Raw genomic sequence first — 51,489 nt, forward strand, 5'->3', positions numbered from 1 at the left:
GCCGTGAAAGATGCAGGCAAAATTGTGCAAATAGGTTCGCAACGCCGTAGCGGCGGAAATTACCATGCGGCTAATGATTTTATCCGTTCGGGCAAATTTGGCCCGGTTACCATGGTAGAGCTTACCTGGAACGTGAACCAGCCCGGCCGCTGGCGCCGTCCTGAACTATTAGGCGTACTGAAAGAGGCTGATACCGATTGGAAGCGTTTCATCATGAACCGCCCTTACGAAAAATTCGACCCGCGATATTATCTTGAATATCGCCTGTTTTGGCCATACTCATCGGGCCTGGCGGGCCAGTGGATGAGCCATCAAATAGATACCGTGCATTGGTTTACCGGCCTGCAGCACCCGCGCAGCGTGGTGGCCAACGGCGGCATTTACCAATGGAAAGACGGTCGCCGCAACTGGGATACTATCTATGCCGTTTTTGATTACGGCCCTCTTAACGATCCGTCCAACGGCTTCCAGGTGACCTTCGGCTCGCGTATGCACAACGGCGACGAGCACCCATCAGAGATATATTACTCTAACGGCGGCGAACTGAACCTCATTACCAACACCGTATCGCCAACCGGCGGACTAACCGAAAAAATGGCGGCTGCTATGCAAATGAAGGCCAACCTGCTGCCCACCGTAAAACTGGAAAATACCGAAGCGGTGGTAGCATCGGCCAATACCGGTGGCGATGTGCTAACATCAAACCACGTGCGCAACTGGATGGAATGCGTGCGTAGCCGCAAACAGCCTAACGCACCGGTGGAGGCAGGTTACAGCCACTCTATAGCCACCATCATGACCAATGCTGCTGTACACGGTGGCTCCAAAGCAACCTTTGATGAGAAAACGCAGGAGGTAATGGTGAACGGCAAAGTGTTTAAATACTAAAGTTATCAGTTATGAAAAACAATAGCGTACAAGCACTTGCCTGTATGGCCGTAGTAACGCTTATGGCATCGGCAATAAGTAGTACTGCACTGGCCCAGCAGCCGGTGAACGTAAAGGCGGGTAGCGGTAAAAATATAGAAGTAAGTATTGGTGGTAAACCGTTCACTACTTTTATGTATCCCGATACTCTGGAAAAACCTGTGTTATACCCGCTACATGCTGCCAACGGCACGGTAGTAACCCGCGGCTTCCCGCTTAACCCCAAGCCCGGCGACCCTACAGACCACCCGCACCACATAGGTTTATGGTTCAACTATGAGAACCTGAACGGTTTAGATTTCTGGAACAACTCTTACGCCATCCCCGCCGCCAAAAAGAACCAATACGGCTGGATACATACCGATAAGATCACCGAAACCAAAAGTGGCAAAACAGGTGTATTGGCCTACCAGGCCAATTGGACCAACCAAGCCGGCAAAGTGTTAGTACAGGAGAGCACCCGCTTTGAGTTTAGCGGCGATGCCAACCGCCGCATTATTGACCGTTACACCACGCTAACAGCCGATACCCTGGCGGTATTCACCGATGCAAAAGACGGATTACTGGGCTTCCGCCTGGCACACGAACTGCAAATGCCAACCACAAAAGACGAAAGCTTTACCGATAGCAAAGGCATTGTAACCGTAGTAAAAGGCGGTACCGATAAAGTACCTACCGGCAACTACCTTACCAGCGCCGGTAAAACCGGCGATGCCGCCTGGAGCACCCGCGCCGAGTGGTGCAAAATTGATGGCAAAATGGGAGCCGACTCTATCACCGTTGCCATTATCGACCACCCGAAGAACGTTAACTACCCCACCTTTTGGCATGCACGCGGCTACGGATTATTTGCCGCTAACCCATTGGGTGAGCATGTTTTTACCAATGGTAAGTCGCGGAAGGACTTTACCTTGCAGAAAGGCGAATCGGTTACATTCAAATACCGCATTGTGATCCAAAACGGAAAAACCGCTTTAGGTGAAGCCGAAATGGATAAGCTGGCGACGGGCTTTGCTGCGAAGTGATGTTTATAGCGAAAAAACGTGTAGGTTTTGAGCAGATAGTTATGTAACTTGCTATTGAACAATTACATAACCTAATTACAATTAACATGAGCAAAAAAACCATTAACATTATTTACTGGATAAGCACCGGGCTGATACTGGCCATGATGCTGTTCTCAACAGTCTCGAGCTTTAAAGAAAGCCCCGAGGGCACAAAAATGCTGGAAGCCATAGGTTACCGGCCTTATGTATTACACCTGTTGGCAGTTGCCAAGGTATTGGGCGTATTTGCCATCCTTACACCGGGCCTTCCGCGGCTTAAAGAATGGGCTTACGCCGGTTTTACGTTCGACCTTATTGGTGCTGCGTATTCGTTTTATGCTTCAGGCTTTGCTTTTAAAGATTGGGCATTTATGTTAGTGCTGATAGCGGTACTGGCCTGCTCTTATATTTTCTATCACAAACGCTTAAAATTAAAAGGCGCTTCGGCCTAATAAACGAGCCCTGCGATATTCTTTACTTAAGCCTTCGGAAATTCCCGAAGGCTTTTTTATTTCACCCCGCTGCCAAATAAGTCGCTATATTTACCGCAGGGCAGCGCCCGCAATGTTAAACCGTTCATGGCTTGGTTCATGAAAAAATATACCCTTATGTGTATTTGCTTGTTTGCCGCGTTTGGTTCCCGGGCGCAGGAGGCCACTCCTTTTGATAAAGCGCCCGAGTGGAGCAAAAGCGCCATCTGGTACCAGATATTCCCTGAGCGTTTTCGCAACGGCGATAGCAAAAATAACCCCACCCTTGCCAACATCAATATACCGCCCATGGGGCAAATTGCTCCCGAAGGCTGGGCCGTTAACCAATGGACCGAAGACTGGTTCGGTCAGCAGGGCTGGGAAACAGGGCGCGATTTTAACGACAATATGTATTACCGCCGCTACGGAGGCGACCTGCAAGGTATTTTAGATAAACTCGATTACCTGCAAGACCTTGGCGTGAACGCCCTCTTCATCAATCCACTTAACGATGCGCCCTCGGCACATAAATACGATGCGCGGCATTACCACCACATCGACGTAAACTTTGGCCCCGACCCGGAGGGTGACAACAAGATCATAGCCGCCGAAAACCCTGCCGACCCAAAAACCTGGCAATGGACTGCAGCCGATAAACTTTTCCTGAAATTGGTTAGCGAAGTGCACCGACGCCACATGCGCATTATTATGGATTACTCGTGGAACCACACCGGCGTTATGTTTTGGGCCTGGCAGGATGTGCTGAAGAATCAGTCGCGCTCGGCTTATAAAGATTGGTACGAGATACGCTCGTTCGATGATGGCAACACGCCCGAAAATGAGTTCGCGTATACCGGCTGGGTGGGTGTATCCAGTTTGCCCGAAATACGCAAAGTGGATATTACCACTCAGCGCCAGAACGGCCAGCCTTACGAGGGTAACATAAACGAAGGCGCCAAGAAACACATTTTTGCTGTTACCGAACGCTGGCTGTCGCCCGATGGTAAACCGGAGAATGGCATCGACGGCTTCCGCCTTGATGTTGCCGACCAGATAGGGCTTGGCTTTTGGCGCGAGTTTAGGCACCAGGTGCGGCGCATAAAACCGGATGCCTATTTAGTGGGCGAAATTTGGTGGGACCAATGGCCCGATAAACTGATGGACCCAACGCCCTATACCCAAGGCGATGTTTTTGATGCCGTAATGTTTTACCAGGCCTACCGCCCTGCCCGCTACTTTTTTGCCAAAACCGACTTTCCGCTGAATGCCGAAAACTTTAAGAACAGCCTGGAATACGAGTGGAACCGGCTGCCCGAAGATAAGCGCTACGCCATAATGAATGTATCGAGCACGCACGATACCCCGCGCCTGCTTACCGATTTTTATAACACCAATAAATATAAGTTCCAGGCCAACCCGCGCGAAAACCCGCACTACCGCACCGGCAAACCCGACGAAGAAACCTACCAACGCCTGCGCCTGTACCTGGTGCACCTGTTCACCAGCATTGGTGCACCGCAAATTTGGAACGGCGAAGAAATGGGCATGTGGGGCGCCGACGACCCCGACCCGCGCAAACCCCTCTGGTGGCCCGACTACCACTTCGCCGACGAAACCCGCACCAACCGCCAGCCGGTAGAAAAACAATACGATAAAGTAAGCTTCAACCAGCAACAATTCGATTGGTATAAAAAACTCATCGCCATCCGTAAAAACAACCCGGTGCTGGTGAACGGAAAGATCGAATTCATGACGGCACAAGGCGGCGTGTTATCTTATAAAAGATATAATGCGGTGGATGAAATACTGGTGTATTTTAACGTGGAAGATAAAACCTACACGCTTGAATTGCCCGAAGGAAATTATGTTGACCTGTTGACGGGGAAGAAAATTGAGGGGAGGGTGTTGGAGTTGGGGGCTTTAACAACCTCGGTATTGAAAAAGACAAAATAAGGAATTTATAAACGAGTAAAATTTATACCGACGGGCTACGTTTCTTCGAATAGTGCATCGAATGTGATGTGCTGATATCTGCCAAACCCTTATGCTGAAACAATTTTCCTACCTCGTTTTTGGGGCCTTATTTATATCCTCATCGCTTTGCGCACAACAATTACCTGTTGACAGGAATACGCAAAAAGCTTTGGCCAAAGGCACCCGTACTCATATGGGCATCCCCGGGAAAAAGTACTGGCAAAATACAGGCGACTACTTGATAGATGTAAAGTTCGATCCTGAAACGAGGAAAATCAGTGGGGAGGAGGTTATTGACTACGTAAACAATAGCCCCGATACGCTTAAAACATTCTTGTTTAAACTCTACCCCAATCTTTATAAGGCTAATTCTGCCCGCAATACCAATATAGCCACAGCTGATCTTAGCGATGGTGTCCGCATCGAAACGCTAACGATAGATGGCAAGGCTACTGATAGTACAATGCGGCGCATTACCGGCACCAATATGCTTGTTAAAGGCATAGCTGTTTTGCCGGGGGCACATGCCCGCGTAACCGCAAAATTTAGCTATACTTTAAACAAAGGCTCGTTCAACCGCACCGGGCAGATCACCGATGGTAGTTATTTTATCGCCTATTTCTTCCCAAGGATAGCCGTTTACGACGACGTAGACGGCTGGAACGAATACCCTTATTTAGGCAAAGAAGAGTTTTATAACGACTATGGAAATTTTAAAGTAAATATTACCGTGCCGGGCGAATACAGGGTATGGGCAACGGGCGACTTAAAAAACACTAATGAGGTGTATGAGCCCGAGTTTGCCGGCCGCATAGCAAAAGCCGAACTATCGGATAGTGTGGTGGATGTTATCACCACCGAAGACATCAAGGCCGGCAATATCACCAAAAAGAACTCCACAAATACCTGGAAATTTGAAGCCACAAACGTTACCGACTTTGCCTTTGCGGTAAGTGCTAATTACGTTTGGAAAGCAAGCAGCATAATGGTAGACCCCAAAACTAAACGAAGGACAAGGGTGGATGCCGTGTTTAATCCTGATCATAAAAGCTATTGGCCGGTGGTTAATTACGCTCGAAAAACAGTTGAGCAGATAAGCTACCACTTCCCCGGGTTGCCTTTCCCCTATCCGCACATAACCATAGTTGACGGGTTGGATGCCATGGAATACCCCATGATGGTGAACAACCTACCTTTTGAAGATGATAAAGACGTAGTGGAGTTTACCGCGCACGAGGTTTTCCATACGTTGTTCCCTTTTTACGTGGGCACCAACGAAACCAAATACTCCTTTATGGACGAGGGTTGGGCAACGCTGACCGAGTTTTTGTTTCACCCGAAGATAGCGCCGGATGTTAAATTGGATTACGACATGAGTCCAGTAAATGACTTCGCCGGGCTGGCCGAAGACGTACCCGTGATGACGCCCACCGCCCAGCTATACGGTAAGGCCCGCTTTGCTGATAAGGATCTGAAGCCTGCCCTGGCACTATATTACCTCAAAGAGATGCTTGGCGAAAAAGTATTCCTGAATGCTATGCGCGAATACATAACCACTTGGGCAGGCAAACATCCCACGCCATACGATTTTTTCAATAGCATAAACACCACCACCGGCCAAAACCTTAACTGGTACTGGAAAAGCTGGTACTTTGATAAGGCAATTCCTGATCTGGCGATATCCGGTGTTCTAAAACAAAGCAAGCAATACGGACTAACGATAAAACGAATAGGCAACGCGCCGGTTCCTGTGCATATTACCATTATCTATGCTGATAACACAAAAACCTTTATAAACAGAACCGTTGCTATTTGGGCAAAGGGTGCTGAAGCTTTACAAATTAACATCCCGGTAAATAAACGGATCACGAAGATAACTTTGGGTGGAGCTTATGATGCCGATGTTGATATGGGTAATAATGTTTGGGTATCAGTCAATTAGAGGTATGTTACTATTTGAGTGGAGAATGTTTAGGGATTTACAAAACCCTTATAAAAAAGTAAAGCCCCTGATGGGCAGGGGCCTTTACTAACCAATTATAAACCTAAATTATGAGAAGACTATTTTATGTATCAACTTGTATGTCCTTGTTGATGGTGTAAAAGTAACACTAAGTTTTGAATTACAAAGAATTTTTTTGTAATTTTTTTTGTCACCTTGATATCAATGTACTTTTTTCGTTATTGTATTAACAAAGATAAGGCATTTTGCTTAAAATATCCTCAATTTTTTATGAGTTTATCCTGACTAAATGCTAAAAACATCTGAGCACTTTTGCTAAAATCTTAAAATAATGGCTGTTGCAACACATAAACCGCATTTATCGACCACTACCTTATGGATAATGACGCTGACTACAGGGCTTGTTGTTGCCAATTTGTATTACAATCAGCCCCTACTGGGCGATATGGCGCAAACTTTCCATGTAAGTAACGGTACCGCTGGGCAGGTTAGTATGCTCACGCAAATTGGTTATGCCGTGGGGATGTTTTTTGTGGTGCCCATGGCCGATATGGTGAAACGCAAACGGCTAATGCTTATCAATTTTGCATTCATCGTTGCGGCACTGCTTTTAACTGCCCTCGCCCCTACCATACATATATTAATACTATCAGGCTTTTTGTTGGGCTGTACTTCTATTATCCCTCAATTGTTGGTACCCATGGCCGCGCACCTGGCCGAACCTGCCGAGCGCGGTAAAAAGATAGGCTTTATTATGAGCGGGCTTTTAATAGGCATATTGCTATCGCGCACGCTGAGTGGTTTTGTGGGCGCTCATTTGGGCTGGCGGGCCATGTTCTACATAGCCGCCGGTATGATGGTGGTGATGTGGCTGCTGGTATACCTGCTGCTACCCGAGGTAGAACCCGATTACAAAGGCAACTACGGCTCACTGATGCGCTCGCTGGTAGACCTGGTGAAAAATGAACCGAAGCTCCGTTTAGCATCTCTGCGTGGCGCACTATGCTTCGCCTGCTTCAGCGCGTTTTGGACCACACTGGTTTTCGTGCTGAAACAAAACTTTAACGAAGGCAGCGATGTGGCAGGCGCTTTCGGGCTGGCGGGCGCATTAGGGGCTGTTGCAGCAGGGTTGATGGGCAGGCTAAGCGACAAAATGGACGCTTATAAATTATCCACCATTACTTTGGCCATGGTGCTACTATCGTTCATCATCTTTTGGTTTTCGGCATACAGCATTGCCGGGCTTATTGCCGGTGTTATATTAATGGATATCGGCGTGCAGGCCACACACATCTCAAACCAGGCCATCATCTTCTCGTTGAATCCGGCGGCGCGCAACCGCATCAATACGGTATACATGGTGAGCTATTTTATAGGCGGTGCAACCGGCACTTTTTTGGCCACCCGCGTTTGGGGTGCTTACAATTGGGCGGGCATCTGTGCGGTGGGTATCATCCTTTCTGCCATTGCAATTGTGGTGCACCTGGCTACGCGCAAAACCATGCAGCGCACCGTCTGAAAACGGACAGTGTACGCTTTTTCCGAACAATCCTGTTTAACATTTACATCAAGCCATGCGTGCTTTTTGCATAGCGTACGGTGTAAATTTGCCTTTTGCAGCTTTTAAAGCACATTTTTTCGTGCTCATTTACAGCTATTTCAAAAAAAGTTAGCTCTTTTTTTAATGCAGGCTAATTTTTGGCACAGCATTGGAATAAGTACTATCAAACGGAGGCAATATGGAAACCGAGAAGAAACTTGAGGCACCGGCAGAACAAAAGGATTGGGAAAACCCGGCAAACCCGGAGAAACCAGCCGACCACCGGGACGAAGAACAACTGGAACGACAAATGAGGGAAGCGCAGCGTAGGCACGATAACCTTGAAGAGAACCAGGATGAAACAAAAGACAACGAACAAACTAAAAACTAAACATAATTTAAAAATATTGACCTATGAAAACTACTACATCACAAACCACAGCAACTAAATTATTAAACCGTTTCGACAGGGAGTTAAAAGCGCTTTTAATGAACGACCTGAAAGCCGTACGTTCGGTAAAAGAGCAAATGAACGCTCTTAACGCATCACGTTTATCAGCAGCATAGTATTAACACGCATCTACTAAACATATACGATACTAAAAGCATCTACACTAAAAGCATCTACCTATGAAAACCTACCAAAAACCAGCTACCAGCAAATTAGTTGCCCGTTTTGATAACGACCTGAAAAACTTATTAATGGCAGACCTGAAGGCTTTTAAGGAAAGAAGCCAATTTACAACACGCAACAACCAGGCAACGCAACAAGCCGCCTGATCTACATATATTCTATCTATTCTATTTAAAACAGTCCTTTGAGAAAAAGTGAGGCTCGGCATATAATGCGGAGCCTTACTTTTTTGTAGCGTATTTGATGATGAGGCCGGCAGTTTTGGCGGATGCGCCTGGCTGGCCCATGCGTTCGTCGAGCAGATCATAATTAGCAAACATTTGATTGCGATATGCATCCAGCCCTACCAGTTTATCCAATTCGTTAGAGATGTTGTGGATATTGCAGTCCTGCTGTATCAGCTCTTTCACCACATCTTTATCCATTATTAAATTCACCAGGGAAATGAATTTTATCTTCACCAGCATTTTGGCAATGCCAATGGTTACCTTATTGCCTTTGTAAACAACCACCTGCGGCACGTTAAGCAGTGCGGTTTCCAGCGTTGCGGTACCCGAGGCTACAATGGCGGCTTCGGCATTACTCAATAGATCGTAAGTAGCGTTAAACACTACCGGTATATGCGTACCGCCGATGAACTGGCGGTAATATTCTGTATCGAAAGTCGGCGCACCGGCTATTACAAATTGGTAGTTGGTAAAGCGCTGTGCAACCTTTGCCATATCGGGCAGTAATCGGCTTATTTCTTGCTTACGGCTGCCGGGTAACAAGGCTACTATCTTTTTAGCAGGCAGTATATGTTTTTTTAAGAAATCGGGATCGGGTGTAAAAGCCGCTACGGCATCCAGCAAAGGGTTTCCTACATAGTCGATATCCATCCCCCACTGTTTATAAAAATCAACCTCGAAAGGCAGGATGCAGAACATATGATCCACAACCTTTTTTATTTTCAGTACCCGCTTCTGGTTCCATGCCCAAACTTTGGGCGATATGTAGTAGCAAACCAGCAAGCCGTTCTTTTTAGCAAAGTCGGCAATTTTGAGGTTGAAGCCCGGGAAATCTATCAGTACTAAAACATCGGGTCGGTAACTAAGGATGTCCTTTTTGCAAAGGTTCATGTTTTTCATGATGGTGCGCAGGTTAGCCACCACTTCTACAAAGCCCATAAAAGCCATGTCTTCGTAGTGCTTCACCAGCGTGCCGCCTTCCGCCGCCATCAGGTCGCCGCCAAAAAAACGGAACTCGGCATTCGCATCTTTCTCTTTCAGGGCTTTCATCAGGTTGGCGCCATGGAGGTCGCCCGAGGCTTCGCCGGCTACCAGGTAATATTTCATGCTACGCGTATCTTAAAAATAAAAACTATCAGCATAAACGCAAAAGTTGCCATCATAATGCCTTTCACCAATTCCTGCATATCTTTTCTGAAGAAATAGCGCAACAGCACCAAATTAAGCACAATGGCCAGCAAATAAGGCACGGCGGGTTTGTTCATGATAATGGCATCGTTATGCATCACATACTCGAACAATACCCAACTGCCTGCGGGCAAAATGCTTCCTAACAAAAGCCCTGTGGCTGTGCTATCCTTACTCCACATTAAACTTCCAGGTGTTTAGAACAGGGATGGCGTGGTGCGCCGTCATATCAAATTGTACGGGCACTACCGATGCATAGTTGTGCTCCAGTGCCCAAACATCGGTATCCTCGCCGTTATCGTTGTTTTGGAAAACACCGGTAAGCCAGTAGTAAGGGCGTTTATAGGGATCTAACCGCTGGTCAAATTCCTCGGCCCATTTGGCGTTGGCCTGGCGGCATATTTTGATGCCTTTAATATCGTGCGTGTTAGGGAAGTTTACGTTCAGTAAAGTACCAACCGGCAAGCCATTCTGCAGCACCTGCAGGGCTATCTCCTTAATGAACTTTTCGCAATGCTCGAAGTTGGCCTGCAGCGAATAATCATCCAGCGAGAAACCGATAGAGGGGATGCTTTCGATAGCGCCTTCCACAGCTGCCGACATGGTACCCGAGTACAGTACGTTGATGGAGTTGTTCAGCCCGTGGTTAATGCCCGATACACATAGATCGGGCTTTTGGCCTTTGAAAATTTTGGTAACGGCCAGCTTCACGCAATCGACCGGTGTACCGCTGCAGCTGTATATTTCTATGCCTTCGTAAAGGTCAACCTTATCTAAACGGAGCGGTTTGCCAATGGTTATAGCATGCCCCATGCCCGACTGCGGGCTATCCGGCGCTACCACCACTACCCGGCCTATCTCTTTCATTACATGCATCAGCGTTTTAATGCCCGGGGCAGTAACACCGTCATCATTTACAACAAGTATAGTGGGTTTGGCAGATTTCGTGTGGTTTGTCATCGGGAGCAAAAATAACTATATTTAGCTTATGCTACGCTTCGAAAAGAGAGTTACGTTGGATGAATACATGGCAATGGAAATTGGTGCGCCATACCAGTACATCAACGGCTGCCTTATCGATTGGCCATCTCGAACAGTTTTGCATCAACAGGTTTTAGGCAACCTAATTATGGCGACCTATAGATTTGAAGAACGGACCGGCAACGATGGAACGTTTATTATGGGACCTATCGAAACGATTTTAGACCAGCAAAATTCTTTTCAACCTGATATGGTTTATATCTCTAAAGAAAATAACGATATACTTAAAGATTACATTTACGGGGCACCCGACATTGTGATGGAAATATTGTCGCCGGAAAATGCTTATTATGATTTACGCCCAAAGAAAAGGATCTACGAGAAATACGGTGTTAAAGAATACATCATCATCGACCCATTTGAAGAAAATGCCGACCTATATTTATTAAAAGACGGAAAGTTTCACCTGCATCAAAAAGCCCCAAAAGGCGAAACACTACACTCTGTTGTTCTGCCGGGCTTAGATCTGGACATGGGTAGATTATATAAATAAGCACACTTAAAAACTTTGCGTCTTCGCGCCTTTGCGTGAGATAAAACTAAACCACCCTATTCACCAACGGCACTTTCACCAGCAGCATCCCCAACAAAAAGCTGCCGATAACCGCACCAGGGCCAACTACCAATAATTTCAGAGCAGGGTCGATAGCCCAACTGTGCAACAGTACCGAAAGCCCGATCAGTATCAGCGGATGGAATATGTACACCGCAAAGGTGCTGCGCGATAAAGTCGCCCAAATCGGTGAAGGGTTATTCCAGCGTTTTTTGCCGATGCAGAGTAATGTGGTAACCATACAAAAGCCCAGCAATTGTTCCCACACGGCGTACCATAACATGGGCCAATGCCCGCCAACGCTGTAATACTGTACGGGGTAACCAACCATTTGCCGCACAATAACAAACAAGGGGAAACCAATAAGCACCAAGCCCAACACAATGTAGAACATGGTTTTGCCCGTGCGGTAGTCGGCATTGGCTATCCATTTGCTGCGCGATGCGATGATGCCCAAGATGAACATAGCGATGTACTGCGCAAAATGCCCCAACTGGAAACCAAAAGGCTTTAACGACCAGCCGACCGGAAAGAATATACGGGCAACATAGCTAAAAAGCCCCACAACTGCCGCAAAAGCTATTACCCGCCCCACGGTTGGTAATGGCTTGGCTACGCCCCTATCGTCGGCAAACAGGCGAAACAATACATACAGCAGGTTGAACAGCAACAAGGCCAGCACAAACCACAGCACGCCAAAGTTTATCCAGCCATCGAAACCGCCGAGGTATTGCGCATAGGTAATGGCAGGGTGTTCGATGGTGTATGTCATGTAGCTAAGAAAGGGCGACAACACCAACGAGTAGAACACCAGCGGTATGCCCAGCCGAACGAGCCTATCGGTAACGAACTTTGCTGCTCCTTTTTTATCATACGATGTGGGGACGAACAATGCCGACAGGAAAAAGAAGAAACCCATAAAAAATGCCTGGTTCACGGATACGAACAGCGTCATGCCGATGATGGCTCCTTTTATGGTGGTCTTCTCGTTATAATACCAATCGCCGGGGGCGCCGTAAGTGATAAAGGCGTGATGAAGGATCACCAGCACGGTAAGCACTACCTTAAGGTGGTCGATGTATACTATTTTACCCGAAGTGTTTTCGGGTTTAAGAGCCGGTGAAGCTGCAGGCATGGTTCAGTTTAGTTTTTGCGGTGTTAAGATAACTAATCGACACCAATTAGCCTGCAATGTTGCTTTGCACTTAAACAAAAAAAGCCCCGCTATGCAGGGCAATTAGATTGTAAAGGCGTAAGCCTAATCTCTAACCTTCAACCTCTAAGTAACTAAAGGCTATTTATCCAGTTCACCAAATCCTCGCGGGTTTTGCCGGTTTTCTGTTGCAGGCGGCCAAGGGTTTCATCGTCCTTGCCTTCCTCGTGTATCAGGTCGTCGTCGGTAAGGTCGCCGTAGGCTTGTTTTATTTTACCTTTCAGCTCGTTCCAGCCGCCTTTTATTTCTAACTTATCCATGGTTCGTTTCTCCTTAATTTAGATGTATAAAGAGAACATGTGGGGAGGGCATTGGTTTGTTTTTATATTTTTAAAAGCTCGGCATCAAACCAAATATCTTCGTAACCATCATTATCAACTAAAAACCTCCATCCAGGTGCTAAGCCTAAATACTTAAGTAAATATGGTTTATCTTCTAATAGATGCTGAATATGCAATGGCTTGAAAAAATCGTTCGCTGACGAATATTCTCCCGCCCAAATATACCAACCTGCAGTACCGTTTTCAGGGAGATGCCTTAAACCGTTTATTGGCACGGTTGAGCCGTCGAACGATCGTAAAGCTATACCTAAATTAAGATCTAATGGCGCAGGGCAGTACTCGGCACCGTACTTGTCGCAAATTCTTTTTTGCTGCTTAATTAATTCATCTTCCATAGGATTGCTAATTTTATAACTACATCCGTTCAAATTAGAAGCCCGCAAAACTTATGTAATGCGGGCTTCTAATTTTTATTTCCGGCGGGCTTACAAAGCTCCCGCCTTTATCTCTTCCACAACACCCGGATCAAGCAAGGTAGAAGTATCGCCCAGGTTACTGGTATCGCCTTCGGCTATTTTGCGCAATATGCGGCGCATAATTTTGCCTGAGCGGGTTTTTGGTAAACCGGGCACGAACTGAATTTTATCCGGCTTGGCAATTGCGCCAATAATGCGCGATACCGTCATGATGATATCCTTGCGGGTAAGGTCCTCGTCGCCATGCTTGGTTGGGCTTACTACGAATGCATAAACCCCCTGGCCTTTTATATCGTGCGGGTAGCCTACTACGGCGCTTTCTACCACGCTGCTGTGCATGTTTATGGCGTTTTCTACCTCTGCGGTACCAATACGGTGGCCCGATACGTTCAGCACGTCATCTACACGGCCGGTAATGCGGTAGTAGCCATCCTCGTCGCGCAGGCAGCCATCGCCTGTAAAGTATAAGTTATCGTACGTAGCAAAGTAAGTGGTACGGCAGCGCTCGTGGTCGCCATACGTAGTACGCAGCATACCCGGCCACGGGAATTTGATGCAAAGGTTACCGCTAACGCCGTTACCTTCTACTTCCTTACCGTTCTCGTCTACCAAAATAGGTTGTATACCCGGCAGCGGCAGCGTGGCATAGCCCGGTTTCAGCGGGGTTACATTGGCTATCGGCGATATCATGAAGCCACCGGTCTCGGTTTGCCACCAGGTATCAACAATAGGGCATTTGCCCTGGCCAATTTTCTCGTCGAACCAGTGCCAGGCCTCCTCGTTTATCGGCTCGCCTACCGAACCTAATTTTTTCAGCGAGGAAAAATCGCGGCCCTTCAGCACATCATCACCAAAACTCATCAGCGAGCGGATGGCCGTTGGCGCAGTATATAATATGTTTACTTTAAATTTCTCTACAATGTCCCACAGGCGGCCTGCATCCGGCCAGGTAGGTACGCCCTCGAACATTACCGAAGTAGCGCCTTGCGTAAGCGGTCCGTAAGCAATGTATGAGTGGCCGGTTATCCAGCCGATATCTGCCGTACAGAAATAAACTTCGCCCGGCTGGTACTGGAAAGCATTGCTGAAGGTATAGCCTGTATAAACCATGTAGCCGCCGCAGGTATGCACCACGCCCTTTGGCTTACCGGTAGAACCCGAGGTGTACAGGATGAACAACATATCCTCGGCATCCATCTCTTCGGCAGGGCAATCGGGGTTACCCTGTGTCTCTACCTTTTTTATCTCATCTTCCCACCATACATCGCGGCCTTTTATCATGGATACCGGGGTATGGCTGCGGGTAAGCACAATTACACGTTTGATAGAGGGGCACTGCACCAGCGCATCGTCAATGATCGATTTCAGCGGCACCTCTTTAGTACCACGGAAACCACCATCGGCAGTTATTACAATATTACACTCGGCATCCTTTATCCTATCGGCTATGGATTGTGCCGAAAAGCCGCCAAATACTACGGAGTGAATAGCACCGATACGGGCGCAGGCCAAAACGGCAATGGCCAACTCGGGCACCATAGGCATATAAATACAAATGCGGTCGCCTTTTTTGGCGCCGTTGTTTTTAAGCACATTGGCAAACTGGCAAACTTTGGCGTGCAGTTGTTTATAGGTTAGGATGCGGTGGTCTTCGGTAGGGTCGTTAGGTTCCCAAATGATGGCGGGGGTATCGCCAATGGTATCCAGATGGCGGTCGAGGCAGTTCTCGGTAATGTTAAGCTTGGCACCTTTGAACCATTCTACTTTTGGCTCTTTAAAATTCCATTCCAAAACCTTATCCCAAGGCTTTTTCCACTGGAAATTATTGGCAATACCTGCCCAAAATTCCTCGGGCTTTTCAACGCTCAGGCTGTAGGCCTGCTTGTATTCTTCAAACGACTTAACTTGCATAACTGATTATAAATGGTGGCGTAAATTAGTAATTTTTGTGTTAAGCCATCAATAAATTTGCCACTTTTTAAAATAGTTTAAAAAGTTTTAGGGCAAATATTCCTATATTGAGATATTTTGATGGGATAGGTAACATGATTAGACCAATAGTATTAACCGTATGCGTCTTGTGGATGGCAAAACTGAGCTACGCACAGGAGATTCAAAAGCTGGAATTGACAAATTGGGTTCAAGGCTGTCCTAAAAACATTATCGAAAATGTCTACGCCAAAAAGAAAGGGGCACTGAAGTTCAAAAAAATCTTGGCTGATACCAGCAAATTCGAAAAACCTGTAGACGGGGTATTCAATTATCGCAAGCCTTTTATCCACCTTACGGTCTATCACTCTCACGAAAGAGAGTTTACAAGCGAGCGTTTGATGGACACGAGCAAAATTGTTACAGTAGATGTTTTTAGCAGCCGTACTGGTGAGAAGATGGAGACTAAACTTTATCCAAGAACCGGAGATTCTATCCAAAGAGAACAACCGCTATATCGAACAATAAACTTATATGACAAAGGTTTCCATGACGACCTGATCGGTTACAAAAAAATAAATCAATACCAAAAAGTGGAATGGTTGAAGCTTTACAAGTTCGATAAACGAGAGCTTTTGATAGCTGTACTCGACTATGAAAACGGAACTGTGATCAACAGCAAAATAAAAATAGAATATCTCCGCTTTGACGAAAACGGCAACTGGCTAAAGCGCCGCGAACGAACTTATTTGAAAGATGGAACAATAGCCGGAACAACATTGGTAACGCGTACTATTACCTATTATGCGGCGAAAGCTAACAGAATAGAGACTTATTACTAACCTTTAAAATGAAACTATCAAAAAACAACGCCATCGCTCTGTTAGTAGATATCCACCAGAATACTGAAGAATATGCTGAGGCTACTGTAAAAACAATTTTAGAAGACAAAGACTACGACGGCCTTATTTACCCGCCCAACACAGGCTTTACAGATGATGAAAAGGCAGAGCTAAATAAGCTTAGGAATAATGAGCATTTGAAAAGCGCATTGGGCAAAATATTGGCAGATAATAGCGCCAACGTAGTATTCAGCTTGTTTAATATCATAGATGGCACAACCGACCCAAAAGCGCTATCCGAACAATGGAGCGGCGTAAAACTGGTAGATAATGATGCCGAAGATGGCGCGGAACCTTTTGGCGACATGCTGCACGATGGCTTTTTAGAAACCTATTGGGCCTGGCAGGGAATAAAAGAACAAGAAAATTGAAGCCTGTTTATTGCTGAGAATCGCGCAAAACAGCCCCATTATAAAGATATATTTCATATTGCCCGTCGAGCGACCCACTGCATCAAAATCTTTTTGAAAAATTTCTTAAATCGCTATTGCTTATGTGTTTGAAAAAGCAGATATTTGCAAACTCTTTTTAGGAAAAGGGCGAGAATTAAAAAATATTTGTCATGTCAAGAATTTGTGATCTAACTGGAAAAGGCTACATGAATGGTAACAGCGTATCAAACTCGAACGCTAAAACCAAACGCAAGTTTCATCCAAACTTACAACTGAAAAAGTTTTACATCCCTGAAGAAGATAAATGGATCACTTTGAAAGTGTCTACTTCTGCTGTTAAAACTATCAGCAAACTGGGTATTACTGCTTGTATCAACAAGTTTGTAAAAAAAGGTTCTATATAATATAAATTAGTTTTTGCGTAATGAGTGGTGGGTTAGTTTAACTCAAAGCTCAAACACCCAAAACTCAAAACAATATACACGATGGCTAAGAAAGGTAACAGGGTACAGGTAATATTGGAGTGCACAGAGCACAAAACCAGCGGCATGCCGGGCATGTCTCGTTACATTACCACCAAAAACAAAAAGAACACTACCGAGCGTTTAGAATTGAAAAAATTCAACCCGGTATTACGTAAAGTAACCGTTCACAAAGAAATTAAATAGTAATTGGTTGATTAAGTGAGTGGTTGATTGAGTTAAATCACCGTTTCATTGATTCATTCATTAAATAATTAAAACGACATGGCAAAGAAAGTAGTTGCAACCCTGAAAGTAGCAGGTAAAGGCAAAGAATATTCAAAAGTTATCACTATGGTTAAGTCGCCACGTACTGGTGCTTACTCATTTAAAGAGCAAATTGTTCCTAACGATAACGTTAAGGATGCAATTGCCGGCAAATAATAACCGGTAGCTTTTGCTAAAATATTAAAAGCCGTCTTGTATATTACGAGAGGGCTTTTTTTGTTGATGTGCAAATTAGGTAGATGTGCAGATGTGCAAATTTCAGATGTGCAGATGCGGACTACCCGGCCAACCCGATAATAATCTGCACATTTGCATATCTGAAATCTGCATATCGAACACATGGGATTATTTGATTTTTTTAAGAAAAAAGAAAGCACGCAGCAAGAGCAACAGGCACTTGATACCGGGCTGGAAAAAACCAAGGATAATTTCTTTTCCAAATTAACCAAGGTTGTTGCCGGTAAGTCGACCGTTGATGATGATGTGCTCGACGACCTGGAGGAAGTACTGGTAACTTCCGATGTAGGCGTTACCACCACCCTCAAAATAATTGAGCGTATACAGGCACGCGTTGCGCGCGATAAATACGTAGGCACCGGCGAACTGAACGGTTTGCTGAAAGATGAGATACAAAAACTCCTTGCCGAAAATAACAGCAACGATTTCCGCAACTTCGAATACGGCAACCATAAACCATATGTAATAATGGTAGTTGGCGTAAACGGCGTAGGTAAAACCACCACCATAGGCAAACTGGCCCATAAGCTTAAGCAAGCCGGCAACCAGGTAGTACTGGGCGCTGCGGACACCTTCCGCGCAGCAGCGGTTGACCAGATAAAACTTTGGGGCGAGCGTGTTGGCGTAAAGGTTGTGGCACAAGCCATGGGTTCAGATCCGGCTTCGGTAGCTTACGATACCCTGCGTTCGGCAGTGGCCAATGGCGATGATGTGGCAATTATTGATACCGCCGGGCGTTTACATAATAAGGTGGGTTTAATGAATGAGCTTACGAAAATTAAGAACGTAATGCAAAAGGTTATCCCCGGTGCCCCGCACGAAATATTGCTGGTGCTGGATGCCAGTACAGGGCAAAACGCCATTGAGCAATGCAAGCAGTTCACCGAGGCAACAAATGTAAACGCATTAGCATTAACCAAGTTAGACGGTACTGCCAAAGGCGGTGTGGTAATAGGTATATCCGACCAGTTTAAAATACCGGTAAAATACATAGGCGTAGGCGAAGGCATGGACCACCTGCAACTGTTCGACAGGCAAGCCTTTGTCGACAGCCTGTTCAAGGGCTAACACCGCTTTGTCATTGCGAGGAGCGGCGTAAGGCATTGCGCGCCGGGGCGACGTGGCAATCTCGTAGCTAATGCATAACCGCTTTGCAAACTACAGAGTTGCCGTGCTATCGCTCGCAACGCCATAATTTATTAACGTTTCCATCGGTGAAATCAATCCTTCATCGGTGTAATCATATCAATATGAGGACTAAAGAAATAAGCAAACCCATACTAAAAAGTAAACCCCGCGTAAACGTGGTTACTTTGGGCTGCTCAAAAAATATATACGATAGTGAAGTACTAATGGGCCAGCTGAAAGGCAATGCCTATGACGTGGTACACGAGGCCGAGAAAGTAGGCAGGAACGATATCGTGGTAATAAATACCTGCGGCTTCATCGATAATGCCAAACAGGAATCGATAGATACCATTCTGCAATACAGCGAGCTGAAAGAGCAGGGCAAGGTAGGCAAGGTAATTGTAACCGGCTGCCTTAGCGAACGCTACAAACCCGAACTGGAAGCCGAGATCACTAATGTGGATGCATACTTTGGCACTAACGATCTGCAAAACATCCTGCACAACATAGGTGCCGATTACCGCCACGAATTGATTGGCGAGCGTCTACTGACTACCCCTTCGCATTTTGCGTACTTTAAAATTGCCGAAGGCTGTAACCGCCCCTGCTCGTTCTGCGCCATCCCGCTGATGCGCGGCAAGCATGTGAGCACCCCTATCGACCAATTGGTAAAAAATGCCGAAAACCTGGTAAAGAACGGCACCAAAGAACTGATATTAATTGCCCAGGACCTTACCTACTATGGTTTGGATATATACGGCAAACGCAACCTCGACGAATTATTGCGCCGCCTGAGCGATGTGAACGGCGTGGAATGGATACGTTTGCAATATGCTTACCCCGCAGGGTTCCCAATGGAGATATTGGATGTGATGAACGAGCGCGATAATATTTGCAAGTATTTGGATATGCCGCTTCAGCACATTACCGATAATATGCTAAAATCGATGCGCCGTGGTTTAACCAAACAAAAAACTATCGACGTAGTGAACGAGATACGCGACCGCGTACCGAACATTGCTATGCGTACCACCCTTATTACGGGCTACCCCGGAGAAACAGAGCGCGACTTTGAAGAAATGGCGCAATGGGTAGAAGATACCAAATTCGACCGTTTGGGTTGCTTCACCTACTCGCACGAGGAGAAAACACATGCCCATACCCTGGTTGATGATGTGCCCGAAGAAGTAAAGCAGGAGCGTGCCGATGCTATTATGGAAATTCAGCAAGGCATCAGCTTCGATAAAAACCAGGAGAAAATAGGCAACACCTACAAAGTACTGATCGATAAAAAAGATGGTGGTTACTTTGTTGGCCGTACCGAATACGATTCGCCGGAGGTGGATAACGAGGTGCTGATAGATGCAAGCGTTGACTATGCCGCAGTAGGCAGCTTTGTTAATGTGAAGATAAACAACGCCGAGGATTTTGACCTTTATGGTAATATCCTAAAATAGCCGGCATACATTCGGCTTATGCTAATCCTATTAGATATTGATGGCGTAATGGTTCCGGCAAACTCCTGGCAAAAGCCGGATTTGCTGGAAGATGGCTTCCTTGCTTTTAGCTTGAAGGCGGTGGCCGCTCTTCAACGCATTATCGATGCAACCGGTGCAGGCATAATGCTAACAACCTCCCACAAGAGTAACTACCCGATATCACGCTGGAAAGACATCTTTGCTTTGAGAGGCATCGCTACGGTCGAGGTAAACTCACTAAGCAGCAACAGCTTGCTCATCAGCCGTAAAGAGGAAATATTGGCCTGGTATGCAGATCAAGGTACACCACCAGAACATTTTGTCATCCTTGATGATGATAAAGGATTGAACAACCTACCGGCGCATATCAAAAGCCATTTAGTACTCACAAGTTCTTCAGTCGGGCTAACGGATGAGTTGGCTGCTACAGCTATCACCATACTTCAAAAAAACAGCGGACATTATTAGCGGTCATTGCCGGCCATTATGGACAAATTGTAAAATAAGCCCGCAATTTTGCAGCACGATGTTTGATTTAGATTTTTAACATCTAAATTCGGCGTTTATGGATGCCACTTCGATATTCAACATTCGAAATTCAGCATTCGATATTCAAGAAAACAATGGAAGCTGCCTGTATTGACTATAAAGAAACGGGATACTTTTCCCAAACCGTTGCCGACTACCTGGCCGATGTGCCCGAGTTACGTTCGTTTTATAGTCACCGACCTACTATGCAGGGTTTTGCCGAATTATTAGGGCAAAAGAAAGTTGTTGCTAACCGCCAACTATTGGTGGAAGTTCTGCTGGAACAGTACTTCCACAACTCTGATAAAGGCACACCGGAATTAGAAGCAGCCGAGCTGGTTCGCAAGCAGATAGAGTTGTTGGGTGCCGATAATACCTATACCGTTACTACCGGCCATCAGCTAAATATTTTTACCGGTCCGCTTTACTTCATCTACAAAATAGTAACAGCCATAAAGCTTTGCCGCGAACTTAAAGAGTCGTACCCCGATAAAGAGTTCGTACCGGTTTACTGGATGGCATCTGAAGACCACGATTTTGCCGAGATAAACTACACCAATATTGGCGGCAAAAAAGTACATTGGTGGTACGAGGCTTCGGGCGCTACCGGGCGTATCAATCCCGATACCATGCGCCAGGCACTTAACCAATACAAAGGCGTATTGGGGATAGACGGGCACTCCGCGGAACTTGGCGAAATGGTAGAAACTGCCTACACCGCCTTTGATAAACTGGCAGATGCTACCCGCTACCTCGTTAACGCACTGTTCGGTCGTTACGGGCTGGTAATTATTGATGCGGACGACCATAGGCTGAAACAATCTTTCGCCCCTATTATTACGCGTGATGTTATCGAACAAAACAGCTTTAAAAACATTAGCGCCGTAAACGAAAAACTGCAGCAACTGGGTGTACACATACAGGTAAACCCGCGCGAGATAAACTTCTTTTACCTGAAGGACCAGCTTCGCGAACGCCTGGTGTTTGAAGACGGCCGTTACGGCGTTAACAATACCGAAATTAACTTTAGCGAAGAAGAACTAAAACAGGAAATAGCCACCTACCCCGAACGCTTTAGCCCCAACGTGGTGATGCGCCCGCTTTACCAAGAGTGCATTCTGCCTAACATTGCCTACGTAGGCGGCGGTGCCGAAGTAGTATACTGGCTGGAACTGAAGTCGAATTTCGATTTCTACGGCGTGGATTTCCCGATACTGATACTGCGCAATTCGGCTTTAGTTATCCCGAAGGAAACTGCAGCCAAAATAAAAAGCATGGAGCTATCGCCGGCCAACCTGTTCAAAAGCACCGACGAGATCAAGAACAGCTGGGTGCAAAAACACAGCAACCACGATCTTACCCTTGCCGACGAATGGCGTGAGATAGAGCGCGCTTTTGATAAAATAAAACTCCGCTCGCATAAGATAGACCCAACCTTGTCTCCATCAGCAGCAGCCGTACAAGCCAGGCTGAAACATGCCATGGATAACTTCCAGAAGAAATTGGTAAAGGCCGAAAAGCGCAACTACAAAACCCGCCTCGAGCAAATAGAACACATCAAAGCCGACCTGTTCCCCAAAAACAGCCTGCAAGAACGCCAGGAGAATTTTGGCTTAAGCTATGTAAAATGGGGCCAATTATTCATTGATGAGCTCATTCGCAACTTCGAGCCGCTTGATTTTAAGTTTACGGTGCTGACGGAGTAAAAACCCAATTAAATCTTTGTAAAATATTGCAATGGTGGAGTCTCATTAAAAATTTCGATTGCGATAATAATTCGTGAGATTAGATAGCTAAACCTATTACAATGAAACTATCAGTTATTGCCTTTTGTACGATCCTGTCAACACATATCTTTTTTCAAAAACGGCCACAATATTTTTTCCCTCAATTAGATGGGACAAAGAAAGAAATTGAACTTGCCGCCAAGCAATATGGGGCTGTACTTAAGTACAATAAGCAAGTGCCTAAAACTAAAACGGTGGCGGCTCACAGCGAGTTGGCTTTTGTTTTCCCTAAATTGGATAAGGATGATGTTTACCTGGCCACTTACTATTTAAATGCTAAAGGCGAGTGTTTTCAGCAAAACCTCTACTATGGAAGTAATGAATTCTTAAATCATTATATCAACCAATTTGACAACCCTAAAGTAAATTTTAACAGGGTGGGGCAAAACTTAAAATGGGAAGGAAAATTTATTGAATTAGAACTGATAAAATCGCCCCCACGCTTAGTTCAGGGAAATCAGGTTTTGTATTCCAAGCTAAGCGTACCAATAAGCCCTTCAAAGCCGGAAATAAATAATGTGTAGATATTTACAAATATTCATAAACAGCAAATGCCGGCATCACCGGCATTTGTTGTTTATAAATACTGTTAGCTTATTGCACAATAGCTACATCAAATGTGCCTTCGGTAATTACTTTTTTAGAGGCTGCGCCATCCAATGAAAATTCGCTAAGCCCGCCGCTAAAGGTGCCCTTAATACGGGTAGCCGAAGCACTGGTGATAGTTACGGTTGCCTGGTTGGCAGCATCGTCGTCATTAAAAAAAGTATCATCATCTGCATTGCTCGAGCTGAACATAATAACCGGCTTGTCGTCGTCGCTGGTGGCAGTGTTGCTATAGGTTTTGCCAACTACCGGTGAGCCGTTTATGGTAACCGATATTTGCGAACCGTTGGCAGCAGTACCCTGCACCGCAGTAAATGATAACCCGTTCACTGAGCCGGTAGCTGCAAAAGCGTTAGTGTTGAACGTTGTAGCCGTGCCATCAACTTTGGCGGAAATAGTGCTGGCAGACTTGTTGTCAGAATCTTTCTTGCAAGAAGAAACAGAGATGGTTGCAAAAGCAACTACAAAAAGCAAAATTGCTTTAAATGGTTTTGTGATCATGCGTTTAGGCGTTTTTAATTATTTAATGGCACTAAGATAGGTAGTTTCTGCCTACTTTCATTGTTAAAAAACGTTTTAGTTCAATTATCTCACCGTCGGCGCGTATAAAGTAATATTTAGCTAAACCCTATCTTTGCCCTCATGATCATCCCCGAAACTCAACTCCGCCGATTCACCCAAAACGTTTTCATGGCCATGGGCTGCAGCCATGAACATGCTGTATTGGCTGCTGACGTATTGCTCAAATCGGACCTTCGGGGGATAGATTCGCATGGCGTAGCACGCTTAAGCGGCTATGTGCGCCTTTGGGAAAAGCGGCGCATTAACCCTACACCTGATATTAAGATCGTTCACGAAACTGCAACTACGGCCACTATTGATGGCGATGCCGGTTTGGGTTTGGTAGTTGCGCCATTTGCTATGCAGGTGGCTATTGAAAAGGCTAAAACTTACGGCTCGGGATGGGTATCGGTACGTAACTCTAACCATTTCGGTATTGCGGGTTACCATGCCCTAAAGGCTGTGGAGCAGGATATGATTGGTTTTGGCATGACCAATGCCAGTCCGCTGGTGGCGCCAACTTTTTCGAACGAGCGCCTGCTGGGTACTAATCCCATGTGCTACGCTTTCCCGGCAGGCAATTATCCGCCGGTTATTGTTGACATGGCTACATCAGCAGCTGCCAATGGCAAGTTGGAAATAGCCCAGCGCAGCGGCAAACAGGTACCCGAAGGTTGGATACAAAACGGACAAGGCAATGCCACTACCGACCCGCATGCCCTCAAATCGGGCGGCTCGCTTCTCCCCTTAGGCAGCGACCGCGAGCACGGCAGCCACAAAGGTTTCGGACTAAGCGCTACGGTAGATATTTTATCGGGCGTGCTTTCGGGTGCGGGCTTTGGGCCGTGGGTGCCGCCATTCGTTTCTTTTTTAGAGCCGCCGGTGAATCCGCCCGGGCAAGGTATAGGCCACTTTTTAGGTGCCATGCGCGTAGATGGTTTCCGCCCGGCAGAAGCGTTTAAAAAAGATATGGATATCTGGATAGAGCGATTCAAAGGTGCTTCAACCATCCACCCCGATCAAAAAGTCATCATCCCCGGCGAACCCGAACTGGAAGCCGAATTGGATAGAATGCAAAATGGCTTCCCCTTAGTAGATGCCGTTGTAAAAGATTTGCAGGAGTTGGCGGCGAAGTTGGGGGTAGAGACATTATAAATGCCCCTTTTACATGTCGGCTATTTAACCACAGAGAACACAGAGAGAAAAACACAGAGGTTCGCAGAGAGATTTGCAAGCGGGCCAGAGAGTTCTTCGAATTGGTTATTTCTTTCTTTGTGTCCCTGCGTGAAATAAATAACCTCCATACAGGCTCTGTGTACCTCCGCGTAAAACTCTGTGTACTCTGCGGTTAATTAATAAATAAGCTATGTATATACCCCTCACACCTTCGGATGAAAGGCAAATAGCATTTTATAGTACTTATGATAAGCTATCAGCAGGAAAACATTTAGCCCAACAACTGTAATACCCAAAGGCAGCAACTGGTGCCCCAGGAAAACATCAAACAAAAACATGTTCAGTGTTATGGGGAACAAAGCTATCAGGAACAAAGCGGTAAAACGGTTTGTTAGCAAGCTCAATCCGCAAAGCATTTCCAGTATTTTCAGGCAGGGGAAAAAGTATTCTGCGCGTGAGAGCGTCATGAGGTAATTATCGGCCCGCCTATCCAGCAGGGGAAAATGTATAATGCTATCTAATATCTGCACAAACTGGTTAATGCCAAATACAAGGAAAATAGCGCCAAGTATTACACGGGCAATAATAATTGCAATTTTCATGATGAAGGGGGTTGGGTTTATGTGGTTTACTCAAATATAAATGAAATAAACGCGAATTGAGTGAACACGAATTACACGAATTGAGAAAAATTTCACGAACTCATTTTTGGCGTCAATTTAAGGTGCCCGATACGTGTTGATCTATTGAGTTAACACGAATAGAACGAATTGAGAAAAATCTCACAAATCTATTCTTGATGCCTAACTAACACAGCTGTAGCCTTTTAATTTGTGAAATTCGTTTTAATTAGAGCAATTCGTGTTATATAACAAAGGCGCCCATCGCGGGCGCCTGTTGCTGAATATAGAAATTGATCATGTAAAGTCCGTTGATTAGAACGGTGGCGGGCCGCCCGGGCCGGGGCCACCACCCGGAGGGGGGCCGCCTCCCGGAGGGCCTGTTGGCCTTGCGCCTGCAAATTTAGACAACCTTAAAGTAAAGCTCAGCAAGAAGTAACGCCCCAGTTTGTTAGAATTGGTTTGCGTAACATAGCTGCCGCTGCTGGTAGCGCTGTAGCCGGTATTCTCGTTAAAAATATCATTCACCGCAAAACGCAGGGTGCCTACGTTGCCTTTCAGGAAACGGCGCTCCACATAGGCGTTCAGGATGTTGGGGTTAGTTGCGCCGGTGTAGCCGTAGTATAATTGCTTGGTGAAATCGTAGCTCAGGGTCCAATCCTTAAAGAAATAGTTTTTTCCATTCAGTCCAAGGTTTAGCGAGCTGAATTTGTTGTTCACGTTGGCTGCGCTTAGCGTATTGGTGGTGCGGTTAATGGCGTAGGTGGTGTTGGCTTCGGCATCAATAATATCTTCAATATTCACCCTGAACCTCACGCCCTGCGATAGTACCAGGTTTTTGGCGATGTTCTTTTCTATCGATAAACCATCATCTCCAAAACCGCCTATGTACGATATATTGTTGTTATAGTTGGCATTACCCTGAAAAAACAAGGTGTACTTACGTTTCTGCCATGGTTTGGCAAACACATAAAAACCGTTGGCCGCGTAATAACCATCCGCATTTTGGTAGGTGGTTAATATGGTACCGGCCAGGTTAGGGTCGGCAGCGGTTACAGGGTAGTTAATGGTGGTAGCTACAATTTTGTTGCTGCTTTGGGTGAACGACAGGTTACTGAAGAACACATTCCCCGATGCAAAATCGAACTTATTGTAACGGATAGAGAGCACGTTGTTAAACTCCGGCTTCAGGTCGGCGTTACCCTGCACCGGGTACGAAGCATTAGAATAATCGGTAACCGGTTGCAACTGCGTATAGGTTGGCTGCTGGCTGGTACCGTTGTAGTTTACGCTGAGGGATTGGCTCCTGCTGAAGTTATAAATAAACCTAGCGTTCGGCGCCCAGTTGAACTCCTCTTTACGGTTAACAGGCGAGCCCGGCGAACTACCCTCCAATACCGATGGCTGCGCCACAACACCCAAAGTGTAGTTGTATTTCTTGTCGATAAAACGAAAGTTCAAACCGAAACGGTTGGTGGTAAAGTTATAATTGTAATTATTGGTAAGCAGCGCGTAGTTGTTACGCACATTGCCCGAAAGTGTATCAGTATTCCTGTCTGCGCTGGTAGTTTGGTATTTATAACCATAAGTAAACTCCAGGAAGCTCTTTTTAGCCAACGGCTCCAGGTACGATACGTTGGTACCCACACTATCGGTACGGCTGGCGGTGTTGATGAACTGGTTTAGCGGTGCGTTCGCAGCACCCTCTATGTAAGTATAAATTGGGTTTTGGTACTGGTCGATATGGTATGAACCTGCACCTACGTTAATGCTGAAGTTACGCCCTTTTTTAGCAAAGCGGTGGTTGTACAGCACATTGGCGCCATAGTTTGGCGCGGTAGAATGCAGGTACGAGCTAAAGGTGTAATCAGATATTGTCTGCGTTGCGTTTATCAGTTGGTTGGCCGCAGTTTGGTCGGTAGTGATACCTGCGAACGAAAACGTAGGGCTTATCTTTAAATAGTTTACCGTATCAGGCTTGTACTCAATATTAAAGTTAAAGCGGTGGTTCAGGTTAGTGGTTTCCTGGTTGCTGCTTTGGGTATTGGTACTGGGGTTACTCAGCGATGTATTGTTTTGTATAGTAGTGCTAATGGTATTTACCGTGTTGTTAGAAAAACTGTAGCTGCCATACACGGTAGTTTTTTTGCTCCAGCTATCGCGATAGTTGAAACCTATGCTGCGCGAGGTGGTAATACCATTCCCCGAGTTGGAATTCATTCCCGGAGGGCCACCGCCACCACGCGGGCCGCCGCCACCCGGCGCACCACCGAATGTGAACAGGTTGGTGTTGGCATTGTTGATGTTACCTAATACGGCTATTTGCCTGTCGCCATCAAACCTGAAGAGGTTGGCTTGCGCTGTATAGCGGCTGTCTTCGTTACCTTGCGGTAAAATATCCTTGCCCCCGCCTACGGTAGCCTGGCCAAAGTAGCCGAAGTTTTTGCTGGGTTTTATATTGATGTTCAATACTTTTTCGGGCTCGCCGCTTTTTACGCCGGTGATGTTGGCCTGGTCGCCGTAATCATCAATTACCTGTATGCTCTGTATCACATCGGCGGGCAGGTTTTTGGTAGCTGTTTTTACGTCGCCGCCAAAAAAGTCCTTACCATTCACGCGTACTTTGGTTACGGTTTTGCCTTGCGCGGTAATGTTGCCGTCTTTATCAACATCTACACCGGGGAGCTTTTTTATCACATCCTCCACCGGGGCACCATCCCGTACTTTGTAGGCAGCGGCGTTAAACTCTACAGTATCTTCCTTCAGTTTCACGGCATTCACATCGGTAATAGTTACTACACCCAGCATGCGCGTATCCGACTTTAGGATGATAGGCAACAAAGTGAAAGGTGTGGTTTTATCATCCAGCGTAAAGTGGCGTTTGATGGATTGATATCCCATGGATACCACTACCAGGCTAAACTCTTTTACGGTTACGTTATGGAAAACAAAGCCGCCGTTAACATCGGTAATAATGGCGCTGCTATCTTTAGCGGTGATAATTTTTACCGTGGTGCCGGGCAGGGTAACGCCGGTGCTGTCTTTCACCACGCCTTTTACATCCCTGCCTGCCTGGGCAAACACCTTTACCTGCAACAGTAAAGCAAGGGCCAGAAATAAGTATTTAAGTTTCATGATATATTTTATGATGCACAAAACAATAGCTTTGGCGCGGCATCAAAAAACGCTATAGACAGAGGCTTGCACTACATAGACGGAGGCCCGTTTTTAACCGCCGAAGCCGTAAAAGTTACGCCGACTGCCCCAAATGGCTTTTTAAAGGTTATCATTGCCTGTTCGTCGGTAAAAACCTGCCCCCCGCAGATAATTGTTGGGGATATACCATGCCGATACGTAATATTGTAACACGCTGTTTACAAAGCCATTATAGCAGATGATATTTCAACGATTTAAAAGTTCATTCGGCAGCATCCTTATCCAGGCATTGATATGGATAGTGCTGGGCAACATATTGCTGTTTTACCAGCCCTTTTTGCGCGATATTGATGTACCCTACCAATTTTGGATAAAGCAAACCATTGTGTTTGCCCTGCTGATAGGTGCCTACTATTTAAATGCCTATGTGCTGGTGCCCACCTTTTTGCTGAAAAAGCGCAACGGCATTTACTTTTTGCTGCTTACGGCGATAGTTATAGCTGTTGTATTTTTAACCGGCTTTACCGATAAATTCCTCAACATTCACGATCTGCTGGAAGAAGCCTTTCACAAACGCGGCCCGCATAAAGGACCGGGCGGCAGGCGCGGCTTTATGGATACCTTTACAATCATCCTGGCATCTTTGGTATTAGGAATCAGCACCAGCGTGGCCACCGTGCAGCGCTGGCAAAAAGAACGCGCCCGCCAAAAAGAGATGGAGGCCGAAAAAATAAGCTCGGAGCTATCCTTCCTGAAGGCACAGATAAATCCGCATTTCTTCTTCAATACGCTTAACAATATCTACGCGCTTACGCTGGTGAATGTAGAAACATCGCGCACTGCCCTGCACCAATTATCGCGTATGATGCGGTATGTGTTGTACGATACCCAAAACAGCACCGCCCTGCTGAGCCAGGAGATAGCCTTCATCAAAGATTATATCAGCCTGATGCAGCTGCGCCTTACCGAGAAGGTAACGGTAGATTATAAATCGCCAAACCCGCTGCAGGAGCATCCTATTGCGCCCATGCTGTTTTTGCCCTTTGTAGAGAATGCCTTTAAACACGGCGTGAGCGATACCCTGCCCAGCACCATTGAGGTACACATTACGCAGGATGATAACCAGGTGAAGCTGCGTGTAAAAAACACCAATTACAAAAAGAAGGGTGCCGACCTGGAAGATAACAAAGGCATAGGCCTGGCCAACACCATCCGCCGCCTGGAGCTGCTTTACGCCGGAAAATACATTTTAGATGTAGATAACAATTTGGAAAGCAACGTTTATACCGTTAACTTAACCATATCATTATAAACCACCTCATGACCATTAACTGCATTGCCGTTGACGACGAGCCGCTTGCCCTCGGCTTAGTGTGCGCCTTTATTGAGCAAACCCCTTTTCTGAAACTGGTGGGCAAATACGGCAGCGCGGTAGAAGCCCTTGGCGGCTTGCAGGCCAACAAGGTGGAACTGATATTTTTAGATATACAGATGCCCAACCTCAACGGCATCGAACTGGCGCGCGTACTGGATGCCCGCGGGCCTAACAAACCCCGCATTATTTTCACCACGGCCTATAACCAATTTGCGTTGGAGGGCTATAAAGTAGATGCCCTGGATTATTTGCTGAAACCTTTTAATTACGAAGAGTTCCTCCACGCCGCCAATAAGGCATTGGCTTACGCCGAATTGGTACATAAATCTAACAACGCCGCCCCCGCAGCAAGCGCCCCCGCTGCTGAAGCGGCTGCCCCCGCCCCGGCCGAACATGTGGAAGATGATTACCTTTTTGTAAAAGTGGAGTACCAGTTGGTGCGCATTGCCCTGAGCGATATCCTCTACCTCGAAAGCCTGAAGGATTACGTAAAAATATACCTCAAAAGTTCTGATAAAGCCATCCTCACCCTAAGCAGTCTGAAGGCACTGGAAGAAAAACTACCCGCCAAACGTTTCATGCGCGTGCACCGCTCGTACATTGTATCACTTGATAAAATAAACTCCATTACCCGCAACGCCCTGCAAATAGGGAAGATAAACATTACCGTTGGGGACCAGTATAAGGATGCGTTTGGAGCTTTTTTGAGCAGGTGGGTTTAGGTTTTTAATCACTGGTCGAAGTTTATAACTTCGACTTAAAATGGCTTAAGCTTTCAGCTTAAGGACATTAAGTCTGTCACCAATCAACTATCCGCATACCGAAAGCTGTAAGCTTTCATTGTTTTAGGTCGAAGTTACGCTGCGCTAAACTTCAACCAGCATCAGGCAGCTTCTTTTAATACTTAATTTCCAAAGAAGAATCGGTTTGTTTCTGCTGAAAAGGCAAACCGTTTATCATATAAATAACTATACTTCGAATCGATAAAGATCTCACTAGCATAGCTACCTTTCGGAGGTTTAAGACCAAGGCTAAACCTTAGCGGAACGAGTTTGCAGTTCAGGGTATCTACATAAAACGCTTTGGGTTTTAAAACAAAATTTCCTGACTTATCCAGTGGAGGATGGAAATCTTCCCAGGTTGATCTTCCCGGAAAGATGACCACATAATATTTCCCTTTAAATTTTACGGAACTATAAACAGCATCGAAAAATAAGGAGTCGGGTTTAGAAAATGTCGCCACCGTTTTTAGTTTGGCTGCACCTTTAAAAACAAGTTGCGTACCATTAATGCGGTAAGGCAGGTTCTGTGTATTATAAATAATTTCAAGCTTGAATGCAGTGTGCGCTATGCCGTCCGAGGTGCCATCTTGTAATACATTCCCGATGCGATATTTTAATATAAGCGCATTGGGCTTCGAAAAAGGAACTGCTGCATAACTCACCTTGATACTGTCGGTGAAGTTATTTTGGGTAGGCGTTGCACTACAAAAACTTAACCGGCATGTTGCAATTAAAAAGCACAGCAATGTGCCCCACCACCCATATGATATTTTATAGTTCTTAAAGGCCATGGCTTGCCAGCAAATTCAATTGTTCCCCTAACTGTTCGAAGTTACGCCGCGCTAAACTTCAACCAGTGTTTTTGGGTTATTATCCCCTAACCTCAAGCCGGCTTTTTCCTTCATCATCAATCCCACCCCTATCATTAAAAACGAACCGAATGTTGGATAAAGCACCACGAAAGTTTGGTGTACGCCTTTTACAGATAGCACCAGCGCCATAAAGATATGCAATGTGGATATAACAACTATGCCTACTGTGCCGAGGACGAAGAATGGATGAAGCTTTTTCATTTTGCTTTTTTTGGGTTATGATATTTAGATATCGATCAGGGAGAAAAGTTACAACTCGGTCCATCCACGCGTCAAGGCTTAACTGAGAATATGTTAGTTATCAAACGCCCAACACAACAATCAAATATCTCATTATCAATTATTTAACAATTAAAAATAGAAAATAAAAAAAAAGGTTAACACAATAAGGCCCACCAAAATACATAACTTCATATTTATCAATAATTTACCGACAAAAGGATCACAAAATGTGTTAAGTTATGTTAACCCTGATCTCACTCAACAGCATAGGCATCTTCCCCCTCGCTCGGCACTTTAACCCTTGGAAAAACGCCGGGAATAAATAATCCTCCACCCCGTCACCAATTACAATAAACTTCGTCATATTTGTGTTATACCAACAGATATGAAGAAGACCATTGCCCCCCTTGTAGCTGTGCTTATTTTGGTAAGCGCCTGCTCTACCCAAAAGAAAACGCAACCCTTAAGCATTGCCAATGGCGGCAAGGTGTGGTCGTCGGCATGGCAGCAGCGTTCTGCCGAGTATAAGGCGCTTTGTTTCCAGGCGTACAATTTGGCCAAAATGCGCCTGAATGAAGCCATTCGTACCGAAGGCTCTAAACCTTTCGCGGTGGTTACCGATATCGATGAAACCCTGTTGGATAACAGCCCCTATGATGCCGCCCGTGCCGATTCTAATTTAGAATATACACCTGCCACCTGGAAAGCGTGGACCAACAAAGCCGCTGCTGATACGGTACCCGGAGCACCTGCCTTTTTTAAATATGCAGCATCAAAAGGCGTAACGGTTTTCTACATCACCAACCGCGATGAGGACGAAAAAGCCGCTACCATCCAAAACCTGCAAAAGTTTGGTTTACCCAATACCGATAATGAGCATGTGTTGATGAAACAAGGCACATCGAGCAAAGAGAGCCGCCGCCAAAGCGTACTTTCTACCTACAACATTGTATTGCTCTGCGGCGATAACCTGCCCGATTTTGATGCGTTGTACGATAGCCTAAAAGAAAAACGCCAAACTGAAGCAAGCCGCATGGCGGTTACCGAAAGGTTGAAGAAAGAGTTTGGCAATAAGTACATTGTGATACCTAACCCAAGCTACGGCGACTGGGAGAGCGTGCTGTTCGACAATAAAGGCGGAAGCCTCACCGGTGCGCAAAAGGATTCTACCATTCGCGCTAAGGTAAAATTCGATAAGCCCCAATAAGCTAAAATTTGAAACAGGATGATGATGGATTTGTTGCTACCTTTAACTCAAACAAAACCTTTCTCTCCATGACTATCCTCGAAAACGAATTCCTTAAAGTTGCCATAGATGCCAAAGGCGCGCAATTAAGTTCGCTACGCAACAAGGTTACCGGTACCGAACATATGTGGCAGGCCGATGCCGATGTATGGCCCTGGCACGCGCCAAACCTGTTCCCCATTGTAGGCGGGTTGAAGAATGACCAACTGCATGTGAACGGAAATGACTACCCCATGAAACGCCATGGCTTTGCGCGCCTCTCGGAGTTTATTTTGCTGGAAAGCAGCGAGGCATCGGCAACGTTCTCGCTACCAAATTCGGAGAAAACACTGGAGGTGTACCCGTATAAATTCGATTTCCAAGTGTTATACACGCTGATAGAGAATGCCCTGCGCATTACCTATAAACTCATTAATAAAGATAAACAGCCTGTATATTTTTCGGTAGGCGGGCACCCGGCATTTAATGTGCCCTTCGGCCCCGACGAAAACTACGAGGATTACTATATCGAGTTTGAGGCCAGCGAAACACACCATTCACACCTGCTATCAAAAGAAGGCTTGTTTACCGGCGAAACTGCCGAAGTGGCCATCGAAAACCGCAGGCTTTATTTAACCCGCGAATTGTTCGCTGCCGATGCGCTGGTGTTTAAGAATCTGCAGTCTCGCATGGTGACTATTAAAAGCGATAAGCACGAGCATAGCCTGGCAGTAGAGTTCCCGCATTTTAATTACTTAGGGCTTTGGGCAAAACCCGGTGCCGATTTTGTGTGCATTGAGCCATGGTTGGGTTGTGCCGATTCGGAAGGCGAACCGAAGGACATAAAAGACAAAGAAGCCATCCAAAAAGTAGCGGTCGGGCACGTGTTCGAGGCATCGTATTATGTGAGTTTATAAAAATTTAAAGTTTTTTTAAGTTTAGTAAAACATTCATCGGCTTTTTACGATTATCCATAAAAACACTCAACAAGTTATCAATATGAAAAGGAAAATTTATCTATTCGCCGTTACCATGCTGATGATGGTAGCATCATTCAGTGCCAATGCCGCAACTTTTACCGACGACAAAAAAGCCTTCAAAGAAGCTGCTGCTAACATGACCGACGAGCAGAAACATGCCCGTATAGAAGAAATTAAAGTTCGCGTTCAGGAGATCAAAGCAATGGACAAATCTGATTTGAACAAAGCTGAGAAACAAGAGCTGAAAGCCGAACTTAAAAGCCTGAAACACGAAGCGCAAGCTATGGGTGGCGGCGGTATCTACCTGTCAGTAGGTGCTATCATCATCATCATCCTGGTGTTGATCCTGATCCTGTAATCAGTTTACAAAAATATCTATTTACAAAAATGGCCGCGGATAACCCGTGGCCATTTTTGTTTATGTTAGGTATCAAATTTCATTGGAACAGCTTAGCATATTGCGCAGGCAGTGCGGTTAGTGGTTTGATTTGTATACCTCTATAAAACACCTCCGCTGCTTCGCTCTGCACCTGTATCTTGCCGTTATCTAAAGCAGTCTCGGTACCATCTGCATTGGTGTAGCGCGAGTTTTGCAGTACCATTACCACCTTGCCATTTACAATGTGCAGGCTTTTGCCTTCAAAGCATATCAGCTCTATGGTATTCCATTCGCCGGCTGGTTTCTCCGCATTCTCCGAGCGCATGCAATAGTAGTTACCTCCTTTTTTAAACGGACGGAAAGGCTGGCTTTGGTCGGCAATAGCACTCATTACACCTTCGGGCGGGTACGAGCGTATATCAATTGCAGAACTTGCCTGGCACCAAAAATCCCCCATATGGCCTTCCATTATCTGGAACTCCTGCGATAGCATCCACGAGCGCCAATACTCCGCCCCTGCCTCGCCCTGCGAATGGTACAGGATGCCCGAATCCTTCAGCAGGTCTTTACGGGGCTCGTATTTATCCTTGCCCCATTTCACTTGCAGCTTTAGATGGTAGTTTTTATAGGCTTGCTTAGTATACAAGCAACCATAAACTTCTCCGCTAACACGAAGCACGGGGCCACCGGGCTCATTCAGCACCGAGAACACACCGAAACTATCTTTATTGTAACCAATGGGCGCTATCTCTTTACCGTTAGCATCTGTTGGTACTTTTCCATTATAGCCATTCTTATGGCGATAGCTCAGGTAGTTTTCCCATTTGCTCAGGTTCTTATCCAGTAGTGGCTCCCATTCGGATGGTGCACGCATAGAAAATTGCGTGGCGCTAAGTAAAATTAAAAGGCTTAAGAGGTATACACGTTTCATATGGGTTTGATAAAGGTGAATGGTTTGTTTCTGTTAACATCGAAGGTATCGGTATTGGCGCCTTGCCTTCTTGTACAAAAACATTATTTTTCGGTACTTTTATAACAATGAGAAGATACGTACTGCACAACCCTTTCAGTATCTACCACTTCGAGGCCGCCGAATGGACGCATTCGGTGCATAAGCATACTTACTTTGAGGTGATATTTATTTTGAAAGGGAAGGGTATGCACCACATTAATGGCTCAACTTTTGGCTATGAAGCAGGCGACGTATTCCTGTTAGGCCCCGAGGATTTCCATTACTTCGATATCGAAGAACTTACTGAGTTTTCTTTCGTGCGGTTCAACGAACATATTTCTAAGACTACAGCCGGTGATAAAGAGGCCGCCTGGCAACCTATCATTAAAACGCTGCTGAATACCTCATCGCAAAGCAGGGGTTCGATAGTAACTGATAAGGCAGAAAAACAAAAACTTCATCATTTGCTGGCTGTTTTAGAACAGGAGTGTGAGAATGAGCGGTCGCAATATTTCGAAGTAGTGCGCGATACCCTGATGCGCTCGATATTGGTAATACTGGCCAGAAGTTTATCGGGGCAGGATAGTGTGAAGCCCATCCTGAAAGAATCGGTAGAGCGGATGCTAAGTTATGTAAAGGAACACATCAACAACCGCGGGGCCATCAAAATCGAAAGCCTTGCCGCAACCTTCAATTATGCGCCTGCCTATATTAGCCTGTTCTTTAAACGCCACACCGGCGAATCGCTGAAGCAATTCATCATCAAACACAAAATAAAACTAATAGAGGCACAGCTGCAATACGGGCAACGCTCGCTATCCGAAATTGCCTTCGAATTTGGCTACACCGACGAAAGCCATTTTAGCAAGCAATTCAGGAAATACACCGGCACTACGCCAAGCGCCTTCAGGAAAAATATTTGATACTTACTGGTAAATATTCTTCAGTTCGGCCTTGGCTTTCACAAACCATTCTTTGCTTGCCTTCTTTTCCATAGCGCTCAGGTGGGGTTGCTCATCCAGCATATCGGTAAAGATCTGCTCGGCATTTTCTATCCTATCCTGCCGTATTAAAAACAGCCCATATTGGTAGCGTTGCTCAAAGTACGAATAGCGGCCTTTCATGGCCTTAAACTCGGTTTCCGCGGCATCCAATTGCCCCAACTGCTCCAAAGCCATGGCGTAGGTAATATGCGCCTGCGAACGCGGGAACTGCGGTGTTTTGTAGAGCTTTTTGGCGATAGGTGTTACTTCGGCATAGCGCTGCTGTTTGTAATAGGCTATGATGAGTTGCGCCAAGACATGCTCGTTCTCGGCGAAGGCGCCCGTGAGGCTGGCGTTGTATATATCAACGGCCTTATCCGTTTGCCCGGCTTCCAAATAAGCATCGGCCAGCCTGATGCGGTTGGCAAAGGTATCGGTAAATCGCACCTCCTCTTCCAGCCGCTTTAGTTTAACGCCGGGATTGAATACCGAAGCCACATCAACCTTTGGCGCACTTACACGGCGATTGCCCCAAACTTCCTGGTAAAGGTATATAATGGAGCCTATCACCGGCAAAAACAGCAGCATCCATATATACCTTTCGAACTTGCCGTTGCGGTAGGCATGGAATATACAGATGGCCTGCAGGCCGCCAATAATGTAATAAGTGTATTCGTTTTGGAAAAACATGGGGCTATTGTGATAACTGTACCAAAAATAAAAAAAAGCCGCATTTAGCGGCTCTCTTTATCATGAATTTTCGATTATGCTTATTTAACCAATTCGCCCAATACAGAGTGGTTCAAGGTAGATAGTTCGGTATGACCGCTTTTCAATTGGTCGAACACCACTACTTCGTTAACGCCTTTCTTCAACCATACGGCAGGCACGTAAAGCGTTTGCTGCGGGCCGATGTTCCAGTACCTGCCCAGGTTATGCCCGTTGATGAATACAAAGCCCTTACCAAAGCCATGCATATCCAAATAGGTATCGCCAAGCCCGCGAAGCGAGAAGGTGCCGCGGTAAAGCGCAGGCTGCTCCAAATTATCTGCCGAAGCAATAGGCGTATACTTTGTGCCCGCCAACGACGAGAACGGGAAGCGGTACATTTTCCAACCCAATAATTCCTGTCCGTTCAGGGTAACCTTTTCGGTAATACCCTGGCGGTTATCTGTAAGGAAGGGTCCGTAATTGATGCGGCCGGTGTTCTCTACCAAAATATCCAATACAGCATTTGCCTCGGGGCTGTTCAGCTCCAGCGAATCCTGTTTAAGGCGGCGGTCTAAAACGCTAATGCGTTTGCCATTGAGGTATACGGTGGCATAGTCGCGCATCTCTTTTATCTTCAACAGGCCTTTGGCAGCATCTTTTAAGGTAGTGCGATATAAAACAAAGCCATAGCCCTGGTCAATATCCTCAAAGCTTTGCGGTTTTTCAGATTCTACCGGTACGGGCAGGTTGCTCAACAAATTGCTCTTGCCACTGAACTTGATCACCTCTAAAGCAAAGGTCATGCGTTTTTTGCCGGGCACATCGGGCAGGGTTTCGCCGGGTGGCAGGTGGCGGGCAATGACCTCGCGGAATTTGTAATACTTGGCCGTAGGCTCACCTGCCTCGTTCAGCGGTGCATCATAATCGTAGCTGGTTGTTTGGGGCGAATAAGCTTCGGTACGGTTCATATTGGCACCATTCATAAAATCGCGCGTGGTACCGCCGTGGAACATATACAGGTTAATGGAAATGCCCGCGCTTAATACTTCGTCCAGCTTCTTGGCATCGCTATCGGCATTAGTTCCGCTGTGTGCTCTCCCCCAGCTATCGAACCAGCCCGGGTACCATTCGGCTATGTAGTAAGGGCCTTTCCCGTTGTGGTATTTGTTGATGAGTTCTTTTACCTTCTTCGGGTTATCCTCGCCATTTACCGCCGGCAAAAAGCCCGGTAGGTAACCGGCGGGCATTTGCGTTGCACCATCGCAGGTGAACAAAACGCCATCGAAACCGGCCTCGCGGAATATCTTTTCATTTTGGGCGAGATATTGTTTATCGTTGCTGTACGATCCGTACTCGTTCTCTATCTGCACCATAATAATGTTGCCGCCGTGGGTGATCAGCAAAGGCGATAATTGCTTGCCCAATTGCAGTACGTAATTGCGGTAGGCATCCATAAATTTAGGGTCGAGGCTGCGTACTTTCAGGTCCTTATCCTTCAACAGCCACCAGGGGTAACCACCAAATTCCCACTCGGCGCAGGCGTAGGGGCTTGGGCGCATTACCACCCACATGCCTTCTTCTTTCGCCACTTGCGCAAAGGCAGCTATGTTTTTGTTACCGCTAAAATCGTACTGGCCCTGCACCATTTCGTGCGCGTTCCAAAAAACGTACATACCAATGGTGTTGAGGCCCATGGCTTTGGCCATACGGATGCGTTCGCGCCACATATCTTCGGGTATGCGGGTGTAGTGCATTTCGCCCGAAATGATTTGCATGGGTTTACCGTCCATCATAAAAGTACTATCGCCAAGGGCGAAAGTATGGGTAGCGGTTTGGGCATTACTTAGGGAAAGCCCGCCGAACAGCAAGGCAGAACAAATCAATAGTTTCTTCAACATATCTCTTTCACAAATAATTAAAATAAGCCAAGCTGGCCCTGATCGTCAATATCGATATCGCCCGGGTTGGTGATCTCGAAGTCTATTTTCTTTTTTGGAGGTTCCACAGATGGGGACGATGCCTCTGCTGATGAAGCTGGTTCTGCCGGCGGTGCCGCATCCTGTGTATTTTTATCTTCGCCGGTTAGGGTTATTTCGGTGTCTTCTACCGAATCGGGTGCCGGGTCGGGTACATCTTCGGCATCGTCGTGCTCGGCTATTAGCTCAACAGTTTTAATTAAGTGGATGGATAAGCGGTTGCCCATGGCCTTCATACCTTTTACATCTATCAGGTCGGCAAGGTTTAGCTCAACTGTTTCGGGCACCATGGTTTTGCCTTTCAGCTGCTCCACTTTTACCACGGCCTGCGTTGCGCCAGATATAATCACCATTTTAGAACCTGCTTCATCACTTATAATGCTGGTTTGCCTGCCAATAACCGTATTCTCGAACACGAAGCGCTTCACCATGTAGTTCTTCGATTTGCCGTCGTAATGCACTACCGAGAATACTTTTGCAGGGTCGTATTTCTCAATAACCGTCATTTTATCATCAAAGTGGTTATTGAGATCGAAACTGGTTAGCTCGTAGCTGCCGTTGCCAAAAATGGTGAGGATGCGGTCGTCGCCGTCAAACTCGCCCAGGTATTTACCACGGCCATCGGCATTAAGGCGTTTCAGTATATCATCGTACCAAATTTTACGGCCGGCCAGCGTTGATACGCCTTTGCTTTTCAGCAATACCTTTTTCACGGGGTATTTGGTGACCATATTCCCCATCGAACCACGACCTTTAATGGCCAGTTGTGCAAAGTCCTCGTCGAAGTTCAGTTTCTTCAGCTTGGCATGAGGCTTCAATTGCACGTTCACAATTTCGGCCTCGCCGTTAGGGTTAGCTGTAAAGTAAAGCGTTTTTGAGCCTTTGGTACCCTTGGTCAGGTCGTACTCTTTATCGCGGGTGATACCCGTTACCGAGAAGCGCTTAATGTAGCTTACACCGCTTTGCCCGTCTTTGTAGATCATGTTGTAAACGGTACGCTCGTCGTTCTTTTTAAATACGGCAACGTGCAAAATGTCTTTACCTACAAAAACCTTATCCTGTACTTTATTCACCACAAACTTACCATCCTCGCGGAACACGATAATATCGTCGATATCCGAGCATTCGCCCACCAGTTCAACGTTCTCCTCTTTCTTGAGTGCCGAACCGATGAAGCCATCTACCCTATTTACATAAAGTTTGATATTCGCCAAAGCTACCTGCGCAGCTTCTACTTTATCAAAAGTGCGTAGTTCGGTTTTGCGTTCGCGGCCTTTGCCGTATTTGTCCTTCAGTTTCTCAAACCAGGCAATGGTATACTCGGTGAGATGCTTCAGGTGGTTTTTAACCGTTTTTATTTCTGCCTCGAGGTTTTTTATCTGCTCATCCGTTTTCTTAAAATCGAAACGGGTGATGCTGCTCATCGGCTTATCTATCAGCTTACGATAATCTTCGGGGGTTATCTCGCGGTAGAAAAGCTGGAAGAAGGGTGTGAACAGGCGCGTCAATACCTCAACTACCAAGTCGAACGTTGAGGAGTTTTCGTACTCAGGGTTCTTGTACATCCCCTCTTGGATAAATATCTTCAGTAACGAGCTGAAGAATATTTTCTCCATCAGTTCCTTCAACTTTATCTCCAACTCCTGGCGCAGCAGGTCGCGGGTGTAGTTGGTGCTCTCGATAAGCATATCGTTCACGCTCACAAAGCGAGGCTTATCGTCCTGTATTACGCAGGTGTTGGGCGATATAGAAACCTCGCAATCGGTAAAGGCATACAGCGCATCAATGGTAACATCGGGCGAAATCCCGGCTGCCAGGTGAACAATGATCTCTACATTTTGCGATGTATGGTCATCTATCTTCTTTATCTTGATCTTGCCTTTATCGTTGGCAGATATAATACTTTCAATTAAGCTAACGGTAGTGGTAGAGAACGGCACCTCGGTAATTACCAAAGTCTTTTTGTCCTTCTCCTCTATTTTGGCACGCACACGTACCTTACCGCCGCGCTGGCCTTCGTTATAAGCCGACGCATCTGCCATACCACCCGTCGGGAAGTCGGGCATCAGGTTAGGGCGAACGCCTTGTAACCAGGCAATAGAGGCATCAAGCAGTTCAATAAAGTTATGCGGCAATACCTTTGTAGCCAAGCCCACGGCAATACCTTCGGCACCTTGTGCAAGCAACAGCGGGAATTTAACGGGCAGCGTAATAGGCTCGCGGTTACGGCCATCGTAGCTGGCCTGCCAAACAGTGGTATCGGGGTTAAACACCACATCAAGCGCAAACTTGCTCAAACGGCCCTCAATATAACGCGGAGCAGCTGCCGAGTCGCCGGTTACCGGGCGACCCCAGTTACCCTGGGTATCTATCAGCAGTTCCTTTTGCCCAAGCTGTACCATGGCATCGCCAATAGAAGCATCGCCATGCGGGTGGTACTTCATGGTGTTACCAATTACGTTGGCGCCTTTGTTAAAGCGCCCGTCGTCCATCTCTTTAAGGGAGTGTAAAATACGGCGTTGTACGGGCTTCAGGCCATCGTTAATGTGCGGCACGGCACGGTCCAGAATTACGTACGAGGCGTAATCCAGGAACCAGTTTTCGTAAAGCCCATCAAGGGTGGTGAGGTTGTGAAGCTTGTCGTCGGTATTATCAGGAACGTTTTCAGGAAGCAGATCGTCACTCATTCTTCAGCAAAAAAATTGTTGATCGGTAAAGATAGGGATAATGTGCAGATGTGCGAGTGTGCAGAAACGGAGTTTTTATGCACAAATGGGGTGCGAATGTGCAAATGTGCGGGTGTGCAGATATGCAGATGATGGGAAGATGTAATAAATTTGGCTTATGGATGAATTAGAGTTGAACCAGGAGAATAATTGGGGCGGACTGCCGGAAGAAGCAATAGTCGGCATTGAAGCGGTCTTGAAAGATATTTAGGAAGGACGAGTTCATCCCCATGAAAAAGTAATGGCGATGATCGCTAAAAAGTTTGCCGATTGGAAAACAGACACGAATATTAATACCGATCTATGAAAAGTAAATTGACTTTAACAATTGATGCCGTTCTAATACAACGGATAAAAGCTTATTCTAAGAAACAAGGAAAGAGCGTTTCTGAAATAGTGGAAGAACATTTCAAAGTATTGCTGGCCTTTTCGCAACAAGAATCGTTTATGAATATGGTTGATAAACTACCGCCTCATAACATCCCGAGAGATCTAAATTTAAAGGAAGCGTACTATCAAAACAAAAACGGGAAGGCTTAAACCCTACCCCTCTCTCAACTTTTTCTTCTCCCGCAACATCATCCCATAATCCATCCCCCTCCGGGCAGCATTAACCGTACTTACTATCCGGTTAGCCCTTGTCTCCTCCGTTTTGGCATCGTTTATCCATTTGATAAAATAGCCCCTGTGCGATTTTGTGATGCTGTTTAAATAATCCGCCGCTTCGGGTTCAAAATCAAGGCATTCCTGCAGGTCGTCGGGAATTTCCAGTTTAAAATCAACATCAAATTCCAGCCTTACGCGCAACACAGCGCCTTTGCTTTTGTGCAGCGCTTTGCGAATCTCCTGCCGCAAAGCAAGCATGTGTTTGCCATCGCCCATGGGCAGCAGGCTCATGCCTGCAACGGGTAATTCATCCAAAAATCCTCGCACCCTAAATGATCGTTTGTCGTTCGGTTTTAGTTCGGCAGATATATCGGCGGGTATTTCAACATAGGTCCAGCCGGTTTTGTCGCCGTATTCGCCGAATTGGAGTATGATGGTATTAAAATCGACCATAGCCAAATATAGGCGTTGCAGGGGGCAAATGTTAAATGTTTGTTAAATGCGAATATTTAACATTTCGGAGTGTAACACAACGGATGTTGGCAGCATCTTATGAGTATAAATTTAACCAAACAACTTAAAATACCATGAAAACTCTTAAATCAATCATCTTAGGCTTAGCCTTATTATTAGTATGCGGCGCAGTTAATGCTAACCCTGTAAACGACAACGAAAACCTTACTGCAACCCACGCGGTGAACACCTATATAGATGCCATCACGCGCGGCAAATTAAACGGACTGAACGATGTGCTTGACCAGCACGTGAAGTTTAACATGCTACGCGGCAAAAAGATGCTCAGCTTCGATAAAAAAGAAATGATGGACTTTTTTAAAGGCGATAAAAACGTTGAGCAGGATTGTGTTACCAGCACCGACATTGTAGAAAGCAACACCGATATTAAAGTGGTAAAGGTAGATATGAAATACAAAGGCTTTACCCGCAGCAACTATGTAACCGTGGCCAACACCGGCGATGGCTGGAAAATAACCAACGTTTACAGCGTGTTTAAATAAATCTTATTAGTTAGTTTAGTTTAGTGTTTAAGTGTGAAGCCTCCCGTTGCGTCGGGAGGCTTTCTTATTTTACATAAGGCTGCAAAACTGCCTGCCATTTATCGTAACCGGTTTTATTAAGGTGCAGCAGGTCGCCCTCAAATAACGATTCGTCCGGCTGTTGTGTAGCGGGGTTTAGTATCACGGTGGCTACATCAATGTAGCGCCCTTTCTTTTTACCGGTTAAAAATGCCTTTATTTTAGTGTTGGCAATTTTCACCTCCGGGAAGAATTTTGCGCGGCTTGGGCTGGGTTTCACGGCCATAAAATAAACTTCGGTATTGGGTAATTTACTGCTAAGCATGCCCCAAAGCTTCACAAACTCTTCAGCCACAAAATCGCCGCTTTTACCCGCGGCTATATCGTTCTCGCCGGCATAAACAAATATCTTTTTAGGCTGATAAGGGAACAAGATGTAAGGCGTATAATAGTCTACCAGTTGCTCCAGTGTACAACCACCGACCCCGCGGCGGATGATGGGTTTATCGCTAAAGCGCTGCTCCAGGTCGGTCCATTTGCGGATTGATGAGCTGCCAATGAACAGGATGCCGTTCTTTGGTGGGAATTTCAGGCTGTCGGCATGTTTAAAATCGCGTATCTCGTTATCAAAAGGAAATCCGCTTTGGGCTTTTGCGCTAAACCCGGCCAGGGCCACAATAAACAGTACTATTATCTTCAGTTTCATATAGCTTGCGATAATCTTTCTTCAAAAAACATAAAGGGCATCATGCTATGTACGCCATCTATTGCCCAAACGGGGCCGTCAATGCAATACAACAACATTTTAAAGGGGCTGTTTTGGCGTTTCTCGCATTCTGCCATTACCTGCAGGCAGGCCCCGCATGATGTTACGGGTTTCAGCAGTTCAAATTCTTCGGTTTTTGCCGTTACCGCCATGGCAACAATAGGATCATCTGCATAGCTGGTACCCCAATGAAAAAGTGCTACCCGCTCGGCGCAAAGCCCCGATGGATAAGCTACGTTCTCCTGGTTGCTGGCTTTGATAACTTTACCGCTTTGCAACAACAAAGCAGCGCCTACTTTAAATTTTGAATATGGTGAATGTGAGGTTGCCAATGCATCAACGGCATCCATGCACAGGCTGTAGTCACCTGCGTTAAGCTCCTCTACCGAATGGTACTCGTTAAAGGCTATTTTTATTTCGTGTTCCGTCATGTTATATGCCCGCCTGAAAAAGAGGGGGATACAAGATAACGTTTAATTTTTAAACTTCCAAAACTTAGCGATACCGTATTCGGGCGAATTCATCACCATGGTGTCGTTTTTAAAATAAACTTTCGCTTTGTAATCGTAATCGTCGTATTTGATGTCGATGGAATCTTTATCAAATAGATATTTATAGGAAGTATCGTGCGCGAAGTAGAAAACAGAATCGGCACTGATCTCAAAAACCGGGTCGGGAGATTCGGTTCCTATCCAAACACCTATGGTTCTCTTTTGAAGTGAAGGTACTTCCGGCGAGGGGCTGCTGGCCACACCCGGTAAAAAATCCTGCGCCAGCTTAACCGAGTCTTTTTCGTAAACGATCTTTTGCTGCGGCCGCTTGCAGCCCATAGCGAACAAAGCGATCAACAGCAAAAAACCGTATTTCATTTTTTATATCGTTTAAGCTACCGCCAGTTCCACATTATCCAATTGCTCTTTCAACAACGGGTTTACGCTTTCGTCATCCTTCTCTACCCGCAGGTTGTTCACAATATGCTGCTGGCGTGTCGGCGTGTTTTTACCCATAAAGTATTCCAGTAGGGCCTTTACGTTGGCATCGCGCAGGTAAACAGGATCGAGGCGAATATCCTTGCCTATGAACAAACCGAACTCATCAGGCGATATTTCGCCCAAACCTTTAAAGCGGGTAATCTCGGGTTTGTTGCCCAGTTTGGCAATGGCGTTGCGGCGCTCTTCGTCGCTATAGCAGTAAATGGTTTCTTTTTTATTGCGCACCCTAAATAATGGTGTTTGCAGGATAGATACGTGCCCGGCCTTCACCAAATCGGGGAAGAATTGCAGGAAGAAGGTCATCAACAGCAAACGGATGTGCATACCGTCCACATCGGCATCGGTAGCTATTACTATGTTATTATAGCGCAGGTTCTCAATACCATCCTCAATATTCAGCGCGTGCTGCAGCAGGTTAAATTCTTCGTTCTCATAAACCACCTTTTTAGTAAGCCCAAAGCAGTTAAGCGGTTTACCTTTTAAGCTAAACACTGCCTGGGTATGCACATCGCGCGACTTGGTGATGCTTCCGCTCGCCGAATCCCCCTCAGTGATGAACAGGGTGGTTTCCTGCTTGCGCTCGTGGTTATCATCAAAATGCAATTTGCAGTCGCGCAGTTTGCGGTTATGTAACGATGCTTTTTTGGCGCGGTCATTCGCCAGCTTTTTAATACCGGCAATATCTTTACGTTCCCTTTCGGATTGCAGTATCCTTGCTTTCAGCGCATCGGCAGTTGCCTGGTTTTTGTGCAGGTAATTATCCAGTTCGCGCTTTACAAAATCACCAATGAAGGTACGTACGCTCGGCCCATCAGGGCCAACGTTTTGCGAGCCCAGTTTGGTTTTTGTTTGCGATTCGAAGACCGGCTCCTGAACTTTCACCGCAATAGCGGCAACGATAGAAGCGCGAATGTCCGAAGCATCAAAATCTTTTCCGTAAAACTCTTTGATAGTTTTCACTACCGCCTCGCGGAAGGCAGCCTGGTGGGTACCACCCTGGGTAGTGTGCTGGCCGTTCACGAAAGAATAGTATTCCTCTCCGTACGATTGGCCGTGCGTCATGGCTATCTCAATATCAGCCCCCTTCAGGTGAATAATGGGGTAACGCAGGTTCTCGGCATCGGCATTACGAACCAACAGGTCATACAAGCCACGCTCCGAAAGGTATTTTTTATTGTTGAAGTTTATGGTAAGCCCCGAGTTAAGGAACACATAGTTCCATATCATATTCTCCACAAATTCCGGGCGGAAACGGTAGTGGCGGAAAATGCTATCATCGGGTATAAAGTTGATGGCCGTGCCGTTGCGCTGGGTGGTTTCCTTTTCAGGCTCGTCGCGCGTTAGCTCGCCTTTCTCAAACTCGGCAATTTTGGTGCGCCCCTCGCGGTACGATTGTACGGTGAAGAAATTAGACAAAGCGTTAACCGCCTTGGTACCCACACCATTTAAACCAACCGATTTCTGGAAGGCCTTGCTATCGTATTTACCGCCGGTGTTTATTTTAGATACGCAATCAATAACCTTACCCAAAGGTATACCACGCCCGTAATCGCGCACTGATACCTTGTGCTCGCCCATATTTATCTCGATAGTTTTACCGGAGCCCATCACGAACTCATCTATCGAGTTATCTACTATCTCTTTCAGCAACACATACACACCATCGTCGAAAGCCGAGCCGTCGCCCAGTTTACCAATGTACATACCGGGGCGTAAACGTATGTGTTCCTTCCAGTCGAGCGACCGTATACTATCGTCGTTATAATTTACATTCTCTGCCATATCTGTCTAAAAAAGCGGGGAAACGGAATGCCCCAATTGCAAAAATAAACTACCTGCACTTAAGTTGGCACTTAAATGTGCTAACATATTAACATTGCAAGCGTTAGGGTTTAAACTTAAGGCAGTTACTGGCCTTATCAATATTCTTAAAAAATTCGGGGCCTTTGTCGTTAGCAAAACATACGGCCAGTATGGTGCCGGTGCGGTCTTTTTGCAGGGTAATTAGCAGTCCATATTTATAATGCTTGGTTATGGGCATATCCAGCAAGTTAAGCAGGTATGAACGGCCTGCATCGGCGTTGTAGCGCTGCAAGTATTTTGGCGTAATAATACGGGTAAAATAGCTGCTGGCATCGCCGGCGAAAGCCTGCGCATGTGCGGTACCCAAACCGAGGTAAAGCGAATCGGGGTTATCCTGCATGGTCTCTTTATTACCCAATGTACGCTGGTACGCCGCATAGTTTTCTTTCTGCGATTTTACCTGAAACCATATCTCAAAATCTTTTCCGGGTATGGCCATAGCGTAATCGAAAGAAAAGTCTTCATTATCGGGTGCGGGCACCTCTTTAAACCCTTGCGGGAATTTAAAAACTACATTGGCACGTGCCGTGGTTTCGAGGAAGGTTTTTAGCTGTGGGCTAATATGTGCCGGCTTTTTGTACGATGCTAAGGAGGGTTTGGCTACAACCGAATACTTCTTGCCCTGTGCCATTGCGGGGGCAATGCAAAACAACAATATAACGCTAAGCAATATTTGTTTAATTTGCTTCAAAATAGTTTAAATACGTAGGTAGCCAAAAAATTAACAAACGAATTTAACTGATAAAAACGTATTTCAAAATTAAAATATAAATTTAAAAAATAAACACTGAGGCAAATGAGTATTAAACCCAGGCTTAGCCGTTTCGACCTGACGATGATCGTGATAAGCTTGGTGATAGGCATGGGCATTTTTGGCACACCCAGCGATGTTGCCCAAAAGGCGGGCAATAGCTGGGTATTCTTCGGCGCCTGGATATTCGGTGGACTGGTTAGCCTCTGCGGTGCGCTCACCTTTGCCGAGATAGGAGCGCGGTACCCTACCACGGGCGGCTTTTACAAAGTTTTCTCCTACAGCTTCCATCCGGCTTTTGCTTTCATGATCAATTGGGTGCTGGTGATCAGCAACGCTGCATCGGTGGCTGCTGTAGCATTATTAGGTGCCGAATACATTAACCCTATTTTATTGCCTGCTGACATGCAGAACAGCTTTGGCACCAAGTTGACCACCATACTAACGGTGCTGGTACTTTATGGCATTAACTTTTTAGGGATAAAGCTGAGCGCCCGCACACAAAACGTGCTTACCATTTTTAAGGCAGGGATGATAGTTGTTCTATGTACAGCAATTTTTAAGAGCGATGCCCTACCTGTAGCTACTTCATTGACAAGTCAAACCGACGGCAACCTGGTAACCGCGTTCGGCTTAAGCCTTGTCGCTGTGTTTTTTACCTATACCGGCTACGCCCAAACTATCAACTTTGGAGGGGATATTATTGATGCGAAGCGGAATATCCCGCGTTCGATATTTATTGGTATTGGCGTAGTGATTACCCTATATCTCGCCATTAATTACGCCTACTTTAAAGTGCTCGGGCTGGAAGGTTTGAAACAAAACCACACGCTTGCCGCAACTATGGCGGGTATCATTTTCGGGCCGACGGGTGCTAAGATCACCTCCATACTCATGTTCGTGTCGGTTGTGGCTTATGTGAACGTTAATATCCTATCCAGTCCTCGGGTGTATTACGCCATGGCAGAAGATGGTATTTTGCCGCAGATATTTAAACGGGTAAATGAGAAAACCCAGGTGCAGGAATTTGGCATGAGCTTTTTTGTGATCGCTATTTTGGTTATCCTGTTTTTTGTAGGCTCGTTTAGCGATATGCTGCGTTATGTAATGTTTTTCGAGACCATCGGCGTATCGGTAGCGGCCATCGCCATTTTTATCCTGCGCAAAAAAACGCGCGGGCAGGATATCAAAGATATTTACACCATTAAATGGTATCCGCTGGTGCCGCTGGTTTTTATCCTCTCCTACTGGTTCGTCACCATCAACATCTTCATTTCTTTTAAAGAAAACCCCTATGCGGCATTGTTTTGTTTAGCTGCTTATGCCATTGGGTTGGGGATATATTATTTAAGCGTTGGGAAGCAACAAAAGCCCGTTTAGCCTTACTTTTTATCTTGATCTATTGTACCTGATAGTAAAAGGGGGGGTCTATTCAAAATAAATCTTTTTAAATTTTTTTAAAAAGTATTTTGATTTATTAAATTAAGTTTAGTAAGTTTGTGTCATAATGAATTTAACCTCATTACATAGTTCGCGTTCTCATTCCCTGGTTAGGGGATTTAAATTTTATAGTTAATTGGTTGGTAAATCCTCACTCCGGTGAGGATTTTTTTTATACCCAAATTTCTGTAGCACAACAATATCAAATTATATAAGCATTTATGGCACGATTAAATTTATTGGAAGAGACGAGGTACGAGAAGCTGCCCGTTAGCGTGTATGCCAACCAAAAAGAGGCATCGCTGGCGGTAGCGGCACGCATAGCAAAGCTGATACGCGGCAAACAGGCAGCAGGGCAGCAAACCGTTCTGGGTTTGGCTACCGGCGTAACGCCCATCGGCGTTTATGCCGAGCTGATTCGCCTGCACAAAGAAGAAGGCTTATCATTTAAGGATGTAGTAACTTTCAACCTGGATGAGTACTACCCTATGAAGCCTGATGCTGCCCAAAGCTACGTTACTTTCATGAACGAGAATTTATTCGACCATATCGATATCGATAAAGCTTTAGTGCACATCCCCGATGGTACCTTGGCACAGGATGATGTGGCTGCCTTCTGTTTAGATTACGAACGCCAGATAGAAGAGCTTGGCGGTTTGGATTTGCAGCTATTGGGTATAGGGCGTACCGGGCACATTGGCTTCAATGAGCCTGGCTCTGCACCCAACTCGGGTACCCGTTTGGTAACGCTTGACGACCTTACCCGCCGCGATGCTTCGCGCGATTTTGGTGGTAAAGAGAATGTACCTACCAAAGCCATCACCATGGGCGTTGGTACTATCTTTAAAGCCCGCGAAATTATCCTGATGGCATGGAGCGCCAAAAAAGCGCCTATCGTACAAAAAGCTGTAGAAGGCGAAATATCAGGCGAAGTACCTGCTACCTTCCTGCAGCTTTCTGATAGTGTTGAATTCGTATTGGACCAGGGTGCTGCTTCTGACTTAACGCGCTTTAACACCCCATGGCTGGTTAAGGATTGCGTTTGGGAAAATGCTTTAATTAAAAAAGCCGTTATCTGGCTATCAGGCGCCGTAGGTAAGCCTATCTTAAAACTGACCGAAGAAGATTACAATGCGCATGGCATGGCGCAGCTTGCCGTGGAGCAAGGGCCGGTATACAATATCAATATCGACATATTTAACCAGGTACAGCATACCATTACCGGTTGGCCGGGTGGTAAGCCGGGTGCTGATGACAGCCAGCGCCCCGAACGTGCCGAACCGGCACGCAAGCGCTCTATCGTATTCTCCCCGCACCCCGACGATGATGTAATATCTATGGGTGGTACATTTATTAGGCTCGTTGACCAGGGGCATGATGTACACGTAGCATACCAAACATCGGGCAATACTGCAGTATGGGATGATGATGTATTGCGTTATGTAGAGTTCGCTATCGACTTTAAAGAAAGTGTTGGCGAAGATGCTGCTGAGCTGAAAAAACTTTACGGCGAGATGCGCCATTTCATCGAGAACAAAGTACCTAACCAGGTAGATACGCAGGAGATACGCAATGTTAAAGGTTTCATCCGTAAAACCGAAGCGATAGCCGGTGCACGTTACGCAGGCTTGCCGGATAGCAATATCCATTTCCAGGCTTTGCCTTTTTACGAAACAGGCAAAACCAAGAAGAATGCCGTTGGCGAAGAGGATATCCTGTTAACTATGGAGCTTCTGCAAAAAATAAAGCCACACCAGGTTTTTGCAGCAGGCGATTTCGCCGACCCTAACGGTACGCACATCGTTTGCTTCAACATTATCCTCGCTGCCCTGCAACGCTTAAAAGAAACCGAAGAGTGGGTAAAAGATTGCTGGATGTGGCTGTACCGCGGTGCATGGCACGAGTTTGCTACCCACGAGATTGAGATGGCTGTACCATTATCGCCTGCCGAAGTATTGCGCAAGCGCGATGCGATCTTCAAGCACCAAAGCCAGAAAGATACCCCGGTATTCCCCGGCGATGATGCCCGCGAGTTCTGGGTACGCGCCGAGGACCGTAACCGCGAAACTGCC

The 51,489-nt window shown here is 46.1% G+C and carries 53 protein-coding genes (1 of these 53 cut by a window edge); 31 read left to right on the top strand and 22 right to left on the bottom strand.

Going from position 1 to position 51,489, the window contains the following annotated elements; genetic code table 11:
• The 9 genes from BC343_RS11850 to BC343_RS31005 all read left to right on the top strand — a co-directional run.
• A protein-coding gene (locus BC343_RS11850; RefSeq protein ID WP_078348001.1) for a Gfo/Idh/MocA family protein crosses the window boundary here: on the top strand, positions 1–888 show its 3' portion. 483 nt of this gene lie to the left of the window's left edge; 888 of the gene's 1,371 nt are visible here — the last part of the coding sequence; the start codon falls outside the window, past its left edge; its stop codon occupies positions 886–888.
• An 11-nt stretch (positions 889–899) separates the two neighbouring features.
• Positions 900–1,952: a DUF6807 domain-containing protein gene (locus BC343_RS11855; RefSeq protein ID WP_202909781.1), complete on the top strand. Its 1,053-nt coding sequence runs from the start codon at positions 900–902 to the stop codon at positions 1,950–1,952.
• 86 nt (positions 1,953–2,038) lie between these two features.
• On the top strand, positions 2,039–2,425 hold the full coding sequence (locus BC343_RS11860) for a DoxX family protein (protein ID WP_078348002.1): 387 nt from the start codon (positions 2,039–2,041) through the stop codon (positions 2,423–2,425).
• A 138-nt stretch (positions 2,426–2,563) separates the two neighbouring features.
• Positions 2,564–4,396 carry a glycoside hydrolase family 13 protein gene (locus tag BC343_RS11865; protein WP_162276859.1) on the top strand — a complete coding sequence of 611 codons (1,833 nt, stop codon included), beginning with the start codon at positions 2,564–2,566 and terminating at the stop codon, positions 4,394–4,396.
• Between the two features lie 91 nt (positions 4,397–4,487).
• A complete protein-coding gene (locus BC343_RS11870) occupies positions 4,488–6,359 on the top strand; it encodes a M1 family metallopeptidase (RefSeq protein WP_078348004.1) in 1,872 nt (623 codons plus the stop codon).
• A 352-nt stretch (positions 6,360–6,711) separates the two neighbouring features.
• Positions 6,712–7,899: an MFS transporter gene (locus tag BC343_RS11875; protein WP_202909782.1), complete on the top strand. Its 1,188-nt coding sequence runs from the start codon at positions 6,712–6,714 to the stop codon at positions 7,897–7,899.
• 220 nt (positions 7,900–8,119) lie between these two features.
• A complete protein-coding gene (locus BC343_RS11880; protein ID WP_078348005.1) occupies positions 8,120–8,311 on the top strand; it encodes a hypothetical protein in 192 nt (63 codons plus the stop codon).
• 23 nt (positions 8,312–8,334) lie between these two features.
• A complete protein-coding gene (locus BC343_RS31000) occupies positions 8,335–8,487 on the top strand; it encodes a hypothetical protein (RefSeq protein ID WP_156088749.1) in 153 nt (50 codons plus the stop codon).
• 63 nt (positions 8,488–8,550) lie between these two features.
• Positions 8,551–8,700, top strand: a complete 150-nt coding sequence (locus BC343_RS31005; protein ID WP_156088750.1) for a hypothetical protein — start codon at positions 8,551–8,553, stop codon at positions 8,698–8,700.
• A gap of 75 nt (positions 8,701–8,775) precedes the next feature.
• Here the strand turns inward: BC343_RS31005 and lpxB are convergent, their stop codons facing one another.
• Genes lpxB through surE form a run of 3 tightly spaced genes read right to left on the bottom strand, consistent with a single transcriptional unit; the run spans position 8,776 to position 10,929 of the window.
• Positions 8,776–9,888 (bottom strand): lipid-A-disaccharide synthase, encoded by a 1,113-nt coding sequence (gene lpxB / locus BC343_RS11885; RefSeq protein WP_078348006.1) that lies wholly within the window; start codon positions 9,886–9,888, stop codon positions 8,776–8,778.
• Positions 9,885–10,151: a hypothetical protein gene (locus BC343_RS11890; protein ID WP_143822161.1), complete on the bottom strand. Its 267-nt coding sequence runs from the start codon at positions 10,149–10,151 to the stop codon at positions 9,885–9,887. The genes lpxB and BC343_RS11890 overlap by 4 nt, the downstream gene beginning before the upstream one ends.
• Positions 10,141–10,929: a 5'/3'-nucleotidase SurE gene (gene surE, locus BC343_RS11895; RefSeq protein ID WP_078348008.1), complete on the bottom strand. Its 789-nt coding sequence runs from the start codon at positions 10,927–10,929 to the stop codon at positions 10,141–10,143. The genes BC343_RS11890 and surE overlap by 11 nt, the downstream gene beginning before the upstream one ends.
• Before the next feature lie 28 nt (positions 10,930–10,957).
• Here surE and BC343_RS11900 point away from each other — a divergent pair, with 28 nt between their 5' ends.
• Positions 10,958–11,503, top strand: coding sequence for a Uma2 family endonuclease (locus BC343_RS11900; RefSeq protein WP_078348009.1), 546 nt, complete (start codon positions 10,958–10,960; stop codon positions 11,501–11,503).
• Positions 11,504–11,549: 46 nt separating this feature from the next.
• Here the strand turns inward: BC343_RS11900 and BC343_RS11905 are convergent, their stop codons facing one another.
• From BC343_RS11905 to acs, 4 genes are all read right to left on the bottom strand, one after another.
• A complete protein-coding gene (locus BC343_RS11905; RefSeq protein WP_078348010.1) occupies positions 11,550–12,698 on the bottom strand; it encodes an acyltransferase family protein in 1,149 nt (382 codons plus the stop codon).
• Positions 12,699–12,850: 152 nt separating this feature from the next.
• On the bottom strand, positions 12,851–13,036 hold the full coding sequence (locus tag BC343_RS11910) for a CsbD family protein (protein WP_078348011.1): 186 nt from the start codon (positions 13,034–13,036) through the stop codon (positions 12,851–12,853).
• A gap of 62 nt (positions 13,037–13,098) precedes the next feature.
• A complete protein-coding gene (locus tag BC343_RS11915) occupies positions 13,099–13,452 on the bottom strand; it encodes an immunity protein Imm33 domain-containing protein (protein ID WP_078348012.1) in 354 nt (117 codons plus the stop codon).
• A 90-nt stretch (positions 13,453–13,542) separates the two neighbouring features.
• Positions 13,543–15,444 carry an acetate--CoA ligase gene (gene acs / locus BC343_RS11920; protein ID WP_078348013.1) on the bottom strand — a complete coding sequence of 634 codons (1,902 nt, stop codon included), beginning with the start codon at positions 15,442–15,444 and terminating at the stop codon, positions 13,543–13,545.
• A 173-nt stretch (positions 15,445–15,617) separates the two neighbouring features.
• Between acs and BC343_RS11925 the strand changes: the two genes are divergently transcribed.
• From BC343_RS11925 to BC343_RS11970, 10 genes are all read left to right on the top strand, one after another.
• Positions 15,618–16,304, top strand: coding sequence for a hypothetical protein (locus BC343_RS11925; protein WP_143822162.1), 687 nt, complete (start codon positions 15,618–15,620; stop codon positions 16,302–16,304).
• Positions 16,305–16,312: 8 nt separating this feature from the next.
• Positions 16,313–16,735: a hypothetical protein gene (locus BC343_RS11930; protein WP_078348015.1), complete on the top strand. Its 423-nt coding sequence runs from the start codon at positions 16,313–16,315 to the stop codon at positions 16,733–16,735.
• Between the two features lie 191 nt (positions 16,736–16,926).
• Positions 16,927–17,160 (top strand): 50S ribosomal protein L28, encoded by a 234-nt coding sequence (gene rpmB, locus BC343_RS11935; protein WP_078348016.1) that lies wholly within the window; start codon positions 16,927–16,929, stop codon positions 17,158–17,160.
• Between the two features lie 81 nt (positions 17,161–17,241).
• Complete coding sequence (rpmG, locus tag BC343_RS11940; RefSeq protein WP_022830075.1) at positions 17,242–17,424, top strand: 50S ribosomal protein L33; 183 nt, start codon at positions 17,242–17,244, stop codon at positions 17,422–17,424.
• Between the two features lie 78 nt (positions 17,425–17,502).
• Entirely contained in the window at positions 17,503–17,661 is a 159-nt protein-coding gene (locus BC343_RS11945) for a DUF4295 domain-containing protein (RefSeq protein ID WP_078348017.1), read from the top strand.
• A 183-nt stretch (positions 17,662–17,844) separates the two neighbouring features.
• Entirely contained in the window at positions 17,845–18,810 is a 966-nt protein-coding gene (gene ftsY, locus BC343_RS11950) for a signal recognition particle-docking protein FtsY (protein WP_078348018.1), read from the top strand.
• A gap of 182 nt (positions 18,811–18,992) precedes the next feature.
• On the top strand, positions 18,993–20,327 hold the full coding sequence (rimO, locus tag BC343_RS11955; RefSeq protein ID WP_078348019.1) for a 30S ribosomal protein S12 methylthiotransferase RimO: 1,335 nt from the start codon (positions 18,993–18,995) through the stop codon (positions 20,325–20,327).
• Positions 20,328–20,345: 18 nt separating this feature from the next.
• Entirely contained in the window at positions 20,346–20,816 is a 471-nt protein-coding gene (locus tag BC343_RS11960) for an HAD domain-containing protein (protein WP_078348020.1), read from the top strand.
• A gap of 155 nt (positions 20,817–20,971) precedes the next feature.
• Positions 20,972–22,582 (top strand): bacillithiol biosynthesis cysteine-adding enzyme BshC, encoded by a 1,611-nt coding sequence (gene bshC / locus BC343_RS11965; protein ID WP_078348021.1) that lies wholly within the window; start codon positions 20,972–20,974, stop codon positions 22,580–22,582.
• Positions 22,583–22,683: 101 nt separating this feature from the next.
• Positions 22,684–23,187, top strand: a complete 504-nt coding sequence (locus BC343_RS11970) for a hypothetical protein (protein ID WP_078348022.1) — start codon at positions 22,684–22,686, stop codon at positions 23,185–23,187.
• A gap of 70 nt (positions 23,188–23,257) precedes the next feature.
• On the opposite strand, the gene BC343_RS11975 is transcribed toward BC343_RS11970, so the two are convergent.
• Positions 23,258–23,770, bottom strand: coding sequence for a hypothetical protein (locus BC343_RS11975; protein ID WP_078348023.1), 513 nt, complete (start codon positions 23,768–23,770; stop codon positions 23,258–23,260).
• A 141-nt stretch (positions 23,771–23,911) separates the two neighbouring features.
• Here BC343_RS11975 and BC343_RS11980 point away from each other — a divergent pair, with 141 nt between their 5' ends.
• A complete protein-coding gene (locus tag BC343_RS11980; RefSeq protein WP_078348024.1) occupies positions 23,912–24,985 on the top strand; it encodes an Ldh family oxidoreductase in 1,074 nt (357 codons plus the stop codon).
• 224 nt (positions 24,986–25,209) lie between these two features.
• Here BC343_RS11980 and BC343_RS11985 read toward each other — a convergent pair whose 3' ends face one another.
• Together BC343_RS11985 and BC343_RS11990 are read right to left on the bottom strand one after the other, a co-directional pair.
• Positions 25,210–25,608 (bottom strand): DoxX family membrane protein, encoded by a 399-nt coding sequence (locus BC343_RS11985; RefSeq protein WP_078348025.1) that lies wholly within the window; start codon positions 25,606–25,608, stop codon positions 25,210–25,212.
• Between the two features lie 333 nt (positions 25,609–25,941).
• The gene (locus tag BC343_RS11990) at positions 25,942–28,761 is read right to left on the bottom strand and encodes an outer membrane beta-barrel protein (RefSeq protein WP_078348026.1); all 2,820 of its coding nucleotides are present in this window, start codon (positions 28,759–28,761) and stop codon (positions 25,942–25,944) included.
• Between the two features lie 259 nt (positions 28,762–29,020).
• Here BC343_RS11990 and BC343_RS11995 point away from each other — a divergent pair, with 259 nt between their 5' ends.
• Together BC343_RS11995 and BC343_RS12000 are read left to right on the top strand one after the other, a co-directional pair.
• Positions 29,021–30,094 (top strand): sensor histidine kinase, encoded by a 1,074-nt coding sequence (locus tag BC343_RS11995; protein WP_078348027.1) that lies wholly within the window; start codon positions 29,021–29,023, stop codon positions 30,092–30,094.
• Positions 30,095–30,102: 8 nt separating this feature from the next.
• Positions 30,103–30,879, top strand: a complete 777-nt coding sequence (locus tag BC343_RS12000; protein WP_078348028.1) for a LytR/AlgR family response regulator transcription factor — start codon at positions 30,103–30,105, stop codon at positions 30,877–30,879.
• A 182-nt stretch (positions 30,880–31,061) separates the two neighbouring features.
• Here the strand turns inward: BC343_RS12000 and BC343_RS12005 are convergent, their stop codons facing one another.
• Positions 31,062–31,730: a hypothetical protein gene (locus tag BC343_RS12005; protein WP_078348029.1), complete on the bottom strand. Its 669-nt coding sequence runs from the start codon at positions 31,728–31,730 to the stop codon at positions 31,062–31,064.
• Between the two features lie 51 nt (positions 31,731–31,781).
• On the bottom strand, positions 31,782–32,012 hold the full coding sequence (locus BC343_RS30750) for a hypothetical protein (RefSeq protein ID WP_143822163.1): 231 nt from the start codon (positions 32,010–32,012) through the stop codon (positions 31,782–31,784).
• 406 nt (positions 32,013–32,418) lie between these two features.
• Between BC343_RS30750 and BC343_RS12010 the strand changes: the two genes are divergently transcribed.
• The 3 genes from BC343_RS12010 (at position 32,419) to BC343_RS12020 (ending at position 34,596) form a co-directional block, all read left to right on the top strand.
• Positions 32,419–33,240, top strand: a complete 822-nt coding sequence (locus BC343_RS12010) for a 5'-nucleotidase, lipoprotein e(P4) family (protein WP_078348030.1) — start codon at positions 32,419–32,421, stop codon at positions 33,238–33,240.
• A 68-nt stretch (positions 33,241–33,308) separates the two neighbouring features.
• Positions 33,309–34,175: an aldose 1-epimerase family protein gene (locus BC343_RS12015; RefSeq protein ID WP_078348031.1), complete on the top strand. Its 867-nt coding sequence runs from the start codon at positions 33,309–33,311 to the stop codon at positions 34,173–34,175.
• Between the two features lie 82 nt (positions 34,176–34,257).
• Positions 34,258–34,596 carry a hypothetical protein gene (locus tag BC343_RS12020; protein WP_078348032.1) on the top strand — a complete coding sequence of 113 codons (339 nt, stop codon included), beginning with the start codon at positions 34,258–34,260 and terminating at the stop codon, positions 34,594–34,596.
• A 79-nt stretch (positions 34,597–34,675) separates the two neighbouring features.
• Here BC343_RS12020 and BC343_RS12025 read toward each other — a convergent pair whose 3' ends face one another.
• Complete coding sequence (locus tag BC343_RS12025; RefSeq protein WP_078348033.1) at positions 34,676–35,548, bottom strand: 3-keto-disaccharide hydrolase; 873 nt, start codon at positions 35,546–35,548, stop codon at positions 34,676–34,678.
• A 107-nt stretch (positions 35,549–35,655) separates the two neighbouring features.
• Between BC343_RS12025 and BC343_RS12030 the strand changes: the two genes are divergently transcribed.
• Positions 35,656–36,492 carry an AraC family transcriptional regulator gene (locus BC343_RS12030; protein WP_078348034.1) on the top strand — a complete coding sequence of 279 codons (837 nt, stop codon included), beginning with the start codon at positions 35,656–35,658 and terminating at the stop codon, positions 36,490–36,492.
• Positions 36,493–36,495: 3 nt separating this feature from the next.
• On the opposite strand, the gene BC343_RS12035 is transcribed toward BC343_RS12030, so the two are convergent.
• From BC343_RS12035 to BC343_RS12045, 3 genes are all read right to left on the bottom strand, one after another.
• Complete coding sequence (locus BC343_RS12035; RefSeq protein ID WP_078348035.1) at positions 36,496–37,242, bottom strand: tetratricopeptide repeat protein; 747 nt, start codon at positions 37,240–37,242, stop codon at positions 36,496–36,498.
• Positions 37,243–37,322: 80 nt separating this feature from the next.
• The gene (locus BC343_RS12040; protein ID WP_078348036.1) at positions 37,323–39,161 is read right to left on the bottom strand and encodes a glycoside hydrolase family 35 protein; all 1,839 of its coding nucleotides are present in this window, start codon (positions 39,159–39,161) and stop codon (positions 37,323–37,325) included.
• Positions 39,162–39,178: 17 nt separating this feature from the next.
• Positions 39,179–41,926 (bottom strand): DNA gyrase/topoisomerase IV subunit A, encoded by a 2,748-nt coding sequence (locus BC343_RS12045; protein WP_078348037.1) that lies wholly within the window; start codon positions 41,924–41,926, stop codon positions 39,179–39,181.
• A gap of 342 nt (positions 41,927–42,268) precedes the next feature.
• Here BC343_RS12045 and BC343_RS12050 point away from each other — a divergent pair, with 342 nt between their 5' ends.
• A complete protein-coding gene (locus tag BC343_RS12050; protein ID WP_078348038.1) occupies positions 42,269–42,505 on the top strand; it encodes a DUF6364 family protein in 237 nt (78 codons plus the stop codon).
• Between the two features lie 3 nt (positions 42,506–42,508).
• Here the strand turns inward: BC343_RS12050 and BC343_RS12055 are convergent, their stop codons facing one another.
• Positions 42,509–43,024 (bottom strand): YdeI/OmpD-associated family protein, encoded by a 516-nt coding sequence (locus BC343_RS12055; RefSeq protein ID WP_078348039.1) that lies wholly within the window; start codon positions 43,022–43,024, stop codon positions 42,509–42,511.
• Between the two features lie 134 nt (positions 43,025–43,158).
• On the opposite strand from BC343_RS12055, the gene BC343_RS12060 reads away from it, so the two are divergent.
• Positions 43,159–43,587 (top strand): nuclear transport factor 2 family protein, encoded by a 429-nt coding sequence (locus BC343_RS12060; RefSeq protein WP_078348040.1) that lies wholly within the window; start codon positions 43,159–43,161, stop codon positions 43,585–43,587.
• A gap of 64 nt (positions 43,588–43,651) precedes the next feature.
• On the opposite strand, the gene BC343_RS12065 is transcribed toward BC343_RS12060, so the two are convergent.
• From BC343_RS12065 to BC343_RS12085, 5 genes are all read right to left on the bottom strand, one after another.
• A complete protein-coding gene (locus tag BC343_RS12065) occupies positions 43,652–44,311 on the bottom strand; it encodes a GDSL-type esterase/lipase family protein (RefSeq protein ID WP_078348041.1) in 660 nt (219 codons plus the stop codon).
• Complete coding sequence (locus tag BC343_RS12070) at positions 44,308–44,802, bottom strand: cytidine deaminase family protein (RefSeq protein WP_078348042.1); 495 nt, start codon at positions 44,800–44,802, stop codon at positions 44,308–44,310. Before BC343_RS12070 ends, BC343_RS12065 begins: the two co-directional genes overlap by 4 nt.
• 42 nt (positions 44,803–44,844) lie before the next feature.
• Positions 44,845–45,240, bottom strand: coding sequence for a hypothetical protein (locus BC343_RS12075; protein ID WP_078348043.1), 396 nt, complete (start codon positions 45,238–45,240; stop codon positions 44,845–44,847).
• A 12-nt stretch (positions 45,241–45,252) separates the two neighbouring features.
• The gene (locus BC343_RS12080; RefSeq protein WP_078348044.1) at positions 45,253–47,145 is read right to left on the bottom strand and encodes a DNA topoisomerase IV subunit B; all 1,893 of its coding nucleotides are present in this window, start codon (positions 47,143–47,145) and stop codon (positions 45,253–45,255) included.
• Positions 47,146–47,248: 103 nt separating this feature from the next.
• On the bottom strand, positions 47,249–47,917 hold the full coding sequence (locus BC343_RS12085) for a hypothetical protein (protein WP_078348045.1): 669 nt from the start codon (positions 47,915–47,917) through the stop codon (positions 47,249–47,251).
• Positions 47,918–48,022: 105 nt separating this feature from the next.
• Between BC343_RS12085 and BC343_RS12090 the strand changes: the two genes are divergently transcribed.
• Together BC343_RS12090 and BC343_RS12095 are read left to right on the top strand one after the other, a co-directional pair.
• Complete coding sequence (locus BC343_RS12090; RefSeq protein ID WP_078348046.1) at positions 48,023–49,357, top strand: APC family permease; 1,335 nt, start codon at positions 48,023–48,025, stop codon at positions 49,355–49,357.
• 281 nt (positions 49,358–49,638) lie between these two features.
• Positions 49,639–51,489: glucosamine-6-phosphate deaminase (locus BC343_RS12095; protein WP_078348051.1), on the top strand; the 1,851-nt coding region annotated here is incomplete at its 3' end.

This window comes from Mucilaginibacter pedocola (genome assembly GCF_002013915.1).
GTDB lineage: Bacteria > Bacteroidota > Bacteroidia > Sphingobacteriales > Sphingobacteriaceae > Mucilaginibacter > Mucilaginibacter pedocola.

Excerpts from the sequence above, each read along its gene's own strand:
- BC343_RS12050 (WP_078348038.1), top strand. The coding sequence starts at position 42,269 with ATGAAAAGTAAATTGACTTTAACAATTGATGCCGTTCTAATACAACGG.
- BC343_RS12000 (WP_078348028.1), top strand. The coding sequence starts at position 30,103 with ATGACCATTAACTGCATTGCCGTTGACGACGAGCCGCTTGCCCTCGGC.
- BC343_RS11875 (WP_202909782.1), top strand. The coding sequence starts at position 6,712 with ATGGCTGTTGCAACACATAAACCGCATTTATCGACCACTACCTTATGG.
- BC343_RS12075 (WP_078348043.1), bottom strand. The coding sequence starts at position 45,240 with ATGAAATACGGTTTTTTGCTGTTGATCGCTTTGTTCGCTATGGGCTGC.
- BC343_RS12035 (WP_078348035.1), bottom strand. The coding sequence starts at position 37,242 with ATGTTTTTCCAAAACGAATACACTTATTACATTATTGGCGGCCTGCAG.
- BC343_RS12025 (WP_078348033.1), bottom strand. The coding sequence starts at position 35,548 with ATGAAACGTGTATACCTCTTAAGCCTTTTAATTTTACTTAGCGCCACG.
- lpxB (WP_078348006.1), bottom strand. The coding sequence starts at position 9,888 with ATGAAATATTACCTGGTAGCCGGCGAAGCCTCGGGCGACCTCCATGGC.
- BC343_RS11970 (WP_078348022.1), top strand. The coding sequence starts at position 22,684 with ATGAAACTATCAGTTATTGCCTTTTGTACGATCCTGTCAACACATATC.
- acs (WP_078348013.1), bottom strand. The coding sequence starts at position 15,444 with ATGCAAGTTAAGTCGTTTGAAGAATACAAGCAGGCCTACAGCCTGAGC.
- BC343_RS12090 (WP_078348046.1), top strand. The coding sequence starts at position 48,023 with ATGAGTATTAAACCCAGGCTTAGCCGTTTCGACCTGACGATGATCGTG.
- BC343_RS11870 (WP_078348004.1), top strand. The coding sequence starts at position 4,488 with ATGCTGAAACAATTTTCCTACCTCGTTTTTGGGGCCTTATTTATATCC.
- BC343_RS12070 (WP_078348042.1), bottom strand. The coding sequence starts at position 44,802 with ATGACGGAACACGAAATAAAAATAGCCTTTAACGAGTACCATTCGGTA.
- rpmB (WP_078348016.1), top strand. The coding sequence starts at position 16,927 with ATGTCAAGAATTTGTGATCTAACTGGAAAAGGCTACATGAATGGTAAC.
- BC343_RS12010 (WP_078348030.1), top strand. The coding sequence starts at position 32,419 with ATGAAGAAGACCATTGCCCCCCTTGTAGCTGTGCTTATTTTGGTAAGC.
- BC343_RS12005 (WP_078348029.1), bottom strand. The coding sequence starts at position 31,730 with ATGGCCTTTAAGAACTATAAAATATCATATGGGTGGTGGGGCACATTG.
- BC343_RS31005 (WP_156088750.1), top strand. The coding sequence starts at position 8,551 with ATGAAAACCTACCAAAAACCAGCTACCAGCAAATTAGTTGCCCGTTTT.
- BC343_RS11900 (WP_078348009.1), top strand. The coding sequence starts at position 10,958 with ATGCTACGCTTCGAAAAGAGAGTTACGTTGGATGAATACATGGCAATG.
- BC343_RS12065 (WP_078348041.1), bottom strand. The coding sequence starts at position 44,311 with ATGAAACTGAAGATAATAGTACTGTTTATTGTGGCCCTGGCCGGGTTT.
- BC343_RS11890 (WP_143822161.1), bottom strand. The coding sequence starts at position 10,151 with ATGTGGAGTAAGGATAGCACAGCCACAGGGCTTTTGTTAGGAAGCATT.
- bshC (WP_078348021.1), top strand. The coding sequence starts at position 20,972 with ATGGAAGCTGCCTGTATTGACTATAAAGAAACGGGATACTTTTCCCAA.
- rpmG (WP_022830075.1), top strand. The coding sequence starts at position 17,242 with ATGGCTAAGAAAGGTAACAGGGTACAGGTAATATTGGAGTGCACAGAG.
- BC343_RS11980 (WP_078348024.1), top strand. The coding sequence starts at position 23,912 with ATGATCATCCCCGAAACTCAACTCCGCCGATTCACCCAAAACGTTTTC.
- BC343_RS31000 (WP_156088749.1), top strand. The coding sequence starts at position 8,335 with ATGAAAACTACTACATCACAAACCACAGCAACTAAATTATTAAACCGT.
- BC343_RS11880 (WP_078348005.1), top strand. The coding sequence starts at position 8,120 with ATGGAAACCGAGAAGAAACTTGAGGCACCGGCAGAACAAAAGGATTGG.
- BC343_RS11945 (WP_078348017.1), top strand. The coding sequence starts at position 17,503 with ATGGCAAAGAAAGTAGTTGCAACCCTGAAAGTAGCAGGTAAAGGCAAA.
- ftsY (WP_078348018.1), top strand. The coding sequence starts at position 17,845 with ATGGGATTATTTGATTTTTTTAAGAAAAAAGAAAGCACGCAGCAAGAG.
- BC343_RS11910 (WP_078348011.1), bottom strand. The coding sequence starts at position 13,036 with ATGGATAAGTTAGAAATAAAAGGCGGCTGGAACGAGCTGAAAGGTAAA.
- BC343_RS30750 (WP_143822163.1), bottom strand. The coding sequence starts at position 32,012 with ATGAAAAAGCTTCATCCATTCTTCGTCCTCGGCACAGTAGGCATAGTT.
- surE (WP_078348008.1), bottom strand. The coding sequence starts at position 10,929 with ATGACAAACCACACGAAATCTGCCAAACCCACTATACTTGTTGTAAAT.
- BC343_RS12045 (WP_078348037.1), bottom strand. The coding sequence starts at position 41,926 with ATGAGTGACGATCTGCTTCCTGAAAACGTTCCTGATAATACCGACGAC.
- BC343_RS11930 (WP_078348015.1), top strand. The coding sequence starts at position 16,313 with ATGAAACTATCAAAAAACAACGCCATCGCTCTGTTAGTAGATATCCAC.
- BC343_RS11975 (WP_078348023.1), bottom strand. The coding sequence starts at position 23,770 with ATGATCACAAAACCATTTAAAGCAATTTTGCTTTTTGTAGTTGCTTTT.
- BC343_RS12080 (WP_078348044.1), bottom strand. The coding sequence starts at position 47,145 with ATGGCAGAGAATGTAAATTATAACGACGATAGTATACGGTCGCTCGAC.
- BC343_RS11855 (WP_202909781.1), top strand. The coding sequence starts at position 900 with ATGAAAAACAATAGCGTACAAGCACTTGCCTGTATGGCCGTAGTAACG.
- BC343_RS12055 (WP_078348039.1), bottom strand. The coding sequence starts at position 43,024 with ATGGTCGATTTTAATACCATCATACTCCAATTCGGCGAATACGGCGAC.
- BC343_RS12040 (WP_078348036.1), bottom strand. The coding sequence starts at position 39,161 with ATGTTGAAGAAACTATTGATTTGTTCTGCCTTGCTGTTCGGCGGGCTT.
- BC343_RS11915 (WP_078348012.1), bottom strand. The coding sequence starts at position 13,452 with ATGGAAGATGAATTAATTAAGCAGCAAAAAAGAATTTGCGACAAGTAC.
- BC343_RS12015 (WP_078348031.1), top strand. The coding sequence starts at position 33,309 with ATGACTATCCTCGAAAACGAATTCCTTAAAGTTGCCATAGATGCCAAA.
- BC343_RS12030 (WP_078348034.1), top strand. The coding sequence starts at position 35,656 with ATGAGAAGATACGTACTGCACAACCCTTTCAGTATCTACCACTTCGAG.
- rimO (WP_078348019.1), top strand. The coding sequence starts at position 18,993 with ATGAGGACTAAAGAAATAAGCAAACCCATACTAAAAAGTAAACCCCGC.
- BC343_RS11925 (WP_143822162.1), top strand. The coding sequence starts at position 15,618 with ATGGCAAAACTGAGCTACGCACAGGAGATTCAAAAGCTGGAATTGACA.
- BC343_RS11960 (WP_078348020.1), top strand. The coding sequence starts at position 20,346 with ATGCTAATCCTATTAGATATTGATGGCGTAATGGTTCCGGCAAACTCC.
- BC343_RS11905 (WP_078348010.1), bottom strand. The coding sequence starts at position 12,698 with ATGCCTGCAGCTTCACCGGCTCTTAAACCCGAAAACACTTCGGGTAAA.
- BC343_RS12060 (WP_078348040.1), top strand. The coding sequence starts at position 43,159 with ATGAAAACTCTTAAATCAATCATCTTAGGCTTAGCCTTATTATTAGTA.
- BC343_RS11990 (WP_078348026.1), bottom strand. The coding sequence starts at position 28,761 with ATGAAACTTAAATACTTATTTCTGGCCCTTGCTTTACTGTTGCAGGTA.
- BC343_RS11865 (WP_162276859.1), top strand. The coding sequence starts at position 2,564 with ATGAAAAAATATACCCTTATGTGTATTTGCTTGTTTGCCGCGTTTGGT.
- BC343_RS11985 (WP_078348025.1), bottom strand. The coding sequence starts at position 25,608 with ATGAAAATTGCAATTATTATTGCCCGTGTAATACTTGGCGCTATTTTC.
- BC343_RS12020 (WP_078348032.1), top strand. The coding sequence starts at position 34,258 with ATGAAAAGGAAAATTTATCTATTCGCCGTTACCATGCTGATGATGGTA.
- BC343_RS11860 (WP_078348002.1), top strand. The coding sequence starts at position 2,039 with ATGAGCAAAAAAACCATTAACATTATTTACTGGATAAGCACCGGGCTG.
- BC343_RS11995 (WP_078348027.1), top strand. The coding sequence starts at position 29,021 with ATGATATTTCAACGATTTAAAAGTTCATTCGGCAGCATCCTTATCCAG.